General features: G+C 52.8%; 48 protein-coding genes, 1 rRNA gene, 1 pseudogene and 2 riboswitches (1 of these 52 running past the window's edge). Of the genes and pseudogenes, 31 read left to right on the top strand and 19 right to left on the bottom strand.

Going from position 1 to position 57,671, the window contains the following annotated elements; all coding sequences use genetic code 11:
* The first annotated feature begins 107 nt into the window (after nucleotides 1-107).
* Nucleotides 108-223: ribosomal RNA gene (rrf, locus tag KHA84_RS11215) — 5S ribosomal RNA — on the top strand.
* A gap of 89 nt (nucleotides 224-312) precedes the next feature.
* On the opposite strand, the gene KHA84_RS11220 is transcribed toward rrf, so the two are convergent.
* A complete protein-coding gene (locus tag KHA84_RS11220) occupies nucleotides 313-570 on the bottom strand; it encodes a hypothetical protein (RefSeq protein WP_213423614.1) in 258 nt (85 codons plus the stop codon).
* A gap of 73 nt (nucleotides 571-643) precedes the next feature.
* Here KHA84_RS11220 and tsaE point away from each other — a divergent pair, with 73 nt between their 5' ends.
* From tsaE to tsaD, 4 genes are read left to right on the top strand one after another with little or no spacing between them, the layout of a single operon-like run.
* The gene (gene tsaE, locus KHA84_RS11225) at nucleotides 644-1,096 is read left to right on the top strand and encodes a tRNA (adenosine(37)-N6)-threonylcarbamoyltransferase complex ATPase subunit type 1 TsaE (RefSeq protein ID WP_213423615.1); all 453 of its coding nucleotides are present in this window, start codon (nucleotides 644-646) and stop codon (nucleotides 1,094-1,096) included.
* Nucleotides 1,093-1,803 carry a tRNA (adenosine(37)-N6)-threonylcarbamoyltransferase complex dimerization subunit type 1 TsaB gene (gene tsaB, locus KHA84_RS11230; RefSeq protein ID WP_213423616.1) on the top strand — a complete coding sequence of 237 codons (711 nt, stop codon included), beginning with the start codon at nucleotides 1,093-1,095 and terminating at the stop codon, nucleotides 1,801-1,803. Before tsaE ends, tsaB begins: the two co-directional genes overlap by 4 nt.
* Nucleotides 1,800-2,273: a ribosomal protein S18-alanine N-acetyltransferase gene (gene rimI / locus KHA84_RS11235; protein WP_213423617.1), complete on the top strand. Its 474-nt coding sequence runs from the start codon at nucleotides 1,800-1,802 to the stop codon at nucleotides 2,271-2,273. Before tsaB ends, rimI begins: the two co-directional genes overlap by 4 nt.
* Nucleotides 2,266-3,288: a tRNA (adenosine(37)-N6)-threonylcarbamoyltransferase complex transferase subunit TsaD gene (gene tsaD, locus KHA84_RS11240; RefSeq protein WP_213423806.1), complete on the top strand. Its 1,023-nt coding sequence runs from the start codon at nucleotides 2,266-2,268 to the stop codon at nucleotides 3,286-3,288. The genes rimI and tsaD overlap by 8 nt, the downstream gene beginning before the upstream one ends.
* A gap of 325 nt (nucleotides 3,289-3,613) precedes the next feature.
* Here tsaD and abc-f read toward each other — a convergent pair whose 3' ends face one another.
* A complete protein-coding gene (gene abc-f, locus KHA84_RS11245) occupies nucleotides 3,614-5,551 on the bottom strand; it encodes a ribosomal protection-like ABC-F family protein (RefSeq protein ID WP_213423618.1) in 1,938 nt (645 codons plus the stop codon).
* A gap of 131 nt (nucleotides 5,552-5,682) precedes the next feature.
* On the opposite strand from abc-f, the gene KHA84_RS11250 reads away from it, so the two are divergent.
* From KHA84_RS11250 to tatC, 3 genes are all read left to right on the top strand, one after another.
* Nucleotides 5,683-6,339, top strand: coding sequence for a redox-sensing transcriptional repressor Rex (locus KHA84_RS11250; protein ID WP_213423619.1), 657 nt, complete (start codon nucleotides 5,683-5,685; stop codon nucleotides 6,337-6,339).
* Nucleotides 6,340-6,400: 61 nt separating this feature from the next.
* Entirely contained in the window at nucleotides 6,401-6,592 is a 192-nt protein-coding gene (gene tatA / locus KHA84_RS11255; RefSeq protein ID WP_092098007.1) for a twin-arginine translocase TatA/TatE family subunit, read from the top strand.
* Between the two features lie 26 nt (nucleotides 6,593-6,618).
* Nucleotides 6,619-7,422, top strand: coding sequence for a twin-arginine translocase subunit TatC (gene tatC / locus KHA84_RS11260; RefSeq protein ID WP_213423620.1), 804 nt, complete (start codon nucleotides 6,619-6,621; stop codon nucleotides 7,420-7,422).
* Between the two features lie 179 nt (nucleotides 7,423-7,601).
* On the opposite strand, the gene KHA84_RS11265 is transcribed toward tatC, so the two are convergent.
* Entirely contained in the window at nucleotides 7,602-8,327 is a 726-nt protein-coding gene (locus tag KHA84_RS11265) for a CPBP family intramembrane glutamic endopeptidase (RefSeq protein WP_213423621.1), read from the bottom strand.
* 200 nt (nucleotides 8,328-8,527) lie between these two features.
* On the opposite strand from KHA84_RS11265, the gene groES reads away from it, so the two are divergent.
* The 3 genes from groES to KHA84_RS11280 all read left to right on the top strand — a co-directional run bounded on the left by groES (nucleotide 8,528) and on the right by KHA84_RS11280 (nucleotide 11,941).
* A complete protein-coding gene (gene groES, locus KHA84_RS11270) occupies nucleotides 8,528-8,812 on the top strand; it encodes a co-chaperone GroES (RefSeq protein WP_008300609.1) in 285 nt (94 codons plus the stop codon).
* Between the two features lie 58 nt (nucleotides 8,813-8,870).
* Nucleotides 8,871-10,502 (top strand): chaperonin GroEL, encoded by a 1,632-nt coding sequence (groL, locus tag KHA84_RS11275; RefSeq protein WP_213423622.1) that lies wholly within the window; start codon nucleotides 8,871-8,873, stop codon nucleotides 10,500-10,502.
* A 278-nt stretch (nucleotides 10,503-10,780) separates the two neighbouring features.
* Nucleotides 10,781-11,941 carry a pyridoxal-phosphate-dependent aminotransferase family protein gene (locus tag KHA84_RS11280; RefSeq protein WP_213423623.1) on the top strand — a complete coding sequence of 387 codons (1,161 nt, stop codon included), beginning with the start codon at nucleotides 10,781-10,783 and terminating at the stop codon, nucleotides 11,939-11,941.
* 102 nt (nucleotides 11,942-12,043) lie between these two features.
* On the opposite strand, the gene KHA84_RS11285 is transcribed toward KHA84_RS11280, so the two are convergent.
* Complete coding sequence (locus KHA84_RS11285) at nucleotides 12,044-12,799, bottom strand: SurA N-terminal domain-containing protein (RefSeq protein ID WP_213423624.1); 756 nt, start codon at nucleotides 12,797-12,799, stop codon at nucleotides 12,044-12,046.
* Between the two features lie 316 nt (nucleotides 12,800-13,115).
* On the opposite strand from KHA84_RS11285, the gene KHA84_RS11290 reads away from it, so the two are divergent.
* Nucleotides 13,116-13,586, top strand: coding sequence for a peptide-methionine (S)-S-oxide reductase (locus KHA84_RS11290; protein ID WP_213423625.1), 471 nt, complete (start codon nucleotides 13,116-13,118; stop codon nucleotides 13,584-13,586).
* Between the two features lie 401 nt (nucleotides 13,587-13,987).
* Nucleotides 13,988-18,190, top strand: coding sequence for a tetratricopeptide repeat protein (locus KHA84_RS11295; RefSeq protein ID WP_213423626.1), 4,203 nt, complete (start codon nucleotides 13,988-13,990; stop codon nucleotides 18,188-18,190).
* A gap of 56 nt (nucleotides 18,191-18,246) precedes the next feature.
* On the opposite strand, the gene KHA84_RS11300 is transcribed toward KHA84_RS11295, so the two are convergent.
* The 3 genes from KHA84_RS11300 to hpaB all read right to left on the bottom strand — a co-directional run bounded on the left by KHA84_RS11300 (nucleotide 18,247) and on the right by hpaB (nucleotide 21,043).
* Nucleotides 18,247-18,963: an FAD-dependent oxidoreductase gene (locus KHA84_RS11300; RefSeq protein WP_213423627.1), complete on the bottom strand. Its 717-nt coding sequence runs from the start codon at nucleotides 18,961-18,963 to the stop codon at nucleotides 18,247-18,249.
* 140 nt (nucleotides 18,964-19,103) lie between these two features.
* Nucleotides 19,104-19,595, bottom strand: coding sequence for a hypothetical protein (locus tag KHA84_RS11305; RefSeq protein WP_213423628.1), 492 nt, complete (start codon nucleotides 19,593-19,595; stop codon nucleotides 19,104-19,106).
* Nucleotides 19,592-21,043 carry a 4-hydroxyphenylacetate 3-monooxygenase, oxygenase component gene (gene hpaB, locus KHA84_RS11310; RefSeq protein WP_213423629.1) on the bottom strand — a complete coding sequence of 484 codons (1,452 nt, stop codon included), beginning with the start codon at nucleotides 21,041-21,043 and terminating at the stop codon, nucleotides 19,592-19,594. Before hpaB ends, KHA84_RS11305 begins: the two co-directional genes overlap by 4 nt.
* A gap of 268 nt (nucleotides 21,044-21,311) precedes the next feature.
* On the opposite strand from hpaB, the gene KHA84_RS11315 reads away from it, so the two are divergent.
* Nucleotides 21,312-22,364 carry a YkvI family membrane protein gene (locus KHA84_RS11315; RefSeq protein ID WP_213423630.1) on the top strand — a complete coding sequence of 351 codons (1,053 nt, stop codon included), beginning with the start codon at nucleotides 21,312-21,314 and terminating at the stop codon, nucleotides 22,362-22,364.
* Between the two features lie 196 nt (nucleotides 22,365-22,560).
* A complete protein-coding gene (locus KHA84_RS11320) occupies nucleotides 22,561-23,253 on the top strand; it encodes an SDR family oxidoreductase (protein ID WP_213423631.1) in 693 nt (230 codons plus the stop codon).
* Between the two features lie 82 nt (nucleotides 23,254-23,335).
* Here KHA84_RS11320 and KHA84_RS11325 read toward each other — a convergent pair whose 3' ends face one another.
* Complete coding sequence (locus KHA84_RS11325; protein ID WP_213423632.1) at nucleotides 23,336-24,052, bottom strand: 3-ketoacyl-ACP reductase; 717 nt, start codon at nucleotides 24,050-24,052, stop codon at nucleotides 23,336-23,338.
* Nucleotides 24,053-24,792: 740 nt separating this feature from the next.
* Between KHA84_RS11325 and ahpC the strand changes: the two genes are divergently transcribed.
* Together ahpC and ahpF are read left to right on the top strand one after the other, a co-directional pair.
* Nucleotides 24,793-25,362 (top strand): alkyl hydroperoxide reductase subunit C, encoded by a 570-nt coding sequence (gene ahpC / locus KHA84_RS11330; protein ID WP_213423633.1) that lies wholly within the window; start codon nucleotides 24,793-24,795, stop codon nucleotides 25,360-25,362.
* A gap of 11 nt (nucleotides 25,363-25,373) precedes the next feature.
* The gene (ahpF, locus tag KHA84_RS11335; protein WP_213423634.1) at nucleotides 25,374-26,924 is read left to right on the top strand and encodes an alkyl hydroperoxide reductase subunit F; all 1,551 of its coding nucleotides are present in this window, start codon (nucleotides 25,374-25,376) and stop codon (nucleotides 26,922-26,924) included.
* 94 nt (nucleotides 26,925-27,018) lie between these two features.
* On the opposite strand, the gene KHA84_RS11340 is transcribed toward ahpF, so the two are convergent.
* Nucleotides 27,019-28,773, bottom strand: coding sequence for a GMC family oxidoreductase (locus KHA84_RS11340; protein ID WP_213423635.1), 1,755 nt, complete (start codon nucleotides 28,771-28,773; stop codon nucleotides 27,019-27,021).
* Between the two features lie 19 nt (nucleotides 28,774-28,792).
* Nucleotides 28,793-29,635, bottom strand: a complete 843-nt coding sequence (locus KHA84_RS11345) for a gluconate 2-dehydrogenase subunit 3 family protein (protein ID WP_213423636.1) — start codon at nucleotides 29,633-29,635, stop codon at nucleotides 28,793-28,795.
* A 229-nt stretch (nucleotides 29,636-29,864) separates the two neighbouring features.
* Here KHA84_RS11345 and KHA84_RS11350 point away from each other — a divergent pair, with 229 nt between their 5' ends.
* A complete protein-coding gene (locus KHA84_RS11350; RefSeq protein ID WP_213423637.1) occupies nucleotides 29,865-32,279 on the top strand; it encodes a DUF2339 domain-containing protein in 2,415 nt (804 codons plus the stop codon).
* 28 nt (nucleotides 32,280-32,307) lie between these two features.
* On the opposite strand, the gene KHA84_RS11355 is transcribed toward KHA84_RS11350, so the two are convergent.
* Nucleotides 32,308-32,832, bottom strand: coding sequence for a hypothetical protein (locus KHA84_RS11355; RefSeq protein WP_213423638.1), 525 nt, complete (start codon nucleotides 32,830-32,832; stop codon nucleotides 32,308-32,310).
* A gap of 70 nt (nucleotides 32,833-32,902) precedes the next feature.
* On the opposite strand from KHA84_RS11355, the gene KHA84_RS11360 reads away from it, so the two are divergent.
* The 9 genes and pseudogenes from KHA84_RS11360 to KHA84_RS11400 all read left to right on the top strand — a co-directional run.
* A complete protein-coding gene (locus tag KHA84_RS11360; protein WP_213423639.1) occupies nucleotides 32,903-33,604 on the top strand; it encodes an SDR family oxidoreductase in 702 nt (233 codons plus the stop codon).
* A 402-nt stretch (nucleotides 33,605-34,006) separates the two neighbouring features.
* Complete coding sequence (locus KHA84_RS11365; protein WP_236823258.1) at nucleotides 34,007-34,522, top strand: hypothetical protein; 516 nt, start codon at nucleotides 34,007-34,009, stop codon at nucleotides 34,520-34,522.
* Nucleotides 34,523-34,545: 23 nt separating this feature from the next.
* Nucleotides 34,546-35,526, top strand: coding sequence for an MBL fold metallo-hydrolase (locus tag KHA84_RS11370; protein WP_213423640.1), 981 nt, complete (start codon nucleotides 34,546-34,548; stop codon nucleotides 35,524-35,526).
* A gap of 305 nt (nucleotides 35,527-35,831) precedes the next feature.
* Nucleotides 35,832-37,484 (top strand): catalase, encoded by a 1,653-nt coding sequence (locus KHA84_RS11375; protein ID WP_213423641.1) that lies wholly within the window; start codon nucleotides 35,832-35,834, stop codon nucleotides 37,482-37,484.
* A 169-nt stretch (nucleotides 37,485-37,653) separates the two neighbouring features.
* Nucleotides 37,654-37,759: riboswitch (SAM riboswitch) on the top strand.
* A 175-nt stretch (nucleotides 37,760-37,934) separates the two neighbouring features.
* Nucleotides 37,935-39,311, top strand: a complete 1,377-nt coding sequence (locus tag KHA84_RS11380) for an LLM class flavin-dependent oxidoreductase (RefSeq protein WP_213423642.1) — start codon at nucleotides 37,935-37,937, stop codon at nucleotides 39,309-39,311.
* A gap of 24 nt (nucleotides 39,312-39,335) precedes the next feature.
* Nucleotides 39,336-40,838: a sodium:solute symporter family protein gene (locus KHA84_RS11385; protein ID WP_213423643.1), complete on the top strand. Its 1,503-nt coding sequence runs from the start codon at nucleotides 39,336-39,338 to the stop codon at nucleotides 40,836-40,838.
* A gap of 212 nt (nucleotides 40,839-41,050) precedes the next feature.
* Nucleotides 41,051-41,156: riboswitch (SAM riboswitch) on the top strand.
* 127 nt (nucleotides 41,157-41,283) lie between these two features.
* Nucleotides 41,284-41,952 carry a carboxymuconolactone decarboxylase family protein gene (locus tag KHA84_RS11390; RefSeq protein WP_213423644.1) on the top strand — a complete coding sequence of 223 codons (669 nt, stop codon included), beginning with the start codon at nucleotides 41,284-41,286 and terminating at the stop codon, nucleotides 41,950-41,952.
* A 438-nt stretch (nucleotides 41,953-42,390) separates the two neighbouring features.
* Complete coding sequence (gene gltS, locus KHA84_RS11395) at nucleotides 42,391-43,578, top strand: sodium/glutamate symporter (protein WP_213423645.1); 1,188 nt, start codon at nucleotides 42,391-42,393, stop codon at nucleotides 43,576-43,578.
* Between the two features lie 84 nt (nucleotides 43,579-43,662).
* A pseudogene (locus KHA84_RS11400) lies at nucleotides 43,663-43,886 on the top strand (sodium/glutamate symporter); the annotation flags it as partial.
* Between the two features lie 83 nt (nucleotides 43,887-43,969).
* Here KHA84_RS11400 and KHA84_RS11405 read toward each other — a convergent pair.
* From KHA84_RS11405 to KHA84_RS11425, 5 genes are all read right to left on the bottom strand, one after another.
* Entirely contained in the window at nucleotides 43,970-45,898 is a 1,929-nt protein-coding gene (locus KHA84_RS11405; protein WP_213423646.1) for an elongation factor G, read from the bottom strand.
* 52 nt (nucleotides 45,899-45,950) lie between these two features.
* Nucleotides 45,951-47,030: a DUF871 domain-containing protein gene (locus KHA84_RS11410; protein ID WP_213423647.1), complete on the bottom strand. Its 1,080-nt coding sequence runs from the start codon at nucleotides 47,028-47,030 to the stop codon at nucleotides 45,951-45,953.
* Nucleotides 47,031-47,126: 96 nt separating this feature from the next.
* A complete protein-coding gene (locus KHA84_RS11415) occupies nucleotides 47,127-48,491 on the bottom strand; it encodes a PTS transporter subunit EIIC (protein WP_213423648.1) in 1,365 nt (454 codons plus the stop codon).
* 15 nt (nucleotides 48,492-48,506) lie between these two features.
* On the bottom strand, nucleotides 48,507-49,394 hold the full coding sequence (gene murQ, locus KHA84_RS11420) for an N-acetylmuramic acid 6-phosphate etherase (protein WP_213423649.1): 888 nt from the start codon (nucleotides 49,392-49,394) through the stop codon (nucleotides 48,507-48,509).
* A gap of 141 nt (nucleotides 49,395-49,535) precedes the next feature.
* Nucleotides 49,536-50,384, bottom strand: coding sequence for a MurR/RpiR family transcriptional regulator (locus tag KHA84_RS11425; protein WP_213423650.1), 849 nt, complete (start codon nucleotides 50,382-50,384; stop codon nucleotides 49,536-49,538).
* A 331-nt stretch (nucleotides 50,385-50,715) separates the two neighbouring features.
* On the opposite strand from KHA84_RS11425, the gene KHA84_RS11430 reads away from it, so the two are divergent.
* The 3 genes from KHA84_RS11430 (at nucleotide 50,716) to KHA84_RS11440 (ending at nucleotide 54,054) form a co-directional block, all read left to right on the top strand.
* Nucleotides 50,716-51,393, top strand: a complete 678-nt coding sequence (locus KHA84_RS11430; protein WP_213423651.1) for an RluA family pseudouridine synthase — start codon at nucleotides 50,716-50,718, stop codon at nucleotides 51,391-51,393.
* A 117-nt stretch (nucleotides 51,394-51,510) separates the two neighbouring features.
* Nucleotides 51,511-52,683, top strand: coding sequence for a multidrug efflux MFS transporter NorA (gene norA, locus KHA84_RS11435; RefSeq protein WP_213423652.1), 1,173 nt, complete (start codon nucleotides 51,511-51,513; stop codon nucleotides 52,681-52,683).
* Nucleotides 52,684-52,800: 117 nt separating this feature from the next.
* Entirely contained in the window at nucleotides 52,801-54,054 is a 1,254-nt protein-coding gene (locus tag KHA84_RS11440) for a dicarboxylate/amino acid:cation symporter (RefSeq protein WP_213423653.1), read from the top strand.
* A 54-nt stretch (nucleotides 54,055-54,108) separates the two neighbouring features.
* Here KHA84_RS11440 and KHA84_RS11445 read toward each other — a convergent pair whose 3' ends face one another.
* Together KHA84_RS11445 and KHA84_RS11450 are read right to left on the bottom strand one after the other, a co-directional pair.
* Nucleotides 54,109-55,173: a S1C family serine protease gene (locus KHA84_RS11445; protein WP_236823260.1), complete on the bottom strand. Its 1,065-nt coding sequence runs from the start codon at nucleotides 55,171-55,173 to the stop codon at nucleotides 54,109-54,111.
* A gap of 137 nt (nucleotides 55,174-55,310) precedes the next feature.
* Nucleotides 55,311-55,562: a hypothetical protein gene (locus KHA84_RS11450; protein WP_213423654.1), complete on the bottom strand. Its 252-nt coding sequence runs from the start codon at nucleotides 55,560-55,562 to the stop codon at nucleotides 55,311-55,313.
* A 131-nt stretch (nucleotides 55,563-55,693) separates the two neighbouring features.
* Here KHA84_RS11450 and KHA84_RS11455 point away from each other — a divergent pair, with 131 nt between their 5' ends.
* Nucleotides 55,694-56,206, top strand: a complete 513-nt coding sequence (locus KHA84_RS11455; protein ID WP_213423655.1) for a DinB family protein — start codon at nucleotides 55,694-55,696, stop codon at nucleotides 56,204-56,206.
* 36 nt (nucleotides 56,207-56,242) lie between these two features.
* Here KHA84_RS11455 and KHA84_RS11460 read toward each other — a convergent pair whose 3' ends face one another.
* Nucleotides 56,243-57,671 carry the 3' portion of a catalase gene (locus KHA84_RS11460; protein WP_213423656.1) on the bottom strand. The gene runs 635 nt beyond the window's last position, so only the last 1,429 of its 2,064 coding nucleotides appear in the window; the start codon falls outside the window, past its right edge; the stop codon is at nucleotides 56,243-56,245.

Raw genomic sequence — 57,671 nt, forward strand, 5'->3', positions numbered from 1 at the left:
ATGGAGCTGACGGATACTAATCGATCGAGGACTTCCCCTCAAGGCACATGAAAGATTCGGTACTTTACAATGTCTCGTTTATCCGGTTTTGAGCGAACAAGCTCAGGTCCAGTGATGAAGGCGAAGAGGTCACACCCGTTCCCATCCCGAACACGGAAGTTAAGCTCTTCAGCGCCGATGGTAGTCGGGGGCTTCCCCCTGCAAGAGTAGGACGTCGCTGGGCACAAAGCCGTCTCCTTATGGAGGCGGTTTTTTTATTGTCTTTAAAAAGAAGGGCGAGATCAGGGATAAGCCAGTGAACCGGGCAGCGATTCAGCGGTTCGTCACTTTCAGAGCACGAATCGTCACTTTCGAGAGGCGAATCGTCACTTTCGAGAGGCGAATCGTCACTTTCAAGAGGCGGATCGTCACTTTCGAGAGGCGAATCGTCACTTTCAAGAGGCGAATCGTCACTTTCGAGAGGCGGATCGTCACTTTCAAGAGGCGAATCGTCACTTTCGAGAGGCGAATCGTCACTTTCAAGAGGCGAATCGTCACTTTCAGAGGAACGTCTCCGTCCTTGCTTTGCAAAACACTACAATTTACCGGCTTTATCCTTTAAACTTGGGAAAGCAAAGGCTACAGAAGATGGAGTGACCAGATCATGAATCATACAATCGATGTCCAGTCACAGGCAGAGACCGCCAGGCTGGCTGAAAAATTGGCTTCTCTGCTTGAGGGCGGAGAGGTGATTACGCTGGAGGGCGACCTCGGGGCGGGGAAGACGACCTTTACCCAGGCGCTGGCAAAAGGGCTTGGCATCAAACGGACCGTCAGCAGCCCGACATTCACCATCCTGAAGCAGTATGAAGGCAGACTGCCGCTGAACCACTTCGATGTATACCGGCTCGCGGACAGCGAAGAGGACCTTGGCTGGGATGAGCTTTTTTACGGAGATGCGGTGAGCGTCGTGGAATGGGCACAGTATATAGAAGAAGAACTTCCGGACGAACGGCTGGACATTACGATCCGGCGTCTGGATGAGGAAGGCCGCCGTTTTTCATTCTTCCCATCCGGCTCCCGATATGAATCGATGATGAAGGAGTTTATGCGATGATCTGGCTTGGATTGGATACGGCGAATGCACCCTTGTCGGTGGCCCTTGTCAGGGACGGGGAGCTGCTTATTGAACTGAATTCGGGCATGGGGCTAAACCATTCGGCGGGTGCCATGCCCGCTGTGGAGCAGCTGTTTAAAAGAGCCGGCATCCGGCCGGCTGATGTCGACGCCATTGCGGTTTCCGAAGGACCTGGGTCTTATACAGGCGTCCGGATCGGCGTGACGATCGCGAAGACGCTCGCATGGACGCTGGACAAGCCGCTCGTGGGCGTGTCGAGCCTGCGGGTGCTTGCCTCGAACATCTTCACTTATGGCGTCACGATCTGTCCCCTGATTGATGCAAGGAGGGGGAATGTATATGCCGGGCTTTATCGCAGAAGACACGAAGACGGGACGCTCGACTGCCTTCTGGAAGACCGTCATATGGCATTGTCCGATCTTCTCGACCGATTAAAGCTGGAAGGCAATCCGGTCGTCTTCGTCGGTGAAGGTGCCAGAAAAAATGAAGAGGCCTTGAAAGAAGCGCTCGGGGAGCTCGGCAGGCGCGCCCACTTTACCCAAGACATCCCGAGGGCTTCCCTTCTTATCACTGAAGCTCAGCAGGAAGAGCCTGAATCGGTGCACGCATTTTCTCCCGAATACCGCCGGATTACCGAGGCCGAGGCCAACTGGCGGAAGGCGAACAGGGAGGCCCGGGAGAAATGAGCGGCAGCACCTCGCCTGTAATCGAGTTCAGACAGATGCAGATTCCGGATGTACCGGCGGTCTACCGGGTGGAAACGGATGCGTTCAGTTCGCCATGGACCATGGAAGCGTTTGAGCAGGAAATGTTGCAGAACGAATATGCGTATTACCTGCTTGCCCTGGACGGTGAGGAGATTGTCGGGTATTGCGGTGCTTGGCTGATCCTGGATGAGTGCCATATCACGAATGTTGCCGTGCTGACTGCTTACCGGGGACACGGAATCGGCGAGGCCCTGATGCGTGAAGCGATGAGGCGGACGGCCGGGAAAGGCGCACGCGTGATGACGCTTGAAGTGCGGGTATCCAATGATCCGGCACTCGGGCTTTATCGCAAACTGGGCTTTAAAGAGGGCGGCATCCGCCGCGGGTATTATACGGACAATGGCGAAGATGCCCTTGTCATGTGGACGGAGCTGAATGAAGATGAATGATATCCATATACTTGGCATCGAGACGAGCTGTGACGAGACGGCGGCTTCGGTCGTGAAAAACGGCCGTGAGATCCTTTCGAATGTCGTCGCATCGCAAATTGAGAGCCAGAAACGGTTCGGTGGGGTCGTGCCGGAAGTGGCATCCCGCCTCCATGTCGAGCAGATCACACTCGTGATTGAAGAAGCGATGGAGCAGGCGGGCCTTCGGCCAGAAGATCTGGATGCGGTTGCCGTGACGGAAGGGCCTGGGCTTGTCGGAGCGCTTCTGATCGGTGTCAATGCCGCAAAGGCGTTTGCGTTTGCGCACGGTCTCCCGCTGATTGGTGTTCATCATATCGCCGGCCATGTGTATGCCAACCGGCTGGACGGCGGAATGGAGTTTCCCCTTGTCGCCCTGATCATCTCCGGCGGGCATACAGAGCTGGTTTACATGGAGGATGATGGCCAATTTGAGCTGATCGGTGAAACACGGGACGACGCAGCGGGGGAGGCGTATGACAAAGTCGCCCGTGTGCTCGGCCTGCCTTATCCGGGCGGACCGCACATCGACCGGCTTGCCCATGAAGCGGAGGATGCCGTCGAGTTCCCGCGGGCGCGTCTCGAGGAAGGTTCGTTCGATTTCAGCTTCAGCGGGCTTAAATCGGCGGTCATCAACCACGTCCACAACGCCCGGCAGAAGGGTCAGGAGGTCGACACCGCCACTGTCGCTGCAGGCTTCCAGGAAAGCGTCATCGACGTTGTCGTCGAAAAAACGGTTCGCGCAGCCAAAGAAAAGGGCGTCCGCCAGGTCATTGCGGCTGGCGGGGTGTCGGCCAACAAAGGGCTTCGCGCTGCATTGGGCGAGGCGCTGGAGAAGGAAGGAATCCGCTTTACCGTGCCGCCGCTCAATTTGTGCACCGACAATGCCGCAATGATCGCAGCAGCCGGCACCTCCATGTATGAGGCAGGCATTCGGAGTGACATGTCACTGAACGGCCGGCCCGGGATGGAATTGCTGTCCTGGTCGATGAAATAAACGAAGAGAAAAAGGAGAGTCCGGCCAGACCGGACTCTCCTTTTTTCGTCAGAATGCGACATGATCTGTCAAGAGGGAACATTTGTACTTATGCACATTTGTTGATAACTTGTGGGTAAGTGAAGGATATCCCCCTAAGTTATCCGCTGTTTTTTACAAGCGGGTGTGCAAAACTCTAAAAAAGGCTGTGGACAAAGTGGATAACTCTGTGAATATCCCGATATACCGGCATTTTCGCTGTTTATAAATCTGTGGAAATTCTAAGAGATTTGTTGAAAATAATAACTGCCGCAGAGAGGGATCTGCGACAGTTTCAGTCATGAGCTTATTCTTCGTCCAGTTCCATCTGCAGCTCAAGCCAGCGTTCCATGCTCGTTTCATGCAGGGCGGATCTCTCGTCCAGCTGCTGCTGGATTTCCTGGAGCTTCACATGGTCGTCTGCGTGTTCCGGAAGGTTCAGCTCGTCTTCAAGGCATTTGATTTCCGCTTCCAGTGCCACCATTTCCTCCTCGGCCTCTGCGAGTGCACGGCGGATGCGGCGTTCTTCGCGCTGCGCTTCCCGGTCAAGAGGCGCATTGGCCTTTTTAGCCGGATCGGCAGGGCGGCCCGCCTGCTGTTCGGCGGCGATCTCTGCCAGCAACTCTTCCTGCTCCCGCTTTTTCTCGACATAGTAATCATAGTCTCCCAAGAACTCTTCCGCGCCTTCAGGAGACAGTTCGATCACCTTTGTCGCAATCCGGTTGATGAAATACCGGTCATGGGAAACGAAGAGGAGCGTTCCCGGATAGTCGAGCAGAGCATTCTCGAGAACTTCCTTGCTGTCGAGATCCAAATGGTTTGTCGGCTCGTCAAGCACAAGTGTGTTGGATTTCTCAAGCACCAGCTTGGCGAGTGCCAGGCGTGCCTTCTCACCGCCCGAGAGCGTGCTGACAGGTTTCGTCACGTCGTCACCGGTGAAAAGGAAGCGTCCCAGCAGGGTGCGGATATCCTTTTCATTCATGGTCGGCCAGTCGTTCCAGATCTCCTCGAGGACGGTGCCGTTCCCGGTAAGCTCTGCCTGCTCCTGATCGTAGAAGCCGAACTCCACATTCGTGCCGAGGTCAATTGAGCCGGCAAGCTTGGGTAGCCGGCCGGTCAGCGTCTTCAGTAGCGTCGACTTGCCGACGCCGTTCGGGCCGATAAATGCGATCCGGTCTTCCCGGTAGACGCGGAAATCAAGCTGCCTGGAGACGGCATCATCCCTGTAGCCGATCGCAAGGTCCCGGACGGCCATGACGTCATTGCCGCTTTTCCTGCCGATGCCGAACGTGAACGCCGCAGATTTTTCATTGCCCTCCGGCGCTTCCATCCAATCGGTCTTTTCCAGCACCTTCCGCCGGCTCTGCGCCATTTTCGTCGTGGAGGCCCTGGCGATGTTTTTCTGGATGAACACTTCAAGCTTCGCTTTTTCATCCATCTGCTTTTCGTACATCTTCCGGTCACGCTCGTAGTTTTTCGCCTTCTGGTCGAGGTAGGCACTGTAATTGCCGGTGTACTTCGTCACTTTCCGTCGGGACACCTCATAGACGATTGTCACGACCTGGTCGAGGAAATAGCGGTCATGTGAGACGACGAGAATCGCCCCTTCATAGCCCTGCAGATACTTCTCGAGCCAGCTGAGTGTTTCGATGTCCAGGTGGTTGGTCGGCTCATCGAGGATGAGGAGGCCCGGCTTAGACAGCAGGAGACGCGCAAGTGCGAGCCGCGTGCGCTGGCCGCCTGACAAGGTCCGGATTGCTTTGCCATAGTCTTCCGGATAGAACCGCATGCCGTGCAGGACGGAGCGGGTCTCGGATTCGTACTGGTAGCCGCCCGCCTCGCCGAACCGGTGCTGCAGCGAGTCATAGGCGTCCATCACCTTCTTGTATTCCGCTTCGTCTCCGTAGACAGCAGGATCGGCCATTTTCTGCTCAAGCGTCCGCAGCTCCCGCTCCATCGCGAACAGCGGCTCGAACACCGTCATCATCTCTTCCCATATCGTGCGCTCCGAATCGAGCCCGCTGTGCTGGTCAAGGTAACCGATCCGCACGTCTTTCGGGAGGATGATGTCTCCCTCATCGCGGCCCATCTGGCCGGTGATGATCTTGAGCAGCGTCGATTTGCCGGCGCCGTTTCGGCCGACAAGGGCCACACGGTCACGGTGCTGCACTTCCAATTTAACGCCCGAGAGGATTTCCTCCCCGGCGAATGATTTCGTCACGTTATTCACTTGAAGGACGATCATAGTCTACACCCCTATTCTTCTACAGTTTACTGGATAGGGGGCAGACGGCGCAACGGCGCGACTTTACAGGAATCGCGGGCTCATGTAAGATGGTAACGGCTCACGCACGGACGGTTTTGATGGAGGCTATCATGAAAGAAGAAACTCAACGGGTCCCGCAGGCGACCTCAAAGCGTCTGCCGCTTTATTACCGGTTTATCCAGAAGCTTGCCAACGAAGGGAAGGAGCGTATCTCTTCCCAGGAGCTGAGCGAGGCGATGAAAATCGACTCCGCCACGATCCGGAGGGATTTCTCCTATTTCGGAGCGCTCGGGAAGAAGGGCTACGGCTATGACGTCCGCCGGCTGTTGGAATTCTTCCGCAAGACGCTGGACCAGGATGAGGCGGTCAATCTCGCGCTTATAGGCGTCGGGAGCCTCGGCAATGCGTTTCTGAAATATAATTTTGAGAAAAACCACAACACCCGGATTGTTGTGGCATTCGACCCCAATGCGGCCGAAGAAGGAACGATGTCAAACGGCATCCCGATCTTCCGGCCCGAGCGGCTGGAGGAAAAGCTGCCGGACTTCGGCGTCCAGATGGCTGTCCTCACCGTGCCGGCCCGCGTCGCACAGGACATGACCGACCGCCTGGCAACGCTCGGAGTCAAGGGCATCTTGAACTTCGCCCCGGTCCGCCTGAACGTTCCTGATGGAATCCGTGTCCACTCGATCGACCTGTCTGTCGAGATGCAGGCGCTGGTTTACGCCATCCGGAATGACGAAAAGAATTCACAAACGTCCGTTTGATTAAATGGAGTTTCCCGCCTGTTTGGTGTAGAATTGAACTATTAACAAGGGAGGTGCCGTCATGTCACCAGGTCCATTGAGTCTGATCATCATCGCCATCGTCGCACTCATCATCTTCGGGCCGAAAAAGCTTCCTGAGTTCGGCAAAGCGATCGGTTCGTCGCTCCGTGAATTCAAGAATGCCACAAAAGGCCTTGTGGACGACGACGACGACAGCACGAAGAAAGCTGCCGACCAGAAAGACGCCAAGTGATGGCGCCCCGTTAGGACGTTATCGTTATGAATGAAAAGCAACTTTCGATTATTGAGCATATAGAAGAATTGAGAAAACGGCTGATGATCATCGTCGTTTTCTTCGTTTTTGCCGTAGCGGCAGGGTTCTTCCTTGCTCCGCCGGTCATCCAGTTCCTGCAGAACAGCGATGAAGCGGAACAGTTCACGCTGAACGCCTTTAACGTGGCCGACCCGATGATCATTTACCTGAAGGTAATCGTCTTCGTCGGGTTCGTGCTCGTCTCGCCGGTGATCCTGTATCAGCTTTGGGCGTTTATCGCACCGGGGCTGTCTCCGACGGAGCGGCGGGTGACGCTCAGCTACATTCCCTACGCTTTCCTGCTGTTCCTCGCAGGAATCAGCTTTTCGTACTTTATCCTGTTCCCGTATGTCATTTCATTTATGACCAGTTTGTCAGATACGCTGGAGATCCAGCAGACGATCGGAATCAACGAATACTTTAACTTCCTGTTCCAGATCACAGTGCCATTCGGAATCGTCTTTCAGTTGCCGGTCGTGCTTCTTTTCCTGTCACGGCTCGGCATCCTGAATCCGGAAGTACTCGTGAAATTCCGGAAGTACAGTTATTTTGTTCTCTTTGTCATTGCGGCCTTTATCACGCCGCCGGACCTGTTCTCTCACCTGTTTACGACAGTGCCGCTGATCATCTTGTATGAGTTCAGCGTCAGCATTTCGCGCGTCGGCTACCGGAAGTTCCTGAAGGCTGAGGAGAAGCGCCTGGAGGAAGAAAGGGAAGCGGAGCGGGAACGTATTCTCAAAGAACAGCAAGAACGCCTCAATGCGGACTGACCGCATGGGGTGTTTTTTGTTGCGGAGAAGCCCATAGCCCGAGCCGCTCCCTGTCCTCGTGGCTGTTACGAAGTACTCGGAGGCCGCCTGGATGCACTCGCAGTCAGTTTGAAAGTACTCAGTCCATCCCATCCCAAAACAAAAGCCGCAATCCCTCACCCGGGAATGCGGCTTTTCAATTACTGCATATTCGCAATGCGTTCCATCTGGTCGATGAACTCCTGAATTTTGTCGAGGTTCAGCTGGACCGCCATGACAAATCCGTTCAGCAGCATATGAGCGATGATCGATGTGATCAGACGCTTTGTCACCTGGTAAAGGAACGCGAAGATGAAGCCGGATGCGGCGTAGAGGAGGATGTGAGTAAAATCCATATGCACAGCCGCAAATACGAGCGAGCTGACCGCTGCCGCGACAAAAAAGTTCGTGCGTTCGACAAGTCCGCCGAAAATGATCCGGCGGAAGATGAACTCTTCCAAGATCGGAGCGAAAAGCACGACAGCAACGATGGCGACCGGCGCCATGTCGGCGACGGAGACGAGGGCAGCCGTATTGTCGGAGCCCGGCTCAATGCCGAGTTGCTGCTCGATCATCCCCGCGGCCCCCTGGCCGAACAGCACCATGAAGAATCCCGCAATCCCGAGGACAATGGCCACCCACAGGGGGGACCGCTTGCCTTTTGGCGTCTTGAAATAATGCTTGTCCTTATTAGAAAGGAGGAGTGCCGCAATGGTGGTGATGCCGAAAGCGATGAACATCCACCAGCCTGATGCAGCAAGGTACGCCTCCTGCCGTGTCCGGCCGTCGGAAACGAACGGAATCAGGATCGGAAGCCCGATCACTCCGGACAGTTGTGCAATGATGTATATGATAAAAATCCATAGGGAAGTGTTGGTTTTTTTCACGTGAAGATTCCTTTCCTGAAGCCAGAGCTTTCTCTCTCGATTGTAGAGGGTATGAGGGGAAAGTTCAAAGCGGAAACTTTTAGACTTTACGCTTGCAAAATGGAAAGGGATTCATTATGATAATAACTGTGTTAGCACTCCCCTATGATGAGTGCTAACAAACGACAAATAACGACATCAGATTGAGGAGGGTGTTTCACGTGTTGAAACCACTGGGCGATCGAATCATCATCGAATTGATCGAAGCTGAAGAAACGACTTCGAGCGGCATCGTACTTCCTGACTCCGCGAAAGAAAAGCCTCAAGAAGGCAAGGTCATCGCAGTCGGCACCGGCCGTTACCTCGACAACGGCACGAAAGTCGAGCTCGAAGTAAAAGAAGGCGACACGATCATCTTCTCAAAATATGCCGGCACTGAAGTGAAATACGGCGGGGAAGAATACCTCATTCTCCGTGAAAACGACGTACTGGCCATCCTCGGCTAAGCCGGGCTTGGATGAAACTCTTAAATAAACAAGAACGATTTCAGGAGGGACTTATCTGATGGCAAAGGAAATCAAATTCAACGAAGATGCACGCAGCCTGATGCTCAAAGGCGTCGACAAACTGGCTGACGCAGTTAAAGTTACACTCGGGCCTAAAGGCCGCAACGTGGTACTCGAAAAGAAATTCGGTTCGCCGCTCATCACAAACGACGGCGTGACGATTGCAAAAGAGATCGAACTCGAAGATCCATATGAAAACATGGGCGCAAAGCTCGTCTCCGAAGTTGCTTCGAAGACGAATGACATCGCAGGTGACGGTACGACAACGGCTACGGTCCTCGCTCAGGCGATGATCCGCGAAGGCCTCAAGAACGTTACGGCCGGCGCAAACCCTGTCGGCATCCGCAAGGGAATCGAAAAAGCGGTTGAGACGGCTGTTACCGAACTCAAGAATATCTCGACTGAAATCGAAGGCAAGGATTCGATCGCACAAGTTGCAGCAATCTCTTCCGGCGACGAGGAAGTCGGCGAACTGATCGCTGAAGCGATGGAGCGTGTCGGCAACGATGGCGTCATCACGATCGAAGAATCCAAAGGCTTCTCGACTGAACTAGACGTTGTTGAAGGGATGCAGTTCGACCGCGGTTACGCGTCCCCTTACATGATCTCCGACTCCGACAAGATGGAAGCGGTTCTCGAGAACCCGTACATTCTGATCACGGACAAGAAGATCGCGAACATCCAGGAAATCCTGCCTGTCCTTGAGCAGGTTGTCCAGCAGGGCAAACCGCTTCTCCTCATCTCCGAAGATGTGGAAGGCGAAGCGCTTGCGACACTCGTCGTCAACAAGCTCCGCGGCACATTCAACGCAGTTGCAGTCAAGGCGCCTGGCTTCGGCGACCGCCGCAAGGCAATGCTCGAAGACATCGCGATCCTCACTGGCGGCCAGGTGATCACGGAAGACCTCGGACTTGACCTGAAGTCTGCTGACTTGACCCAGCTCGGCCGCGCGGCGAAAGTCGTCGTCACAAAAGACAACACGACAATCGTCGAAGGTGCAGGCGACGCTGCGAACATCGAAGCTCGCGTGAACCAGATCCGCGCGCAACTCGAAGAAACGACTTCCGAGTTTGATAAGGAAAAACTCCAAGAGCGCCTTGCTAAGCTCGCAGGCGGCGTAGCCGTCATCAAAGTCGGCGCAGCAACCGAAACCGAACTGAAAGAACGCAAGCTCCGCATTGAAGACGCCCTGAACGCGACTCGCGCAGCGGTCGAGGAAGGCATCGTTTCCGGCGGCGGTACGGCGTTCGTCAACGTCTACAGTAAAGTGGCAGACCTTCAAGAATCCGTTGAAGGCGATGTCGCAACAGGCGTCAAGATCGTCCTCCGCGCACTTGAAGAGCCGGTCCGCCAGATCGCGACAAACGCTGGCCTCGAAGGCTCCATCGTCGTCGACCGCCTGAAGCGCGAAGAAGTTGGCACAGGCTTCAACGCAGCGGAAGGCACTTGGGTCAACATGACCGAATCCGGCATCGTCGACCCGACGAAGGTGACGCGTTCCGCACTCCAGAACGCTGCATCCGTCGCAGCCCTCTTCCTCACAACGGAAGCGGTCGTCGCAGACATCCCGGAACCTGCAGCAGCAGGCGGCGGTATGCCTGACATGGGCGGCATGGGCGGCATGATGTAAGATCGCGCTCTCTAAGAAGGCCTCTCACCAGTTCACTGAACTGGTGAGGGGCCTTTTTTCATTGATTCAGGGATTAATCAATTCCTTCTATTTTATTTCTTTCTTCCACAGGTTTGGTTATTCATGTGATGTTCTATTTACTGATAACCGAATCGCTTTTTCGATCATTTGAGCTTGAAAAGTCACAATCCATCTGTTTTTTTTACTTTATCGTTTAAGGTTATGCTAGGGTTAAAGGAGTGAAAAGTGACGCTTTTCTAAAAAGGGGGAGAAAAACCATGTATCCAAACATACTTAGACACCCAGGCCCGACACCCATACCTAAAAAAGTGGAACTGGCAATGGCACAAAACATGATCAGCCATCGTTCAGAGGAATTTGTGAAGCTTTACCGGGAAACGACGGAACATGTAAAGCCTGTATTCGGAACAAAGCAGGATATTTTGCTTTTACCTTCAGGCGGGACAGCAGCATTGGAAGCTGCTGTGGTCAATATTGCTTCTCCAGGTGATGAAGTGGTTGTTGTCACGGTCGGAGCTTTTGGAGATTACTTCGTTTCGATTTGTGAAAAGTATGGACTCAACGTACATAAGCTTCAAAAAGAGTGGGGAGAAGCCTGTACGAAAGAAGAGTTGGGTGACTTTTTGAAACCGTTATCCAATATTAAGGCAGTCTTTGCTACGTATAACGAAACGTCAACAGGAATCTTAAACCCTGTCGGACAACTGGGAGAAGCAGTGCGCGAGCATTCGGACGCTCTCTTTATCGTCGATGGTGTAAGCGCAATCGGAGGGGCTCCTGCAGAGATGGACGAATGGGGCATCGATATTTTAGTGACAGGTTCACAAAAAGCGATGATGCTTCCACCGGGGCTTGCTCTTTTGGCAGTAAGTGACCAAGCTTGGAAAGTGATCGAGTCAAATGACTCTTCGGCTTATTATTTAAACCTTTTAAGTTATCGGGAGTGGAATGAAAAAGGGATGACCCCGAATACTCCTGCAGTCTCTCTGATTATGGGGCTTTCAGCTGTGTGCGATTTGATTGATGAAGAAGGCGGATTTTCGAAAACAGTTGAGCGGCATGAAGTGATGAAAAACATGGTCCGGAAATCGATGAACGCACTGTCAATCGGCTTGTTGACAACTGATGAATATGCATCACCGACCATTACGGCGATCCGCACTCCTGAGGGTCTTGATCTCGGAAGCTTCTTAGGTCATTTAAAGAAAACGTATCATCTTGATTTTGCCGGAGGTCTTGGCCCACTTCAGGGGAAAATCTTTAGATTTGGGCATATGGGGTATTGTTTCCCAAGTGATATCCTCGAAGCGGTATCTCTGATGGAAGCAGGATTACAAGACTTTTCATATCCATTTGAACCTGGGGCTGGAGTGAAAGCAGCACAAGAAGTTTACTTATCTTCGGTAAGAAAGCCATAAGCGGCTGCATATTGGTGAAATCGTGCAGCGCATCGCGGTCTGCAGTAAGACCAAGTGAAAGAGGTCAGCCATGGAAAATGGCTGACCTCTTTTTACTTGGGTTTATATCTTGATATCGATTTTCGCACTTTCCTTCAACTTTTCAACTTGCTGAACGAGTTGTTCCTGCTGTTTTTGCTGCTGAAGAGACTGCTCGATTTGTGGTTTCATTTCTTCTAGTTTTGGTACTTCTTGATTCGCAGCCTTGCCTTGTTCCGCGAATTGATCATAGGTTTTTTGAATTTCTTCATCGGTGATTTCACCAACCGGCACTTCTTTCTCAACGTACTGCTGTAGTTGAATGTCTTGGGCGACTTGAGCTTTAAGTGATTTCATATCCATTCCGGATTCTTTAAGGGCTGCTTTGAATTCTTCTTCGGTCTTGAATTGTCCTTTTACTTCGTCCAGTTTCTTATTGATGTCTGACTCTGAAGCCTGATAGCCTTTTTCATCCGCCTCTTGCAGAAGAAGCGTTTGTCCGACCAGGCTGTCAATGGTCTGGGTTTTTATTTGCTCTGCAGCTTCTTTAGAAGTGGGGTCTTGTCCCATTTGCTGCATCTGTCCCTGTGAAGAGGCCAAAGCGTTATTGTATTGGCTGCCCAAAATTTCTTCATCATTCACGACGGCGACGGTTTTCTTTTCATCGACTTGCTGTTTTTCCAACTTCTTTTGCATGTCTTCCATTTGCTTCTGCTGATCGGTTTCTGCTGTTGCTGCTTTATTCTCCTGATCGGCTTCTTTGCTTTCTTCATTTCCTCCGCATGCCGCTAACACAACAGCCAAAAAGCTGGTCATTAATATAGACATTATTTTTTTCATGAATAACGATCCCCTTCCTCAGACAAGAAGTCTATCCTGGCATTATAATGCATCGCTAATGGAAAAAAAGCGTTTTGAGCCATTCTTAATCGGATTGTAAATGGACTGAAATGCATTTTAATATCTGTAATGATGACTGGTTTCTAATCCACTAAGGGGCTTCACATTGGTTTTAACGGCTATTGGGAAGCCTTTTTTCATTAGATTGTTCTGTTATAATCGGATAAGGAAAGAAGTTAGAAGAGTTTGATATTACTTGCAAGAAACACCCCAGTCTGGGGTGTGTGGTCAGTTCCTGCATAAGGGGGAGAGCGAGATGGAAACCGTATACTTTGCAGGCGGGTGTTTATGGGGCGTTCAAGCTTTTATAAAGACCTTGCCCGGGGTTCAGTTTACAGAAGCGGGAAGGGCCAATGGAGCGTCAGACACTCTTGATGGCGACTATGATGGTTATGCCGAATGTGTCAAAACAGGTTTTGATCCGGCAGTGGTCACCATAAGGGAATTGATGGGGTATTTCTTTGAAATCATTGATCCGTACAGCTTGAATCAACAGGGACAGGATGTCGGGGAGAAATACAGAACCGGCGTCTATAGTGAAAAGGAAGAACACTTAAAAGAAGCGAAGACATTTCTTCGTTCGAGAAGTGATGATGAACAGATTGTAGTTGAAGTATTGCCTCTTACAAACTACTTGAGTAGCGCAGAAGAACATCAGGATCGCTTAGCCAGATATCCGAACGATTATTGTCATATCCCGGAAGAATTATTAAGTAAATATAGGTGATGTACGCGCAAGGCCTCTTAACCATTCGTGGTATGTTGAGAGGCCTTTTCCCCTGGTCTAGGTTTCTGTCCTTTAGAGTCATCTGCATTCTGGTCCGTGCCCATTTTAAATGGGTTCAGACGTTTTTTCTTTGGAACAATCAATAAAAAAGATGGTAAAATTCGTTAGTTCATTATATATTTTTTACTATAGAGGTCCTGAAATCATTACATGGATATTTTCCGTTCAATGCACTTCTAAATGATCTCTGATGCTGTCACAGCGGCGTTATATGTGACCCATTAAGGGAGCTACATCAGGCAATACGTGCCCTGCAGCTTGGCCAAGCGTTCCTCACTAATTAAACGCTAAAGGCGTTAATGTGTTGAAACAAAAACATTACCTACACCGAGGAGAAAAGGATGAACACAAAACAGATCACCCAGTTGCTTGATATGCATCAATATCAAGATGCCTTAACGCTCTTAGCGGAAGCCTTCCAAAATCCGGAACCGGTCAAGCTTTCTGCAATCCGCGAGTTCCTGGATCAGCCCGAGGAAACGATCCAGGAGATTCTGACCATCATGGACGCCGCACTGATGAGCCGCTGGGGTAGAATTGTTGCCCGGTACAGTCACAGGAAGCTGAAGACGCCGAACACACTGATCTGGTATTGCCAGGAATTGATCGATGAAAACAAGCTGATTGAAGCTGAAGAGCTTCTAAAGAAGCTGGAGAAGAGTGATCTGCCTGCCAAAACAGCAGAAAAACTGTATTTCAACATGGCCGACCTTCTGATCCGGATGCGCCGATTCAACGAGGGATGTCAATACCTGGAGAAATGCGCCGAAGTGACAACAGAATCAATGGCGATCAGGGAGTCTTATTATTATCTCTACCGGGGTGAATGGGCGGAAGCGGTCCAGCTTCTGGAGGATGGAAAACAGGACGAGAAAAACGGTGAGATTGCTTATGCGGTTCTCGCGCAACATTACAGTTTGCGTGGAGACTACAGGAAAGCGGAACTGGCCGTTAACGAAGGCCTGAACGAGTATCCGTTCTGTCCAAAGCTGCTGGCCGAAAAAATCAGGATTCTATACGCGCAAAAATATTGGCCAGAAATGCGGGAAACCATTGCCGTGCTCAATAAGATCTCCCCGTTTCATGACTACCGCAAGCTGTTCGGGTTTTACGAAGCGGTCAGCTTCTATAAAGAACAAAGTTGGGGGGAACTCGAGCAGTTTCTCACGGCTCATCCTGAACTCCGGCAGGACACACTCTTTAAAAGGTTCAGCAGCAGTAAAGCACATCTTGCGAAACAACTGTCCTACAGGCAAGTTGTCCAAAATTATAACTACTGTCTGCCGGCCAGTGCTGAAATGCTCCTCAGCATGTTTTCGGCCGAAATCACCCAGGATGAAATAGCCGAAGCGATTTTTGAAAATAACGGTTCCCAGGTGTCCAAAGTGATCAGCTTTTTCAGGGAGACGGGATATCACAGCGTCCTTTTCCACGGAAATGAAGAACGCTATAAGAAGCTGGTCGATCTGGGAGCGGGTGTTCTGATTACAATTGATTATCCGATTGAATCACACGTCCAGGTGCTTACCGGATATGATGATCATCTTGAAGTGTTCACCGTGCAGGATCCGAATTTCCGTGAGGTGCATACCGTGGATTATGAGGAGCTGGACAAGGAATTCGGAAATAACCATGCATTGTCGTTGGCGGTTCTGCCGGTCAGTGAGAAGGACAAACTTGAATTCCTGGATGAAAGCGAGCATGAGATTGCCGGCAGGATGCTGCTTCTAACAGAAAACTGTGACCAGCCGCTGAGCTTGGAAGACACTGAATTCCTCAGGGTTCATATGGAACATCCGATTGTGGCGATCTATAGCGCAAAATACCTTTCCCGCATGACTGATAAAAACATGCTGGACGGCATGATTCAGGTACTGAAACAGACGCTTTCTGATTCTGTCTACCGTGATCTGGTTACAGCATTGGCGTATGTCCAGGCAAATGAGGGGGATCTGGCGAGAAACGTGCTTGAGGGCATGACAGGCGGCTCCCGTATTTCAACCTATTGGTATCTGTTGGGAAGGCTTAGCGCCGATAAAGGGGAGTTTCAGCAAGCTGCGGGAGAGTTCCGCAGGGCGGCCGAGTTGGAACCTGCTGATTCCAGTCTTTGGTCATACCAGGCGATTTCTGTTTCCCATGCCGGGGATTTATCTGAAGGGCTGCGGCTATCTGAAATCGCACTTGATATCAATGGCGCCGATGACTTTGCATTGGTCAATCACGGCATCATCCTGTTTGATGCGGGACGGTATGAGGAAGCCAGGAACTGCTTTACAAAAGCCCTCCGTATCAAAAAGAACAGCGCCCATATCTGGTATGAGAGAGCGCGCTGCGATCTGCAGCTTGATCGATATCATCAAGCAAAAAGAGGTTTTGCAGTCGCCATTTCCCTGGAACCGGCCAATCCTCAGCCTTATCGGGAACTCGCTCTTATTTATGAACTGGTTCATGAAGATGCCGGAGCGGGTGAAGCAACGCTTAGGAAAGGTCTGGAAGCCACAGGAAACGCTTATCTGCTGCTTGTAGAGATGGGGGAACTTGGCGAACGTTCAAAGAACCTTGAAATGGCCCGATCGTATTACACAAAAGCGACGGAGAAGGAGCCTGAGAACCCGGAAGCATGGGTGAGCCTGGCGAACCTGATCAAAGAAGAAGGAAACCTTGATGAATTCTTTATGACCATGAACGGACTGAAGGAACGGTTCGGCGGCAGTCATGATTTCCTGATTAATGGAGGAAACTTGATCTGTGAAGCTGCCGGCCAGTCGGAGGACCCGGGCACATACATGGAGCAGGGGCTTGCCTTCATGGAAGAAGGCATCCGAATGGCCGGAACAAGCCTCCATGAAGCGCTCGAGCTCTATACCGGACTGATCCGGGATTCCCTTTCTTACAGGAGAGGGATCAAATTTCTAGAAGATGGGCGCAACGGTAAAGAGGATAATCGCCTGTTCCTCTTCCATGCGGGCGTCCTTTATGGGGATAGCGGCCATTACGGAAAGGCAAAAAAGTATTTGGAAGAGGCACTGGAACGTAAAGAGGAGATTCAGACATTGTCCAGGCTGGGAGACGTCCATTTCAAGATGGAAGACAATGAACAGGCCATCCTCTACTATAAACGGGTTCTGAAGCTGGATCCTTCCAATGAGCAGGCTTTCCTGGACCTTGCTTCCGTTGCGAACAAAACGGGGAATCAGCATGAAGAGCTTCATTATTTATTGGAAGCATTTAAGGTCAATCCGTATGCCATCCCGGTGGAAATGGCTGCCGGCCTGATGGATCAGCAACAGCTTCGGAAGTTTCTAAGCGACATCAAAGGTCTGGATATGGAAACGTTTGATGAAGCTTTCCTGTACGATAGCATGGCGACCATTTACGGGAAGCTTGGCCAATTGGACCGGGAGGAAGAGTATCTGGCCAAAGCATTGGAAGCTTCACCGGAAATGCCCCACCTGCTTCATCAGCAGGCCAAGTTCCTGTTCAGGAAAGGGGAACAAAAGCAGGCCCGTAAGCTTCTGCTGCAGCTGATAGAAAATCATGCTGACGAACAGGAATTCTATGAAACGCTTATTGAATTCTTCCACGGGAAATCATTGGGCAAGCTGAAAACCCAGCTTGGGGCACTGAAGCTCCCAGCACAGGAAATCAGCACGGCATTGATGTACAGCGCCGCTGCTCTGGAAAAAGTGGTCGTTCCTTTGCTGGCCGAGCAGAACGAGAAACAAGGGGTTTTCAAAAAGTGGATCGGGGCTGCACAAACCACCCTGCAGCTGGGCGTCTTGATCGACCTCTATGAAACTGCCATCCAAAAGGACAGGGAGAATATCCAGGCCGCAGTCTGGTTCGCGGACTTTTACATGGCAGCCTTCCTTGTCGGGGATGCAATCAAAACCCTGGAAACTGCCCTTTCTCATCATTGGGATGACGACCTTGCCTATAAACTTGTTTTGTTGTATATCCATGAGCAGGAGACATTCAGTGAGAAGAAGCGGGAGCGGCATCTGTTGAAGGCGCAGTCTCTCTTGCATCAGCTGCAAAGCCGTCATCAGGAACCGGAATATGTATTCCAGCTTGGGTTCTCCCTGTTCTTGCAGGGGGACTATCCGAAAGCTGAAGGCGCCTATCTGGAATGCTTAAAACTCGATCCGGCGACCGAGAATGCATACTTCTTCCTGGGTAAAATATATTCGGAAATGGAGCAATATCCAAAAGCAGAGCAAGCGATGAAGAAAGCGATTGAGCAGGCACCGGAAGATCCCGATGTCTGGAATGAGCTTGGAATCATTTACCGGATGCAGGACAAGACGCATGAAGCGCTTCACTGCATCGAGCATGCCACTGCCCTTCATCCGGATGATCTGTTCTTCCAATACAATCGGGCGTGCTATCTATCATTGCTCGGACGTTTTGAAGAATCATCCCGGCAACTGGAAAGAGTGTTCGAACTGGACGAAGAAGAAATGTTTCTGGAGTTGTCGCATGACGACGAAGATCTTGAACCATTGAAGCAAGCCGGACATTTTCCTCTCGTAAGGGAAGGGTGAAGGAAAAGGCCTCTCAACCATTCGCTGAATGGTGAGAGGCCTTTTCCTTGGGTCGATTAAACCGGCAATTCATCCGGGAAAAAAATTGCCCGTCCTTTTTCCCGTTTATCCAGCATGATCTGTTTCTGCTGGATGCCCTGTGCCCGCAAGACGTCAATGTTTTGTGAAAGGAACTCATCGCTGCCGACAATATAGAAAAGTCCGTCCCGGTCGGCTGCCAGCTTTTTCACTTCTTCATAGTAGTCTTCACGTCGGTCAACGAACTGTGCCGTGAACTTTTTCTCCGGTGCAGATTCAAAGACATCCGTGAATAAGAAGTCCTTTGTTGAATCGATATTGAGGGAATGGATTTGGCTGACGTTGTCAGACCGCTCGAGGTATTCAAGCACAAGCGGTCTGAAGGTGGCCAGGCCGACTCCGGATGACAGCAGATAAACGTTTTTGTTTTCCCGCTTCAGCGGAACATTGGAATGTGTCTTAAACAAGGCTACTTCATCGCCGGCTTTGAGGTTTCTCAGAATTGATTTGTACTCTGAGCATTGCTCCCGGATGCGTGTAGTAATCCCAATTGACTCTTCGTGCGGCAACGTGGAGATGGACATATGGCGGACCAGGCTTTTATTCGGCTTATCGCCGGCATTGAAACCTTTCAGCGCCAGGTGGGTGTGGGAACCTTCTTCCCAGGTAAAGCCTTCCGGTAGGTCGAGCATATAGGTTTTGACCTCAGGTGTTTCATCAATGATCTGATTAATCTTGGTCCAGTATATTTGCACGGTCAATTCTCCTCTTTATAAAAGATGTCTCGCTGCTTTCACTATACATTAATTGATAACTATTCTCAATTGATTGTTTTCATTTAAACGAACCAGAAATCCCCTCAGCGACCGGAAGCAGTCGCTGAGGGGACATGAATTTATGAAGTTAAACACAGCACAATAATCCGGTACGGCACAGTCTGGGCAGGGATGCTGCGGGTTGTCGGACCATAATGGACAATCAGATCATGGTTTCCCGGATATCGCGAAAAAGGTTGACCGTTGGTTAAAAGGATTTGGGTCTCGGAGGATAAATTAAGTTTCAGGTTGCCATCACTGCTCATCAATTGATTGTCGAAGTGATCCACCTTGAAGTTTTGGTTGGGGTTATCTTTCACAATGACCAGCGCCTGATATTGAGGAGGATAGATCAGGATCACCGGCAAATCTCCATTGTAATAGCCGGTCACGCGGTCTCCCACGAGAATGATTTCGTGATCCACGAAGTAAGTGGATGGGGTTACCACGAAATTGACGATGGACCCCATGCCATTTTCAACGGTAAATAATTTAAAACAACCCCTGTTAAAGCCCGGGTTAAAATCGCTGATTGCCGTGACTGTTCCGTGAAATGAATAAAAGTTCGTCATTCGACGCCTCCAAATCCCAGAAAATCACTGACTGCATCTGCATACGGCTCTTTAGGGAAGTCCTTATAAAACTGGCTGGCGAGTCGGACCGGGTCACCAAAAAAGTACCGTTCATATTGCGTTTCCCTGGTCCCGAACGAACTCATGGTCAGATCCCAGGCCAATCGGAACACTTTGACCCGTTCTTCGGCTGGCTTCGTTGCACCTTGGAGGTACTGGTCCAGGTCCTTTCTGATGGGTGAGTGAAACGCCTTTTCGGTCGGCAACGTAATCATTCCGCTGGCACCCATGATTTGAATAATTTCAGTAAACCGGGGATACAGTTTAGGGAACGTTACACTTGCCACATTCAGCGGGAGCACATTGGGGCGCATCACCCCATACTCATCAGGGGCGGCGCCATTTTCCGCTTTCTCCAGCAGCGCCCTCATCGTTTCGAGGCCAACCATGATCTCGGTGATTTTCTCCTGGATATGCGGATAGTCACTGACTTTGATGGTTTCAACAAGCAACTGTGCCACGCCTAAGAGGAATTCGGTTTTGGCAATCTGCCTCGTGATGACCTGATGTTTGGCAAATGCATGAAAAGAACTTTGTGTGATGAATTCTTCCGCTACCTCACCGTTATTAAAATAAAACACGCGATTCCATGGAACCAGGACGTTGTCGAACGCGACAATGGTATCCATTTCCTCAAAGCGCGAACTTAAAGGATGATCAAAACGGGACGTGCCTCCCATGAAGGTGTCGCGGCAGATGAATTTCAATCCCTCGGTATTGGAGGGAATGGAGAACGCGAATGCTTCGTCTTCATTAAATAAAAACCTGCCTACACTAACAACGAGCACTTCATCGGTCAGTCCGCCCTGTGTCGCAAGCAGTCGCGCTCCTTTAACAATGATTCCGTCATCCTTCACTTTGACGACTTTCAATGCAATAGGCTCTTTGCTGTTTTCAATATAAATCTGGGAGCGGTTTACCTGGGGGCTGATAAATGTATGAGTGAACGATAAGTCCTTTTCTCTGGCAAGCTTATAGAAAGCGGTCAGGTTTTCCGGAAAGCAGTTTTCTTTTCCCTCCAGAAAGCTTGCGGAAGAAGCAAAGCTCATCAGGACAGTGTTCAAATAATCCGGGCTTCTCCCCATCATTCCGTGTGTCTGTCTTGCCCACAGTTCCGACGCTTTCCGCTTCTTGATTAATTCCTCAATGCTTTTTGGCTGCAAATACGACAGCCCGATCCGGCTGCCGGTGTCCGGAGACAGGAAGGTCATGTCATTTTGGTATTGGGGGTTTAGCTGCAAATCGTACAGCGCAGCCTTTTCATGAAGAATTCCTTTAAACACAGGGTGCTGAGAAATGAGCCCTTCCACTTTCTTGCCATCCAACCAAACTTCGTTGTTCAGTTGGTTTATCCGGTTCACGTACGTTTTTCCGTCAATTGCCCCCACGCGTTCCCTCCCGTCGGTCTTCACAATTTATGTAAGGTACCTGTACATTTCTCATCAGGCAGGTAAGGCGAATCGCCTGTTTTAATGATATGCAGCCGCTCTTCACGATGATCACGGCGACTGCGGTATTGCAAAAAACGGAAGATATAATTAAGGTTGTGAGAATTGAACTATTTGAATGTCGCTGTGTATTGTTAAACTGAATATAGGAAATCTGCCAACCGGTCGGATTGTACATAAAAACACTAAGAAAAATGGGGATTTCACCATGTTGAGGATTCTGAAAATCGCCGGCGCTTTTGTCGGCGTCATCGTGGGTGCAGGGTTTGCATCCGGACAAGAAGTATTGCAGTACTTTACAAGCTTTGGGTACAAGGGGACCATTGCCGCAGTGCTCTCGACGGCACTGTTCGCTTATCTCGGAATGGTCTTGACGAACATCGGGAGCAAACTGAAGGCGGAATCGCATAAAACGGCCATTTATAAAATCAGCGGACGCTACCTTGGCGTCATCGTGGATGCCATTATCATTTTTACCTTATTCGGGGTCGGCGTTGTGATGATTGCCGGAGCGGGCTCCACGCTCAACCAGCAGTTCGGGCTCCCCGTCTTTATCGGAAGCCTGGTCATGACGGTCCTTGTCGCATTGGCCATGATGATGAAGGTCGACAAAGTGATTGGCGTCATCGCAAGCATCTCGCCGTTTCTCTTGATCTTCATCATCATCATTTCAGTGTACAGCCTGAGCACGATGGACGCCTCATTTGCCACGCTCAATCCTGTTGCGGAAAGCCAGGACAAGTCGTTTCCAAATTGGTTTGTCTCAGCCATCAATTACGTATCCTTTAACATTGCAGTCGGAGCGGGGATGGCGCTGGTGACAGGAGGATCTGAAAAGAGCCCGCGCATTGCGGGAATCGGCGGCCTTCTTGGCGGGCTTGCGATCGGGATCATGATCATCCTTTCTCACTTGGCGATTTTCGCCGAGATTGAAACCGTGGCCTCGTACGACCTTCCATTGTTAAAAATAGTAGAAGACATTTCGCCGATTCTTGCAGTCTTCATGGCCATCGTGCTTTTCGGAATGGTTTTCAACACGGCACTCGGCATGTTCTACGGGTTTGTCGCCAGATTCTTTGAAATGGAGACGAGAAAAGCCCACATCGCCACGATTATCACGTTGGCCATCGGATTCGTCTTGAGCTTTGTCGGCTTCACAACTTTGGTTGCCAAGTTTTATTCCCTGATCGGCTACTTGGGCCTGTTCCTGATTGTTGCGCTGATCTATGCGCCGTTCAAGTTGAAGCGGGAAGGGAAATAAACGTTGATAAAACCTCCTCATCAAATGAGGAGGTTTTATCAGCGATAAGACTCTTAGGCTACTCCATGTACAGGTATTCCAAGATAGGTCCTATGCCGACACTATCGCAGAGGACATCTCTTCAATTGCCGGATTTATCCCGTCTTTTCCTGTAAGATTAGGAAGGAAGAAATCGCAACCAAAGGACGTGAGCTATATGAATCAATCAGTTGTAGTCATCACAGGCGCCGGCAGCGGGCTCGGAGCATCTCTCGCTAAACGGTACTCGGATGCCGGCAGTCATGTGTGCCTGCTTGGCCGGACAAGGGCAAAGCTGGAGCGGACGGCTGATGGATTAGAAAACAGCCATACCATTTATGAAGTGGACGTGTCATCGAAGCAAGAGGTGGACCGGGTGTTCCGTACCATAGCGGAAACCCTTGGGCCGGTCGATTTGCTGATTAACAATGCCGGCATCGGCGTTTTTGACCTTGCAGAGAATCTTGACGAATCGGCCGTCCATCAGATGATCGATATCAACCTGAAAGGGACCATATTCTGTACTCAGGCTGTGCTGCCGGAAATGAAAAAAAGAGACCAGGGCATGATTGCCAATATCGTCTCGACAGCCGGTCTCGACGGAAAAGCGACCGAGTCCGTATATTCCGCGAGCAAGTTCGGTGTGCGGGGCTTTACGGAAAGCCTGCAGCTTGAATTGGAAGAAAGCCGTGTACGGCTCTTTGCGGCTTATATGGGCGGGATGAAGTCGGAATTTTGGGACGGCATCTACACAGAGGAGGAAATTGCAAACCTGATGGATCCGGATGATATCGCAGACATCATTATCGCGAATATCAAAACACGCAGGAACCTGAATGTGAAGGAAGTCGTGATCAAGAATAGTTTCTGAGGTTAGGCAATCCACCTCATTAAGATGAATAAGCCCCCCTGGCAACTGCTCGCAGTTGCCAGGGGGGCTGCTGTTGTTTTTGTTACGGGTTCGTCGACCAGAGTCCGGCATGTTTCAGCACGACACGAGGATGCAGTTTAAGCTGGGCCACCATGAGCTCTGCCAGGTCTTCCGGCTGCATGACTTTTTCCGGGTTGCCGTCGGTCAGGTTGAGTTCGACCGCCATGTCTGTGGCAACTGTGCTCGGTGTCAGTGTAGTCACACGGATGTTTTTCTTACGGACTTCCAGCATCAGCGACTCGCTCATGCCGATGACGGCTGCTTTCGAAGCCGAATAGGCACTCGTTACCGGCGCGCCTTTCTGGCCGGCAGTGGAGGAGATGTTGATGATGTCGCCGGTGTTTCGCTCCAGCATTTCAGGGAGCACGGCGCGCGTGGTGTAGTAGACGCCTTTCACGTTGACGTCGATGATCTTGGTCCATTCTTCCGGTGTCAGATCCAGGAATCCGCCGAACTTCGAAATGCCGGCGTTGTTGACGAGGATATCGATCGGACCGAGTTCGCCCCGGATCGATTCGACAGCAGTTGTAACGGACTCAAGATCCGAAATGTCTGCCGCGGCAAATGCGACCTTTACACCGTACTCTTTTATTTCATCTGCCACTTTCTGAAGATTTTCTGGCGTGCGGCCGACCAGGCCGACATGGATGCCTTCCTTTGCAAAAGCGATGGCGGTTGCACGGCCGATACCACGGCCGGCCCCTGTAATCAGTGCCACTTTATTTGAGATTTCTTGCATGTATGTTGCTCCTCTCCAATGTTAATGAGAACAACTTAAAGTGTACGATAAGGGGCGATTGTTTTGGTAGCTAAACGCCTTTTATTGGTCAATTAATTAACGTCATCCAGCCTTTACCGGTCAGTTCCTGCTGCAGTTCCAGCCGCTGCCTTTCCGGTTTCGGATGCGGCTTCTTCGGCATTATTTTCAGCTGTAAGGCCAGACTGTGCACAGGCACTGAGCAACAACAGGGGCAGCCAAACTCATATCGAATCAATTCTTTGATTGGAAGAAGCTCCGTTTAAGTTGTTTGCTACCAGTTATGCTACATCTTGAATATACAATCTGTACCATCTGTCAGGAGGTATCTGTATTCTTCTATCTCTAATAGACATCTCTTTAAGAGCTTTCTGTGAACATTCGCCTCGCTGCATTCTCATTAGAGAAAATAGTTTGTATAATGGAAGGGAATGGGGATAGACTAATGATAAAATATTATGTATATTGAGAAAATTAGACCCTGCCTTGTCATCCTGGCCAAGCGCAACCAAAACTCAACGAAGAGCGAAATCCCTTGATTTTACTCACCATACGGAACAAATTGCGTCAAATGACCAATGGGAAGGTTATCAGTTGACTTAACTTGAGGTCTATATAATAATGAATATGTGATTAGAATAATTATAGTTAAGTAGGGCAAGCTGATACTCACGCAGTACCTGAACAACTATAAAAACATCTAAAACAGGAGGAATTTCACTATGTCTCTCATCGGTAAAACAATCGAACCATTCAAGGCTAACGCGTACCACGCGGGCACAGGCGAATTCATCGAGGTAACAGACGAAAGCATGAAGGGCAAATGGAGCATCGTTTGCTTCTACCCGGCTGACTTCACATTTGTATGCCCGACTGAACTGAGCGACCTTCAGAAAGAGTATGCAACACTGAAAGAACTGGATGTTGAAGTTTACTCTGTTTCGACGGACACTCACTTCACGCACAAAGCATGGCACGATCATTCCGAAGCGATCAGCACACTGGAGTACGTCATGATCGGTGACCCTTCCCAGAAGATCACCCGCAGCTTCGATGTTCTTGATGAAGAAGAAGGCCTTGCACAGCGCGGCACATTCATCATCGATCCGGATGGCGTCGTACAGGCAGCTGAAATCAACGCTGGCGGCATCGGCCGTGACGCGAGCACACTCGTAAACAAGGTCAAAGCGGCCCAATACGTCCGCAACAACCCAGGCGAAGTCTGCCCTGCAAAATGGCAGGAAGGCGAAGAAACACTGAAGCCGAGCCTTGACCTCGTAGGTAAGATTTAAGGAGAGATAACATGGCATTAGATGCACAAATCAAGCAGCAGCTTGCGCAGTATCTCGAACTGATGGAAGGCGACGTCGTCCTCAAGGTCAGCGCGGGAACTGATAAAGCATCCAAGGAAATGACCGATCTGACCGACGAGCTGGCAGCCATGTCTTCCCGCATTAAAGTGGAACAGGCTGAGCTGGATCGTACGCCGAGCTTTACCGTGGATCGTCCCGGTGAAGAAACCGGCATCGTCTTCGCCGGAACGCCACTTGGCCATGAATTCACTTCCCTCGTCCTCGCACTCCTTCAGGTAAGCGGACGTGCGCCGAAAGTGGATGAGAAAGTGGTCAAGCAAGTGAAGAACATCAAAGATGAGCTTCACTTCGTTTCCTACATCAGCCTGACTTGCCAGAACTGCCCTGAAGTGGTGCAGGCACTCAACACGATGAGTGTCCTGAACCCGAACATCACCCACACGATGGTGGACGGAGCGGTGTTCAAGGAAGAAGTTGAAAGCAAGAACATCATGGCGGTTCCGACCGTATATCTGAACGGCGAGCCGTTCACGAACGGACGCAAGACGATCGAGGAAATCCTCGCAGAACTCGGAAGCACAGCAGACGCTTCCGAATTCGAAAACAAAGAACCGTTTGATGTCCTCGTTGTCGGCGGCGGCCCTGCCGGCGCGAGCGCGGCAATCTACGCGGCGCGCAAGGGCATCCGTACAGGCATCGTCGCCGAGCGATTTGGCGGACAGATCCTGGACACGGCAGCGATCGAGAACTTCATCAGCGTAAAGCGTACCGAAGGCCCGAAACTCGCGGCAAGCCTTGAAGAGCATGTCAAAGAGTATAACGTCGACGTGATGAACCTTCAGCGCGCAAAGCGCCTCGAGAAAAAGGACCTCGTCGAGATCGAGCTGGAAAACGGCGCGGTCCTGAAGAGCAAGTCTGTCATCCTCGCGACCGGTGCGCGCTGGCGCAATATCGGCGTGCCGGGCGAAGCGGAATTCCGCAACAAAGGCGTGGCTTACTGCCCGCACTGTGACGGTCCGCTGTTCGAAGGCAAGGACGTCGCTGTTGTCGGCGGCGGCAACTCCGGGATCGAGGCGGCAATCGACCTCGCGGGCATCACGAACCACGTGACAGTCCTCGAGTTCGGTTCCGAGCTGAGAGCGGATTCTGTCCTTCAGGAACGCCTTTACAGCCTGCCGAACGTCACGGTCGTGAAAAACGCCCAGACGACGGAAATCACAGGCACTGATAAGGTGGACGGCATCACCTACATCGACCGGGAAACCGGCGAAGAAAAGCATGTCGAACTGTCGGGCGTCTTTGTCCAGATCGGCCTCGTGCCGAATACGGACTGGCTCGGCGACTCGGTTGAACGCAACAAGTTCGGCGAGATCGTGGTCGACAAGCGCGGCGCAACCAACGTGCCTGGCGTGTTCGCGGCAGGAGACTGCTCGGACAGCGCGTTCAAGCAGATCATCATCTCGATGGGCGCGGGTGCCACTGCATCCCTGAGCGCGTTCGATTACATCGTCCGCAGCCAGGTAGAGACGGCAAAAGCATAATATTTACGGGGAGCAGGTTCATCCTGCTCTCTTTTTTATATCCAAAAACATCCCGCAGTTGCCGTCCGTTCGACGGCGCTGCGGGATGTTAGATTTAGGCTTGGCCGGCCAGGCTTTTCGATTGGACGAGTTGGCCGCCGCCGTCTTTCAGATACTTGATGATGCCTTCCGAGGCCCGGTAGCCGAGTGCGCCGATGGTCGGTGTCGGGTGGTGGCTTCCGAAGTGAGGGAAGGCGGAGCCGCCGACAACAAACAGGTTTTCCATGTCCCACATCTGGAGGTACGTGTTGACCGCGGATGATTCCTTGTCCGGCCCCATGATCACGCCGCCGGTATAGTGGCCGCCGGAGTAGATATGATCGAACTCTTCATCGTCGGCAACGCTGTCTTTGTCGATGATGTCCGCTCCCATCGCTTCCACGATCTCTGCGCATTTCTCGATTCCGAACTTCGCGATGTTGCGTTCCTGATCGGTGTATTTGTTCGTGACTCGGAGAAGAGGATCCCCGAAGTCATCCTTGTATGTCGGGTCCAGGCTCAGGTAGTTGTGCCAATAGGAGAGGACCGCCGGTGTGTACCAGACCATCAGGTTCCGGTAGGCATAGTGGATAGACTTCTCCTTGTATTCGGCACCCCATCTCTTGGTGCCTTTCGGGACATGATTCAGGCCGATCGCACCATAACCGTACTGGCGCAGTTCGATTCCGCCGCCGTGGATGAAATCAAGGTCAGTATGGTCAAACAGATCCGCGTCGAAGTCGCTGAGTCCGGCGCCAAGTGCTCCGGCACCCGCATACAGGTTGAACTTTTTATCCTCGAAAAATCCTCTGGCCCCTAGGAAGGTGATGTCCCCCTGGATTGCAAAGTTTTTGCCGATGATGCCTTTGCGGGTTTTCGGATCGTAGGGTTCGCCGATCCCGGACAGCATCAGAAGCCGGTTGTTGGAAAACGTAAATGCCGCTAGGACGACAACGTCCGCAGGCTGCTCATATTCGGCCCCTGTCAGGACATCCGTGTAGAGGACACCGGTTGCTTTGTCTCCTTCATAGAGGACGCGGCGAACAAGCGCGTCCGTCCGGAATTCGGCGTTTCCGGTTTTTTGTGCTGTCGGGATGACGGTTGCGATCGGGTCTGACTTCGCGCTGAAGTCACATCCGTACATGGTGCAGTACGAGCAATACATGCACGGGTTCATATTTTCCCCGTCCGGGTTGGTATAGGCTTGTGACAAGTTGCAGGCAGCCAGCTGATACGGATGGTAGCCGAGACTTTTTGCCGCTTTCTTAAACAGTTTAAGGGCCGGGGTTTCCTTTAAAGGAGGATTCGGCCAGTCGTTTTTCCTCGGATCGCCTAGCGGGTCGGGTTCGCCCGATACACCGGCCGTCTTCTCCCATTTATCGTAATAAGGCTCCATCTCTTCGTATGTAATGCCCCAGTCCTGGATGGTGCTGTCCTTAGGGATTTTATCTTCTCCGTACCGTTCGATGGTCTTGGAACGGATTTCAAAGTCATACGCCCTCCAACGGTAAGTGGAACCGGCCCAGTGCACGCTTCCGCCCCCAAGATCGTCTCCGACCATCATTTCTTGCTGGGTTCGGACGGGCAGTGCCACGTCATCAATATTGACACGTGACGTGATGGTTTCGGACGACAGTTTCTGCATCATGTCGAAACGGTTCGTATAGCGCAATTCATCTTTTGCGCCGATAAAGTCGGAGCGGTTCTGCCTTTTTCCTCTTTCCAGCACGACCACTTTATGGCCGGCCTTGGCTGTCTCTGCAGCCACTACGCCGCCAGCCCAACCGCTGCCCACGACGACGACATCGACCTTCTCTAGTTTAATTGCCAAGTTGACCCCTCCTAAAAAATTAATGGCCGTGATAATCCCTGAGATTCTTGGGCTCCAGCACGATGAACTCATCCGGTTCGATCTGATCGGCATAGGTTGCCCGTGGTCCTGGATATTCCAGCATCCTCCAGCCATCCATATTGCGGTTGCCGCCATAAACAGGGTCTGAATAAGCCCCTTCGATCGTTGCCTGTACGAGCGTATTAAAGAACGTTGCGGAAGAAACGCCCGTCATCTCGGCTTCATCATTTTCGAACATCGTCAGAATTTCATCCTGCTGTTCCGGTTCGAGATCCTTGAAACCGGCATCAAATTTCTGCCGGGCTGCATGGTCGATCGCGCGAACTCCGACGACGAACATCTCTGCGCGGGTCATCCGGGTCTGGTAGCGCGGCGACGGCAGCGAAATGAGCGTCTCGGAGTTCGGGCCTTGTTCATCCCGACCCTCGGAGGTTTTGCTCATATCTTCGTATTCGTTGGCCTGCTTGATATTATAGAAAGGTGCTTTCATATACTCATTTGTGTTCATTCCCCACTCACCGATCAGCTGGCGATCGATAAAATAGGGGACGCCAAGACCGATTGCCCCTGGGCCATTGCTGTCTTCAGGGAAGATGCGCTCCGTCGCCGCGGCGAGAATATCAAAGTCTTCCTGGCGGCTGAAGAAAATACGGGTGTCATTTAAATTTACTGTGTCCTTGCCTTTCCCGCTGTCGCCTTTTTGTCCTGAATCTTTTACTTCATTCGTAATCAGGCTTCCGAGCAATCCGCCGCCGAGAAGTCCCCCCGCCAGCAGACCTGAACTTTTGAGGAAATCTCTCCGGTCCATGCCTTTCTTTTCCGGCTGCTTAGAGTCTGCCATTTCACATGCCTCCTTTTAATGGATAAATGCCAGTCCTCTCCGGCCGGTGTACTATGTAAATTGATAATGAGGCCGGAGTCCGACTCTCTTCTCCTATTGCCTAACCCCGCTTCTTTAAACCTTTTCTTCCGGGCGGCGGGGTTTTCCGGTAGAGTAATAGAAGGTAATGGAAAAAACGGAACCATTCCGTTGGATAAACGTATAGTTTGAGCAGAAAGGGGGACACCCCGTGAATGAGGAAATCAAAGAAATCCTGAAACGTCTATCCGGCATGGAAGAGGAGATGCGGGCGATGAGACAGGAGATGCAGTCTTTGAAAGCCGGGGAGGACGATGCGGAGAAGGACAGTGACCGCCAGGAAAGTGTGGCGGAAGGTCTGGATGACTATGAAATTCCAGAAGAGGTGCCTGATCCGGTACCGGAATCTGCCGAAGTGGAGGAACAACCGCCTGCAATACAGGAGGGCGAGGAACCGGTGGCGGAAAAGCCGGGGGAAGAACCAGAGGCAGCCCGTCCGCCGTCCCTGTCGGAAATGATGGCGAGCATCGGGCTCGGGGGCGCTGCGGACACTGAAGATGAACCGAAAAATACGATAAAAGCAGAGCCCGAACAATCTGAAGAACCGGCAACCGGGAATCCGGGACAACCGGAACAGCCCGAGACGCCGGGACATCCGGCAGGCACCTACGGCTGGCTGCGGCAACCGGGTGCAGTAAGCCGCGAGCGGGCAGACAGGGAAGAGCGCATCCCGCCTCCTCCACCACCGAAGCCGGTGTTCAGGGAGCAGAAGCCATTCGACTTCGAGCGGCAGTTTGCCGTCTGGCTGCCGAGAGTGTTCATGGTCATCCTGCTGCTTGGCGTGCTCTGGGGGCTCAAGGTCAGCTTCGACATGGGCTGGATCACTGAGGGGGTACGGGTGGTCCTCGGCTATCTGGCATCTGTCCTGCTCGGTTACCTCGGCTACCGCTCCATCCGGGGAGCACGGCGCGGTTTTGGCCTGACACTTTGGGGCGGGACGATCGCCCTCGGCATCCTGACGACGTTCGCGGCGAACCAGCTGTACGGCTATTTGCCGCTCATTCCGGCATTCCTGATCGGCATCGCTTATGTGGCTGCCGGAATCTACGCTTCCATCCGGACCCGATCGGAGACGCTCACCGTGTTCACGGCGATTGCGGGCTTCCTTCTTCCGTTCCTGTTGGAAGGGGAGGGGGCATCCGCGGCGATGTTCTGCGCGTATGTCCTGATATTGTTCCTGGCTTTGTTTTTTGTTTCGATCCGGAGCCGTCACAGGGTGACGTTTTACGCCCTGTTCCTTCTGTTTAATGTAACGCTCTATCTATATCTGCTCCTGGACGGCGTTAGGGGCGGACATGAGAACCTGGTGGCCGCGACCGCACTGATCCAGCACCTGGCGCTTTTATCTTTCTACCTGAAGGGAAGCATTCCGCGGTTCCTGTTCACGGAAGTGCTGCTGTATGTCAACTTCGTGTTCGGCATCATGTGGATTCTGTTGTTTGATGAACCGCTCCTGCAGGTGGCCTACGGCGTTCTGGCAGTGCTCTACGCGTCGCTGGCCGTCTATGCCCGCATGCTGAAGGATTCCGCACTCCAGGACATCCTGTCGACGATGGCCGTGGCGGCATCCGCCGCCTTCATCTTCAGCTTCCGGATGGATGAACCGGCCTTCAAGCTGATGCTGCTGTTTGTGGCCGGAGCGGCCGGCATCTGGGCGGCGCTCCGCTCCGGTGCGATGCGCACGCTTGCGGTGTCAGGCGGGCTGTATGCACTCGGTGCGTTGTCCGCGCTATCATTCGGCTGGTTCCATGAAGTTTTCTCCGCGGAACATGCGGTATGGCTCATGTTCATCGGTACGCTGATGCTGATTTTCGCCGCGTTTTACCAGCATCCGCCGGCCTGGATCAAGACCCCGCAGATCGATGCTGCACTGATTGTGGGACAGATCGTCGTCCTGATCTATCTGTTCCGGCTGTCAGGTGTTCTTCTCCGGGATGCGGATCTCGCATTCGGACCGGAGTCGCACCTCCGGATCGGAATCCTGGGGCTGCTGGCATTCGGCAGCACGTTCCTGAGGCGGAGCGCACGCGGCAAGTATGTAGCAATAGCCGGGAAGGTAGAATTCGTTGTGCTCGGCATGCTCCTCTTGTTCCTGCCGATGACCGGCTGGCAGGGAGGCGGCTACTGGCTCAGCCTGATCGTCAGCCTGCTGTTCGCAACGGGAGTGACTGATCTGCTCATAAAAGAAATCCGCGGGAGGCGGGTCTCCAAAGAGGGTCTGGAAGTGCCTGCAGCCGCGTTTCTGCTTCAAATTTTCTACTTCTTCCTGATCAACAAATGGCTTTTTTCCGCAGTCAGGGAATATGGCTGGGAAAGTGAGACGGTGCTATTTGTCCATACTTTTCTCCTTTTCCTGTTCGCGTTTGTTTCGATCTCAGTCGGCCGGAAGATGGATTGGAAAGCGGTGCGGATTGCAGGGTTTGTCCTGCTGGCCATCAGCTTCCTGAAACTCTTCATCGTTGACCTGGCATCGGTCTCGGTCGTCATCCGCGCCATCCTCTTTACCGCGGTCGGCGCGGCGGGCCTCATTTATTCGAGAACATTGCAGAGAGATGATGGGGAATAAAGAGAGTCATTCGGGGCTGTCCAGAAAATCAGTGGAAACTGATTTCCTGCGACGCCTTTTGCTTCCGGATATGATCCGGAAGTTTTTTTATTTCGCCGGCAGGGGCAGTTTCGTCATTCGGTAGACCGGTTTCGTTATTGGTCATGCAGGCCCGGGCGAGTGACGAGACAATCGCCGTGAATGCTGAAACTGGAGTGACGAATGACGAAACCAAGCTCATGAATGACGAAACCGGTCTTCCCCGGTAATGGAGAGGGTGATGAAAAGTCCGCAGGCCGCTCTTCATCTGGTGCGATTCAGTTAAGAAGGCAGCATAGATAGGGAGATATTCTACTGCCCAGGTGCCATCACCAGTGTCGTCATTCGCCCGTTTGATTACGTCATTTAAGGGGCCGGTTTCGTCATTCCGCCAAATCATTTCGTCATTGGAACGCCAGGCCTGGGCGAGTGACGAGAAAATCGCCGCGAATGCTGAAACCGGAGTGACGAATGCCGAAACTAAGCTCATGAATGGCGAAACCGCCGACCCCGCCGAACCTTCCGCTAACCACACATTCTCCCCGACAAGAACTGTCTAACTACCCCGTCCCCGGGTATAGGATGAATGAAAAGGAGGCGGCAAAATGGAGAACTTAAGCGGCAAAACAGCCATCGTAACGGGAGCGAGCAGCGGAATCGGGAAGTCGATTGCCAGGCGGCTTGCTAAAGAGGGAATGAATGTCGTGCTGGCGGCGAGAAGCGCGGAAAAGCTGGCGGACGTGGAAGAGGAGATTAACAGCGGCGGGAGCGGTGAAGCCATTGCGGTTCCGACGGATATGGCCGATCAATCAAGTGTCCGGGCACTTGTCCAACAGGCCAGGAATGCATACAGCGCTGTCGATGTCCTCGTCAACAATGCCGGACAGATGCTTGCCGGGACGGTTCGCTCCGGGAAAACGAATGAATGGGACAGCATGATCGACGTCAACATCAAGGGCGTCCTGTACGGTGTGGATGCCGTGCTGCCGGAGATGATTCAGCGGGGTTCCGGACATCTCTTGAACATCGACTCTGTTTCGGGCCATGAGGTGACAAAGACGAGCACCGTTTACAGCGCGACCAAGTTTGCCGTCCGGGCGATCTCGATGGGGCTTGAAAAGGAGCTGGCCCGCACCGGAGTCCGGGTGACCAACATCTCTCCGGGCATGGTCGATACCCCGCTGATGGGGTCAAGAAGCGTCGACCGGAAAATCCTCGATCCTGAAAACATCGCGGATGCCATCGTCTACGCACTTACCCAGCCGGCTCATGTCAACGTGAACGAAATCACCATACGGCCTGTCTAAATCAGAGGTATAAGTCAGAGGCTGTCCGAAGACGAAGGTTCATGGGCAGCATAAAGCAAACGGCACGGCCGCCGGCCCGCAGGTAAGACCAGAGTCCGTGCCGTTTGCTATTCGCTTTACGCAATGAGCACACTCACACAGGAACACTTCCCGGAGCGGGCTGATCGACCGCCGGAGTATCGGCATCGCCGTCTAACCCGACAGCCCCAAAGATCAGGAACATTTGCCGCCATCAGATGCTCACCATCATCGATGTCGCGACAATAGGCGTCACGACACCCGCGAAGGCGGCGGCAGTCATGAGGATAGACATGGAGCGGAAGCTTGAGTTTTGAATTATTGAACTATTTCGCGCTTTTCCGTAAGATGGAAGACAATACAACGAAAAAGGAGGCGGCCGGTATGTCAGACCCGACGATTTTTGAAAACCTCAAGGTCGCTTTTGAAAACCATTTCTATAACCTGGACAATCTGGAGGGCAGGATCCTGATCACGGGACGGTCAGACGTCATGGATCTCGCCGACTTGTCACGGACGCTTGTCATCCGGTTTGTCCGGACAGAACGGCCGGAAGTTCCGGTGGAAGTGGAGCTAAGCGCATCCGCGAGCGATCTTGCCGGTGAAATTCTCGAGATGCAGGAAGCTGAGCCGGGAGTAACACTCCGGGTGCGGTTCGAAAAGCTGGTCACTGCCCCTGCCAAACAATGCGAACAAATCGGCGCCATGCTTGCAGAACTATGGGAGCGCGATATCAGGATTAAACAAACACTGAGCTTCGACTACCCCCAAGGGGATACGGGGTGGAAGAACCGAGTGGAGGCGGAGTTCAACACCCGGCTTGATGAAGAACATATGGGGGCCATCGGCCGGTTTGCCGAATCGGTGATGGTTGCTGCTGGAAAGATGGCAGCGATTTAGCGAGTGGGGAAGGAAGTGGGGACATGGCAGAAGCCATCAGACAACAGACCTATACCATTTATCCGATCATTCAGCCGTCGGATTATCCGGCTTTAAAGACGATTAACTTCTACCTGATCCAAAGGGAAGGCGGACTTGCCCTGATTGATGCGGGAGTGGATACCGATGCTTGTATGAAGCTCCTCGAAAACACACTGGAGCAGGCAGGTGCTGAAATCAGCGACTTGGACGCGATTTTACTGACGCACCATCACGAGGACCATGCGGGGCTCGTGCCAAGAATCTTGGACATCAAAGACATTCCGGTTTACGCCCATCGGGAAGCGGTTCCGAGGCTGAAATTGGACAGGGGTTTTCTGGAGATGCGGCTTGAATTTTTCAGACGTCTATACAGCGAAATGGGCGGCGGGGATATGGGAGCGGAGCGCTTTGCCCGGCTTGAACAGACCATACGGGAAGCGCCCCGGCATGCGCTTCAAACGGAAATCAACGAAATTGGCGAGGGAGATCAGGTATTCGGCTTCGAGGTGATCGAGACACCCGGCCACTCGCCGGACAGCATCACGTTCCTGGATGCAGCGGGCCGCACGGCTTTCACGGGCGATGTGCTGATCGACGGTTCCTCGGTCAATGCAATCATCGATCCTGCGCTCAGTGGCAGCCGGCTCCCGTCGGTCAGCCAGCAGCGCCGCTCTCTCGAAAGATTGGCCGGACTCGGTGCAGACATCCTGTATACGGGTCATCATGAGCCTATCCGCAATATCGAAGAACTTGTCCGAGACAGGATTTCCCGGATGGACCGTAAATGCGAGAAACTTCTAAAGCTGATCGGGAGCGGTATTTCAGTCCCCGCCCGGATTACCGAGGCCTATTACCGGGACTTGTACAGGACGCAGTTCCCGCTCGTCATGTCGGAAATCATCGGCCACCTTGACTATCTCGAGGAACAGGGGAAAATCACAAAAACGTCGGATGAAGGAATATGGCACTATCATCCCGCTTGACAATTATGGTAAAAGGGCTCTCATTTATGGTTTTTGATTCTCAATCCGAGCTGTTACATATGGTGCGGTGATGAAACCGGACATTATATGAAGAAAATGCATAATTACATACGAATAGGGGAAGACAATCAATTGTCTGGCTCAAATCATTTGCAGATTCTCCGGAGGTTCATTATACTTGATTTGAAGTTGTTTAGAATGATTATAGAAAGAAACTCATTCTAAACAAGAAGCCCCTTTCTACTTTAAAAACATTCTGAAAACAGGTAGTATAAGGGTATCGACACCACAAGGAGGTTTTCATGTTGGCTGAAGACAAAAAGATGAATGGTTCCAATGAACAGGTTGAACGCGAGTCTCTGACCACTCGCCAGGGGCATCCCGTAATCGACAACCAAAACATCAAAACGCTTGGCAATCGCGGTCCTGCAATGATGGAGAACTATCACTTCATCGAAAAAATTTCTCATTTCGACCGTGAAGAAGTACCGGAGCGCGTCGTTCACGCACGCGGCACAGGCGCATTCGGTTATTTTGAGACATACGGTAAAGTCGGTGACGAGCCGGTCGAAAAGTACACCCGAGCCAAAGTATTCCAGGGAGCAGGCAAAAAGACGCCTGTCCTCGTCCGCTTCTCCACGGTTGCGGGTTCGAAGGATTCGCCGGAAACCGACCGTGACCCACGCGGATTCGCGGTGAAATTCTACACCGAAGACGGCAACTGGGACCTCGTCGGAAACAACCTGAAAATCTTCTTTATCCGCGACGCGATGAAGTTCCCTGACATGATCCACGCTTTTAAGGCAGACCCGGCGTCGAACGTTCCGGACCCGCGCCGCATGTTCGACTTCGTGTCCCGCTCGCCTGAAGCGACACACATGATCACATTCCTGTTCTCCCCATGGGGCCGTCCCGCGACGTACCGCCACATGCAGGGCTCAGGTGTCAATACGTACAAGTGGGTCAACGACAAAGGCGAAGCGGTCCTCGTCAAGTACCACTGGGAGCCGAAACAGGGCATCCGCAACCTGACTACAAAAGAAGCGGCAGAAATCCAGGCGAAAAGCGTCGGACACATGACCCAGGATCTTTACGAAGCGATCGAGCGCGGCGAGTATCCTGAATGGGAACTTTACGTCCAGATCATGGAAGACGGCTACCATCCGGAACTCGACTTCGATCCGCTGGATGACACGAAACTCTGGCCGGAAGACAAGTTCCCATGGCTGCCGGTCGGCAAAATGGTCCTGAACGAAAACCCGACGGATTTCCACTCCCAGATTGAGCAGGCGGCATTCGGTACGGGCGTCCTCGTAGACGGCATGGACTTCTCCGATGATAAGATGCTCCAGGGCCGGACATTCTCCTACTCCGATACGCAGCGTTACCGTGTGGGTGCCAACTACCTCCACCTGCCGGTCAACGCACCGAAAGCGAAAGTCCGCACGAACCAGCACCGCGGTGCGATGAGCTACCGTACACCTGAAGAAGCGGGCGGCAATCCGCACATCAACTACGAGCCGTCCATGATCGGCGGCCTGCAGGAAGCGGACACGTCCGAGCGTACGCCTCACAACCCGGAATACAGCGGCAAAGTCATGAGCGAGCCGATTGACCGTCCGAACAACTACGGACAGGCCGGCGAAACCTACCGCGCATTCGAAGAGTGGGAGCGTGAAGAACTCATCTCCAACCTGTCCGATGTGCTGGCAATCTGCGATAAGCGCATCCAAGATGCAATGATTCACCACTTCACACAGGCCGATGAAGATTACGGCCGCCGCGTGAAGGAAGGCATCGAGGCGAAGATGAAGGAACTTGAAGAAAAAGGAGATGACCATCGTCTCCCGGGCCAGGAAGCCGGCGTCAAGTCGAAATACGGTGAAGGCGGCACAACTGCCCAGAACGAAGCGGTCGATGAAGCAATAGAAAAGAGCCGGGAAACAGACGGCTACTAATCAGTAAAAAATTCCGGTCATCATAGGCTGTCCAACTTCTGATGACGCTTGAATCGGGGGATGTATGCAGAGGAGCATGCATCCTCCTTTTTCACCATTTTAAATATTCGTTGTTGACTGATTAATTGATTAGCGATAACATGAGACTAGTCTTACTAATTAAATAATTTCCTTATCAAGAGTCGGGGGAGGAATCTGGTCCAATGATCCCGCAGCAACCGTTACGATTGTAACAAGGTGCTCACTCCAGCAAGCGCACGCTTGAAAGATGAGGGTGGAATAGATGATATCGCCTCTTCCCCCCTCGGGAAGGGGCGTTTTGATTGCCATTGTCAGGAAAGGGGCTGGCTGGTGCGCAGCTTACTGACCAAAGTGGCACATGACAAGATTTATTCCGACTATTTCAATAAGGGCAGTTAGTAAGAAAGATACGGAAAGGGGATACGACCTATGGGGGAGAAAAAACAGATTCATCTTAACGGTTTTGTTCAAAACTCGCCGTCACCGCATTCGACGGGTTTATGGAAGCACGAAAAAGACCAGGGGATGAAGCATAACCGGCTAAGTTTTTGGACGGAAACCGCAAAAGTATTGGAACGCGGAAAATTCGATGCCGTCTTTATCGCGGACGTGCTGGGAACTTATTCAGTATATGGAAACAATCATGAGGCAGCGGTCCGCCATGCTGTTCAGTTGCCTGCCCATGACCCGCTGCTGATTATTTCTGCGATGGCCCAGGTGACCGAACATATCGGTTTTGCCCCGACAGTTTCCACGACCTATGCCCAACCGTATGCATTGGCCCGCCAGCTATCGACGTTGGATCACCTGACGGAAGGCCGCCTCGGTTGGAACGTCGTCACTTCCTACTTGGAAAGTGAAGCGGTCAACCTGGGGCTGTCGGGCCGCCTCCCGAAACATCAGCGCTACGATCGTGCTGATGAGTTTTTGGAAGTCGTGTATAAACTCTGGGAGCATAGCTGGGAAGATGACGCAGTGGTTTACGACAGAGAAAGGGATACATTTGCCGATCCTTCCAAAGTTCATCCGGTCCGGCACCAAGGTGAATTCTTTGATGTCCCGGGAATTCATCTGACGGAGCCATCGCCTCAGCGGACGCCGGTGCTGTTCCAGGCCGGTGCATCTCCGAGGGGGAGGGATTTTGCGGCCAAGCATGCAGAGGCAGTCTTTACGAAAGGCCATGCCCTGCAGGCGTTGAAGGATTACTCTGCGGATCTGCGGAAACGCACCGCCGCTTTTGGCAGGAAACCGCATGACATCCGGATTTTCCCGATGATCCTGCCGATTGTCGGTTCCACGGAGGAGGAAGCCCACGCCAAATACGAGGACCTGAAAAACCATGTGAGCTATGAAGGGACCGCGGCACTTCTTTCCGGGCATACAGGCATTGACTTCTCGAAATATGATCCCGACCAATACATCGAGGACATTGAAACAGATGCGGTACAGGGGAATCTGGACATGTACACAAAAGACCCGAACAAGAAATGGACGCTCCGGGAGGCAGTGCTGAACCACGGACTCGGCAACGGAACCGCCAAATTTATCGGGACTCCCGAACAGATTGCGGACCGCATTGAAGAATGGGCGACAGTGGGGGATGCAGACGGTTTTAATATCGCACAAAGCTATTCACTGGAGACATTCCGGGAGTTTGTCGATCATGTTGTTCCGGAATTGCAGAAACGGGGAATTTACCGGACGGAATATGAAGGAAAGACGTTGCGGGAAAATCTCTTCGGCACAGACTCGCCTCGCCTTCCTGACAGCCATCCCGCAATGCAGATATCTGCATTAGTGAAGTAGAAGTCGGAAAGGGAAGGAGATGCCATGGATACCGTCAAACTGTTTATTTGGATCGGCTTTATTGTATTTCTCATAATCATGCTTATTCTCGGTTACATCGGAACGAAGAAGACGAAGAACATCCGGGACTTCGCGATTGGAGGAGGAAGTCTCGGGCCTGTCGTCCTGGGACTGTCTTTCGCCGCCACCTACCTGAGTGCCGCGACTTTCCTGGGGTACCCCGGCTGGTCACATGAGTGGGGGCTTACGAATCTTTGGCTTGCCTTGGCAATGATTGGGGGAGGGGCGATTGGAGTTCTGATGGTCGCCAAAAAGATCCGCTCGCTGAACGAGGAACAGAAATCTCTCTCATTGCCGGATTGGCTGGGGGATTACTACAAGAGTGACCTGCTGCGGGTGGGGACCGGCCTCATTTTGCTGTTCAATGTCTTCTACATTGCTGCCCAGTTTGTTGCGGGAGCCAGAATCTTTGAATACTTATTGGGAATGGATTACCGCACCGGGCTGATCCTGATCACCGTCATTGTGGTTCTGTATGTTTTCGGCGGCGGGGCGTTTGCGGATATTTACACGGATGCCGTCCAAGTGATCCTGATGGCGATTGCGGGGATTGCTATATTCATATCCGGAATCGTGATTTTTTGGAAAAACGGCATCTCGGCCACGTTTGCCGGAATCGCCGATAATCTGGCAGCCCAGGATACGAACCTGGTGGCCGTCTTTAATCCGGATTCCGCTCACTTCTATTCAATCGGAGCAGTAATCGGGGCGATCTGCATCCAATGGGCGTTTGCTTCCGCTCCACATCTATTTAATAAAGTCCTGGGTCTTAAAAATGAAAAAGACTTGGGGAAAATGATTCTGACTTACGTCATCACCGCTTCGCTGTGTGTATTGGTCCTTTTCGGAGGGTTATACAGCAGAGTGGCATTGGGATCTGCAGGCATCGTAGCGGATCTGGCTTTGATGGAGTACGTGGCATGGGCATTTCCCGCCGTTATTGTCGCATTGTTTGGCGTCGTGATCCTGGCTGCAGCAATGTCAACGACCGACGGTCTGTTCGTTTCGATCTCTACAGTGTTTGCAAACGATATTTTCCTGAAATTCCTGGTCAGACGAGGGTATGTCCGCGTCAGCGAGGAAAAGGCGGAGAAGATTGCCCTGCAGATCAGCAGGCTGACTGTTCCGGTTGTGGGAATCGCCGCCCTTCTCATCGTCATGAAACCGCCCGTCTATATGGGAGATATCATGTGGATCGGTATTTCCGGAGTCGCGGCAGGGACATTGGGCCCGATCTTATACGCGGTATACGGGAGACGGAAAGCTTCTGCCAAGGCAGCCGAAAGTTCGATGGTCACCGGACTCGCGGCCTATCTGATCCTTTACTTTGGCGGCCTGATTCCGAGCACGATGTCAGCCGGAGCTGTGGCAACGGGAATTGGCATTGTCGTCATGGTTGTACTTGCCAATGTTCTGGCGGCAGACAAAAAAGAAATTCAGCTGGCCAATGCAGAACAGGGGCAATGAGGGGGCGTTTGGATGTTTGTAAATGAGATGCTGACCATCTGGCTTTACGGATTTGTCATAACTTATATCATTGTCGGACTTGCATTGTGGAAATGGTATTTCAACTAACAGGGTTAGAAATCATATCTGAAAAGTAGATTGAAAGTTTGATGTTGACAGACTAGTCTTATTCCGATAAGGTTAAAATAATCTTACTAATTGAATAGGTTTTGACCTTATCAAGAGCCGGGGGAGGAAACTGGTCCAATGATCCCGCAGCAACCGTTACGGCTGTAACAAGGTGCTCATTCCAGCAAGCGCATGCTTGAAAGATGAGGGTGGAATAGATGCAATCGCCTCTTCCCCCCTCGGGAAGGGGCTTTTTGATGATCACAGCCTGCTGCGGCCGGATCCGATACTCAATACCGAGCGGCAGTAAGAAAAGAGGAAAAGGGGAGAATTTGAGATGACGACTACCACCAAAACAGACAGCCTGTACAAAAAGGAATACTTCGGAAGAATTTTTGAACTGAAAAAATACGCTCCGGAAGCGTTTGAAACGTTCTTCAAGTTCAATGACCAGGCGTTGGCGGAAGGGAAGCTGTCCGTCAAATTAAAAGAGCTGATTGCAGTTGCCGTGGCCCATATCACCGGCTGCCCGTACTGCATCGACTTGCATGTAGTCAATGCCAAAAAGAATGATTCCTCCAAGGAAGAAGTGGCTGAAGCGATCTTTGTCGCGACAGCGCTCAAAGCGGGCTCTGCCCTTGCACACGGGGTGAACGGGCTGAATGCCTACGACGGCAGCGGTGACGGAGAGTTCTACAAAGCATCCTACTTCAATCGCCTGCCGGAGTTCGCGGAGCTGGACGAAGAGTCCTTTAAAACATTCGTGAAGTTTGACGGCGCTGCCCTCAAGGCAGGGAAACTGAGCGTGAAAGAAAAGGAACTGATTGCAGTTGCTTCGGCACACACCACCGGCTGCGCCTACTGCATCGACCTTCACACGAAAAACGCCAAGAAAGCCGGCGCCAGCCTCGAAGAGATTTCCGAGGCGATTTTCGTGGCGGTAGCACTCAAAGCAGGTTCCGCGATTGCGCATAGCGTAAATGCGCTGAACGCTTACGGCAATTAATCAAGAATTTCAAAGACGCCTCCGCATCCTTTTTTGTAGGATGCGGAGGCGTCTCTTTTTCTTGCCGCACCTTGAAGAAACTGGCGGATTCACTTTTTGGAATAGTACGGAATTAAGTTTTTCTATTGCAATCATTTAGCGGAACTGATTATACTTTAAAACAGTGAATCGCTAAAGAAACGATCCTTTAACAATTACGAAAGCGATTCCATGAAATTCCGTGCGATTGTACATCGGAATTTTTCGTTCATGAGAAGGGTTGATTAAGTAAGCAAGGGGTAAAGCACACATACATGAAAACGTGTTCAGCCATTGTTGAAAACGTTATTATCGTTGCGGTTTTCTGGACCGCTTGAGAGTCCGCAGGGGGGCCGGTCTTGGATCGGATGCGGACGGGTCCGGAAACCGTATCATTTTTTTCAAGAAAGGTGACAGAGTATGATTGAGATCAACCAGATTACTACATTGTTCCTGGCAGTGGCCCTCTACCTGTTGGGGATGGCTCTCGTTAACCGGATCGGCATCCTGGACCGGTTCCTGATTCCGGCGCCGGTCGTCGGCGGACTTATTTTCGCCATTCTGGCATTTATTCTGCAATCGACGGGCGTCGTTGAAATTGCGTTGGACACTTCCCTGCAGTCGCTCTTCATGGTCGCATTCTTTACGACGGTCGGGCTGGGAGCCAGCATGAAGCTGATCAAGCTGGGCGGGAAGCTGCTCATCATTTACCTGATTTTCTGCGGGATTCTCATCTTCATGCAGAATGTCATCGGTGTCTCGCTTTCCAAAGTGTTCGGTATCGACCCGCTTCTCGGAGTCATGAGCGGTGCCGTCTCGATGAGCGGCGGCCATGGCGGAGCGGCCGCTTACGGGCAAACGATTGAAGAGTTGGGCGTTTCTTCCGCAGTTACGATCGGTATGGCCGCTGCTACACTCGGTCTGATTTTCGGTAGCCTTTCCGGCGGACCGGTGGCAAGGTTCCTTATTAAGAAACACGACTTGAAGCCATCTGAGGGGAAAGTCGAAGAGTTTGTCGAAGAGGCGGAAAAGCCGGTCACCGAGCGCTCGTTCATGATCCAGATCGCGCTGATCACTCTTTCGATGGCGGGCGGAACCATGATCGGCGATGTGTTTTCCGAAGCAACAGGATTCGTCCTGCCGGCTTATATTGGAGCGATGTTCGTTGCCGTCATTGTACGGAACGTCGCTGACCGTACGCTCCCCGGCACTGTCAATATGAAGGAAATCAACTTGATCGGCGAAATCTCCCTGGCCATCTTCTTATCAATGGCTCTGATGAGCATCAAGATTTGGGAAGTTGTCGGACTGGCACTCCCGCTTATCGGAATCGTCCTCGTGCAGGTTGCATTTGTCGCTCTGTTTGCCATCTTCGTGGTTTTCCGTTTCCTCGGGAAGAACTACGATGCGGCTGTCATGATTTCCGGCATGCTCGGCCACGGACTCGGTGCCACGCCAAACGCGATGGCGAACATGGGGGCTACAGTCAACAAGTTCGGCCCATCCCGTACAGCGTTCCTGGTTGTCCCGATCGTCGGAGGCTTCCTGCAGGATGTCCTCTTTGGTGCTCCGATTATTATCACAACCATCAATATGTTTGCGCCTTAAGAAAATAAAACCAAAAAACCTTTCAGCCGAAGCAAGTTCGGACTGAAAGGTTTTTTGTATCTGCATGCTAACGGGCGGAGCTTGATCGTCCTGTTTGCCGTGTTTGTGCTGTTCCGGCTGCTCGGCAAAGATTATGATGCAGCGGTCATGATTTCCGGGTTCCTCGGACATGGCCTGGGGCAACGCCAAATGCGATGGCGAATATGTCATCGACCGTCGGCAAGTATGGTCCTTCCCGGACGGCCTTCCTGATTGATGTATTCTCCGCTCCGATCATCATCACAACGATCAATATCTTGGCTCCTTAATAGGGAATTTACAAATAATATGGACATCAAAGCCGCCCAAGCAGAAAAGCCTGCCGGGCGGCTTCTTGCATCGAAAAACCAATCTATAGAAGGTGCATCGCTGCTTCCGCTTCGTGCCAGGGAACGGAATAGCCTTTGCCTTTGGCGCAGAAGATCGATGATGAGGAATAGTCAGGGTCGGCATCTTTGTCATAGCCGAACCGTGCCTTCACTTCCTCGGGATTGTGGCAAGTTTCGTAGCCGCCGGGACGAAGTGAAATCGCGCCTTTACCGTTGGTAAAAGAAGCGAAGGCAGCAGGATAATCCATGAATGTGGAGACCGGGACGCGCGCATCGATCCTGGTGGCATCTCCGTCAGTTTCGGGATCCCCGAACTGTCCATGTGCTTTCCGGATGTCATTCAGCACACGGCCCATCAATTCGGTCGCTACTTTGATCTTCACATCGTACACCGGTTCGAGCAGGACATTTTCCGCTTTCTCGAGACCTTGCCGGAGGGCGCGGAGGGTTGCTTCCCTGAAGTCTCCGCCGGAAGTGTGTTCATTGTGCGCACGGCCTGCAATGAGGCTGATTGCCAAGTCCGTAAGCGTTGATCCCGTGAGCAGGCCGCGGTGGGGCTTCTCGGTGAGCACCTGGCCGACGAGGTTCTGGTAGCCCGGGGGAAGGTCATTCGGATGGCAGTCGCTCTTGAATGTAATACCTGATCCACGCTCTGCCGGGACGATGGACAGATGGACTTCCGCGTAGTGGCGGAGCGGTTCAAAATGTCCATAGCCCCTGACTGCGGAGCGAACCGTTTCCTTGTAGAGGATCGACGGCTCGCCGAATGTGATGTCCTCTCCGAACCGGTCAGACACGACTTCTTTCAGTACGTCCAGTTGGATCAGACCCATGACACGGACGCGAATCTCCCTGGCATGCTCATCCCATGTGACGGAAAGGGAAGGGTCTTCTGCATCCAGCTGCATGAAATGGGCCAGCATGTCTTTCGGGTGGACCGATTTACTAAAGCGGACAGCGGCCGAAAGGGAAGGGGTGAGTGAAAAGGCGGCCCGTCTTGTTTCCGCTCCCAGGGGCTCGCCGGCCTCGACGCCTGAAAGCCCCATGACCGCCACCAGTTCTCCAGAGTTCGCCGTGTCTTGGACGGTGTACTTGCGGCCGCTGTACTTCCTGATCTGAGTAGTTTTTTGGAGTTCGCCCGCAATCCGGATTTCATCCCGGACCGAAAGCCTTCCGCCGGTTATCTTCAGGAAGGTGATGCGCTGGCCGCCTTCGTCATGGCGGATTTTATAGACCCGGCCTGCAAACGGCCCGTCCGCATCAGGGCTGTTTCGGCCGGACAGCCGGTCAAGCCAATTGAAGAATTCGGTGATGCCGATGTCTTTCAAAGCCGAGCCGCTTCCTGCAGGGAAGACCAGCCCAGATTCCGTCATGCGGCGCATGGCGCAGATCCACACATCCTCATCGAAGCCTTCCTCGAGGTAATGCCCAAGAAGCGTTTCATCCCGTTCCGCCAGCCATTCGATGACATCAGGGGTCAGCCCGTCATTCAAGAGGACCACGTTTTCCGACAGGGACTTCCGGATCTCGGTCAGGGTCGCCTCGCGCTCCGCGCCATCCCGGTCGATTTTGTTGAGGAAGATGAATGTCGGGACGCGGTGCTTCCGGAGCAGGTCCCAAACTGTCTCGGTATGGCCCTCGACGCCATCCGCCGCGCTGACCACGAGGATGGCCGCATCCATCACACGGATTGCCCGCTCCATTTCCGGGGAGAAATCTACGTGGCCGGGTGTGTCGATCAGCGTGTATTCGGTCCCGTTATGGCGGAACACGGCCTGGTCGGCGAATACGGTGATGCCTCGGTTTTTCTCGATGGCATGGCTGTCGAGGAAGGCATCTTTGTGGTCCACCCGTCCACGGGTCCGGATGGCTTCCATATGATAGAGCAATTGCTCGGAGAATGTTGTTTTTCCGGCATCCACATGGGCGAGAATGCCGATTGTCATGTACATGTCCATTCCTTCTTCCTGGCCGGATTCTGCTCAATAGTATAGCAGAATCGTGTTAGCCTTGCGGTACGTCTGCCATTCGGATGCGGAATACATCCCCGCCTTTGACGTGCCGGAGCACCGGCATGTCTTCCTCGATCACGCGGCCGATGACATTCACTTTTTCATCCGCGGGCAGATCCCGCTTCATGATCTGTAACTCCCCCTGATAGCGTCCGTACAGGGAATTATCGATAGTGACTGAACCGACAGGCCGTGTTGCCGTGTTGGCAGGCGTGATCGGTCGATCGCCGACATTTGTGTTCATGCGGGACTCTGCAGAGCGAATTACATCCCGGGCGGCATCCAGCCGGTTTGTATGGTCGGTTCCGGGCAGGGCGGCTGCTGCATCTGGGAAAGCCGGTATGGCATTGAGAAGGAATACACCCTCCGCATGGCTGCTGAACTGTTCAAGCGAGCGTTCACTCAATGATGGGTCGCCGATATAGATGTGGTCCACGCATCCGCTGTCCAGAAGGTCAAGATAGGCGGAAAAGGACGTACGGTCCCTGTGGTCTTCGAGGGTCGGGAGCCCTTTGAATAGAGGACCCCGCCGCTCACCGTCCCCGGGAACGAATGCCATGACTTTCAGGCCTTCGCTTTGCAGCCAGCTGTTCCGCATCTGGAAATCCTCCACACCGAGTCCGGTTTCAGGCCTCGGATAGAAGTTATGCCATGCTTCAGCCGCAGAAAGACGGAGGCCGCATTTCTTCAGTTTGCGGATCGTTTTTGCCGTCAGCGTACTGGCATTCAGGGCGACCGTCATCCGCTGTGACAGGGCGGCCGTTTCTTCTTCGCTGATTCCGTAGTCCACCCGCAGTCCGGTCACTCCCCAGTCAAGCAGGCGGTCAGCCGTCCTGAAGGTGAGACCGAGATGGCCGAGTGAAGCCGGAGAGATGTCTGCAGTCAGCTCCATTCCATAGGTTGCGGCGAGGTTGCCGAGCGTCCGGAGCCGTCCGGCGTATTGCCCCGGGTCCTCCTCCGGGATATGGAGAGAAGTGAAGATGCCACGGAAACCGGCGGCCCGTATCTTTCGGATATACGCTTCCTGCTTTTCAGCAGACGGTTCGTTCAGATAAACAGAGATTCCTAGCATAAACAGGTTCCTTTCTATGTGGAACTTAAGAAGACAAAAGCAGGGGGAGAGGCCCTATGGCGGACGTTCTCCTCCTGCTTCTATAAGGGACTATGATCAGAAGCCTTCGTCCATTTCCTTCTTGAAGCCAAAGAAATACGTGAAAATGAATCCGGCCGTATAAGTGATGACAAGTCCGAAGAAATACATCAGATACTTGTTTTCCACGATCAGCGGAATGAGGGACAGTCCCGACACCCCGATGCCGCTCGCCGCCGTATGCATGATTGCCTGGTAGGCGCCGCCGACGGCAGCGCCCATGCAGGCGGTGATGAACGGCCGGCCGAGCGGGAGCGTCACCCCGTACAAGAGCGGTTCCCCGATGCCGAGGAAGCCTGCCGGAAGGCCGCCCTTGATGACATTCTTCAGGCGCTGGTTCCGGGACTTCACGAAAATGGCGATTGATGCTCCGACCTGGCCGGCCCCGGCCATGGCCAGGATCGGGAGGAGTGACGTTGCATTCATGGAGTTGATCAGTTCCATATGGATTGGAGTAAGTCCGTGGTGAAGCCCGAGCATGACGAGCGGCAGGAAGAATCCGGCAAGCAGTCCTCCCGCAACGGGACCGCCGACTTCCAGGACGGCATGGATGCCGCTTGTGATGCCGTCAGACAAGACGCCCGCGGCCGGCATGACGGCCACAATCGTCAGCAGCCCGACGGATAAAACCGTGAGGAGCGGCGTAACGATGATGTCCACGGCATTTGGTATGAACCGTCTGTAAAAGCGTTCAAAGACGACCATCAGCCAGGCGGCGAACATGGCTCCGAACAAGCCGCCGCGTCCGGGAAGCAAGTTTTCCCCGAACAGGACAATGTCCGCAAGGCCCGGGTGAATGGTAATAATACCCGCAATGGCCCCGAGGACCGGGGTTCCCCCGAACTCCTTCGCGGTGTTCCAGCCGACGACAATCGCCAGGTAACCGAAGATGCTCCCGCCGAGGAGAGTGAGGATCTGAATCCACGTCTCTGTTTCAGACACTCCTGCGTTCTTCGCGAAACCGGCAATCCCGTTGATGATCCCGGAAGCGACCAGCCCCGGAATGAGCGGGATGAAGATGCTTCCGATTTTCCTGAGCAGGTTTTTGACGGGCGTGTTGTTTTTCTTTTTAAGCTCAGCCTTTTTCAGGCTGACGGTGTCGTCTTCATTGGCATCCACGGTTTCCCCCATCCGTATGCCGGTCATCTTCGTGATGTGGTCGGACACTTTGTTGACGGTGCCCGGGCCGACGACGACCTGAAGCGTTTCGTCCTCGATGACCCCCATGACTCCGTCGATGTTTTTCAATGCCTGGATATCTGCTTTGCTGTCATTTTTCAGATCCAGCCGGACACGGGTCATGCAGTGGGTGAAGGAGCGAATGTTGTCCCCGCCGCCAATATGGTCCAGGATCCCCCTTGCGAGCTTTTCTTCTTTTTTCATCATTTCCCCTCCAGATTATCTCTGAGTTTCCCTGATAAACCCCTTCGCTTCCTTTAGCCGTGCATGTGCTTCCTCGAGCGTGCAGCCGAGGAGCAGCATGACGATGGCCGGCTTCACCTGCTCACCGGCTTTTTGGTAGGCTTCCTCCGCCGTTTCAAAGTCCACGCCGGCTGCTTCCATGATGATGTGTTTGGCACGTTTGACGAGCTTTTCATTGGTGGGCTGCACGTCGACCATCAGGTTTCCGTAAACTTTTCCGATTCCCGTCATCGCGATGGTGGAAATCATGTTCAGCACCAGCTTCTGGGCAGTGCCGGCTTTGAGACGGGTCGAGCCGGTGATGACTTCTGGCCCGGTCACGACTTCGATGGCCACGTCGGCGACGCGTCCGATTTGGGAGCCGCTGTTGTTGCTGAGTGCCACGGTTTTCGCACCCGATTCCTTTGCCCGGTTCAGCACGCCGATAACGTAAGGCGTGCGGCCGCTTGCGGCGATTCCGACGACGACATCATCCCGGCCTACGGATAGGGAGGCGATGTCTTCGGCGCCCTGTTCCGCGTCGTCTTCGGCCCCTTCGATGGCCGTCGTGATCGCCTGTTCACCGCCGGCGATCAGACCGCGGACCATGCCCGGTTCCACACCGAAAGTCGGCGGGCACTCGGAAGCATCGAGAATGCCGAGCCTGCCGCTTGTCCCGGCACCGGCATAAATCAGGCGGCCGCCTTTTTGGAATGCTTGGATCACGAGGCTGACAGCGTTTTCAATTGAATCGATCTCTTTCCGGATGGCTTCCGGAATCCCGGCATCCTCTTCGACCATGAGCAGCAGGCGCTCCCTGACCGGAAGTGTATCGATGTTCATGCTCCTCGGATTTCTTGATTCTGTCGTGAGTTTTTCCAGCATGTCTTCACCTACTGTTATGAAATTATGTTTCATGAATTCATTCTATTAAAAAGAAATTAATTGTCAATATGGAGAATATTTTTTCTTCATCTGTCGAAAAAACCGGCAGGAAAGGCCTGATCGCCAATTCCTTGCCGGTGATTATCTGCGTAGGCGGAGGACTTCGTTCCGGGCCTCGTGATACTGATCGATGACGGATTCGCCGATTGCGTGAAAAAGGCTGAGATAGAGGGCGTCGATAATGGTCAGCTGGGTCATCCGGGAGGAGATGCTGCCGATCCGGTGGTCCTGCTCCACGACCGGCGTGCACAGCCGGATATCCGCCTCTCTATAGAGAGGGGACTTGTCCAGGTTGGTGATGGCAATGACTGTGGCCCCTTTGGATTGCGCGAAGCGCGCAAGCTCCAGCACGTCTTTGGTTTTTCCGGAGTTGCTGATTGCGAAAAACACGGAGCGCCCGTCCAGGTAGGGAATTGCGGACAGCATGAAGTGAAAGTCATGATGGCTCTGGCAAGAGTAACCGAGCTTCGTGAACTTATAATAGGCGTCCGTTGCGGCCGTTGCCGAACCGCCCACGCCGTAGAACAGGAGCCGGCCCGCGTCTTTCAGGATGCTGACGGCTTTTTCGAATTCTTTGCGGTCGAGGGACGAAGGGATGGCCTCGATGGCCGACTTGTTGACGTGGGTGACCTTCCGGAACAGATCGTACGGCGTGTCCTGATGATGCAGTATATCGAAATCCGTCAAATTCATGCCGGTAAGCGTCAGGTCCTTGACGAGTTCCAGCTTGAAGGACTTGAAACTGCCGATGCCGATTGATTTACAGAAGCGGACGACACTTGATTCGCTGACTCCGCTGTTTTTGGACAGGTCCCGTGTCGTCATGTTGGGCACCAGGTCGGGATGCTTCAGGATGTACTCCCCGATGGCCCGCTCGGCGTCTGACAAACTGGTGAGGCTTTGTTCGATACGGTTAAGAAGTGAGCTCATGGTCAGGTCCTTCCTTGTGCTGGGATGGTCTGCCAGCCGGATATGGCTGGCCGGCGTGATTGCGTCCAGTATATCAGACAGCGGGCAACCCGCCTCTGGTAAAATGAATGAGGAAGCGGAGAGCCTCCAAGGTTTGTATGCGAATCCCGGAATTTGCGTGCGAAAAGTGGAAGGCTTTCCGTGTTTGCGTACGAATTATAGAAGTTCGCGTGTGAAAGTGGAGCGCTGTCCGTGTTCGCTTACGAATCCCAGAAGTTTGCGTGCGAAAAGTGGAAGAGGGCTGATCCTCACGATAATTCCTCTCAGATCAATTTAAAAGGAGCTGACGATAATGAATATCCCAATACTTTTTGAAGACAATCATCTGCTGATCGTGGAAAAGCCGGTGAACATGCCCGTCCAGGAGGACCGGACGGGAGACAAGGACCTGTTGACGGCCCTGAAGGAAATGATCAAGGACCGCGACAACAAGCCCGGCAATGTTTACCTCGGCCTTGTCCACCGGCTGGACAGGCCTGTCGGAGGGTCGATCGTCTTCGCAAAAACATCCAAGGCGGCATCGCGCCTGTCTGATGCACTCCGTCGCCGTGACATGGACCGGGAGTATATCGCGGTTGTCCGCGGCACTCCTCAAAAAGAAAAGGGCCGCCTTGAGCATCATTTGCTCAAGGATAAAAAAGAGAACAAGGTGTCTGTTGTGAAACCAGGTGTGAAAGACGCAAAAAAAGCGGTGCTGGACTACGAAGTTCTCGGACGGAAGGGGGACCTGACCCTTGTCTCCGTGCGTTTGGAGACCGGCCGCCCCCACCAGATCCGCGTCCAGCTGTCTTCGGTCGGCTGTCCGCTCTACGGAGACCAGAAATACGGGGCTTCCGTCAACCGCCCTGGACAGCAAATCGCACTTTGGTCAAAGGCTCTTGCCTTTACCCATCCTGTGAAAAAGGAGCCGCTGTTTGTCACGAGTCTGCCGCCGGAAACGGAGCCGTGGAGCTACTGGGAACTTTCCTGAATCGGAAGGAAGTACATCCGAGCCGTCAGTCTTTTTCGGAGCGGCGCCGTCAAAGTGGCAGAGCGCTATGATGTCCGGCTATGATAGGAAGAACCGGATTTAAAGGGGAAAACTTCAATGAAGAAAAACATCATGCTTACGACGGTGCTCATCAACCTGTTCATCGCCTTTATGGGCATCGGACTGGTCATTCCGGTGCTGCCCGCCCTGATCAACGAGCTGGGCCTGAGCGGATCGGCCGCCGCCAACCTTGTTGCAGCGTTTGCTCTTACCCAACTGATCGTATCACCGATCGCAGGGAAATGGACGGACAGATACGGACGCAAGCGGATGATCGTGATCGGTCTGATTTTGTTCAGCTTGTCCGAGCTTCTGTTCGGGCTTGCACAGTCCATCTCGCTTTTGTTTGTTTCCCGGCTGCTTGGAGGAGTCAGCGCGGCATTCATCATGCCGGCCGTCACGGCATTTATCGCCGATATCACGACGATCGAAGAACGGCCGAAGGCGCTTGGTTACATGTCTGCCGCCATCTCGACCGGATTCATCGTCGGGCCCGGATTCGGAGGATTCCTGGCTGAAATCGGGACGCGCATCCCCTTCTTCGCCGCATTCGGCCTGGCATTTATAGCAGCGATGTTCTCCCTGTTCGCGCTCCGAGAGCCTCACCGGCAGGAGACGGAAGCGGAAGAGATGGTGCCCGGTGCGACCGGTATCCGCAAAATATTCGCACCTGTATTTTTCATCGCATTCGTCATCATTTTCATCCTGTCATTCGGGCTGGCGGCATTCGAGTCGCTGTTTGCGCTTTATACCGACCATAAATACGGCTTCACTCCAAAGGACATTGCCATCATGGTCACGGGCGGCGGCATTGTCGGAGCGGTCGCGCAGATCTTCCTGTTCGACCGGCTGAACAAATGGCTCGGCGAAATCCGGCTGATCCGGTGGTGCCTCATCGTCTCGGCGGTCCTGGTTTACTGTGTGACGCTGGTCAGCTCGTACTTCATGATTTTGCTTGTGACGATGACCGTGTTTGTCGGCTTCGACCTCGTGCGGCCGGCAGTCACAACCTATCTGTCGAAAGTGGCAGGGAATGAGCAAGGCTTTGCCGGCGGCATGAACTCGATGTTTACAAGCCTCGGCAACGTGTTCGGCCCGGTGATCGGGGGCATCCTCTTTGATATTCAGCTGGACTATCCGTTTTACTTTGCGACTGCCACGCTGGCTGCAGGCGTGATCTTGTCTTATGTCTGGAAGAAACCGAAAATGTTTGCCGCAGGCACGTCTTGAACGGGCCTGTTTTTTATAAACATAGTTTGACATTTTAGGACTTTACAGATAATATTGTAGAAAGCGCTTTCATTAATGTTGTGAAATGAGAATAAACTGGATCAAGGAGGGATCAATATGAAACTGGCACGAAATATCATCATTGCCCTGATTGCCGGTGTCATCGTCGGTCTTGCACTTAACTTGTTCGCTCCGAATGTGTTTGGTCCGGTAGACACGTACTTGTTCGGTCCGCTTGGTACCATCTTCCTGAACCTGATGAAGATGCTCGTTGTTCCTGTCGTGTTTGTCGCAATCGCGCTTGGAACCGCGGGAATCGGTGATCCAAAGAAACTGGGCCGGATCGGCGGAAAGACACTCGGATTTTTCCTGATCACGACTGCTGTGGCTATCGTGATTGCCCTGGCCTTGGCGCTTGTCCTGAAACCTGGATTGGCGGGTGACTTCGACACGGCCGGCATCAGCTATGAGGCCCAGGAAGCGCCGCCTGTCATGGATACGCTTCTCGGCATCATCCCGACCAACCCGATCGCAGCGATGGCTGAAGGGAACATGCTCCAGCTGATCTTCTTCTCGGCATTGGTCGGTTTCGGCATCGCCATGCTCGGCAAAAAAGTGGAGCGGGTCACGGAAGTGCTTGAACAAGCCAATGAGCTGATCATGTACCTTATCACGTTTGTCATGAAGTTTGCGCCTTACGGGGCATTTGGCCTGATCGCGTCCGCGGTCGGAAGCCAGGGCTTCGATGCCATCCAGGCGATGGGGATGTACATGGGAGTGGTCCTTGGTGCGCTGCTGATCCACACTCTGGTCGTGTACGGAGGCGCAGTTTCCCTGATGGGTAAACGGAGCCCGGTCTGGTTCTTCAAGAATTTCTTCCCGGCTCAGGTTGTGGCGTTCAGTACGGCAAGTTCTGCTGCCACGCTCCCGGTATCCATGAAGACGGCGCAGGAGCGGCTGAAGGTACCGGAGTCAATCAGTTCCTTTACCCAGTCGCTCGGAGCCACGATCAACATGGACGGCACTGCGATCATGCAGGGGGCTGCGGTGGTCTTTATCGCCCAGGCGTACGGCATTGACCTGTCGATGGGCGCTCTTCTGACGGTTGTGCTGACCGCGGTGCTTGCGAGCATCGGGACGGCAGCGGTGCCGGGTGCCGGCCTCATTATGCTGGCGATGGTCCTGACGTCTGTCGGCCTGCCGGTTGAAGGAATCGCGCTTGTCCTCGGGGTCGACCGTCTGCTCGATATGGTGCGCACAGCCGTCAACATCACTGGAGACGCCGCCGCCGCGGTCGTCATCTCCCAGTCGGAAGGCGTGCTCGGCGAGCCGGACGCGGAGGGCGTTCCGGCCGAAACAGAAACAGCCTGATCATGAACGATGAAAAAACCGCAGTAGCCTTCTTAACCAGGCCGCTGCGGTTTTTCATTCGTTATTCTGGCGCTGCCGGTACAGCTCGTCCACAGGAACGAACAAACCGACAGTGCCTTCTTCTTCATGGTTGAGCGTCGCAAAGACGATGCCGACAACCAGGCCGTCCGAATCAAGGACAGGGCTTCCGCTGTTCCCGCGGTAGACAGGCGCCTCCATCATGATGACCGGCTCATCCAGGCCGCTGACCTGCACCGGACCGATCACATTGCCTTTGTTCGCCACGCCCCGGAAGCTGAGCGGATTCCCGATAAAGGTGACCGGATCCCCTTCCTGCAGGCGGTAGGCGTCTGCCAGCTCAAGGGAAGGGAGCCCGGATTCATCTTCTGCTTCCAGCACGGCCATATCGGATTCCGGATAAGATTCCGTCACATCCGCCATGAAGCGCCGGTCGTCTGAAAGGACGACTGATACCCGGTCGTAGCCTTCGATCACGTGATGGTTCGTCAGGATGGTCCCGTCTTCGGAAATGATAAAGCCCGTCCCGGAGCCGTCCGGCGTGACGACGGAGACGACGGATTCCTTCTGTGCCTGCACGGTCTCCTGCTGGGAAAGCTGGGAGGACGTGCGCAGGAAGTCAACCGCGGACAGCGGGAACAGTTCCAGGACAAAGGCGAAAGTGCTGACGACCATCGTAAGCGCGATGATCCAGATCATCGCCTTCGTGCCGAAAGACGGTCCGCGGCGCGGGGCTTCCTCTGTCTGTTCCTTCAGCAATGCCTCGCGCTGGGCTTCCAGGACGAGCCGCCGGATCTCTTCGTCTTCCGGATCTTCCGGTTTTTTCGGGTCTGCCAAAGGCAGTTGCTGGTCAGCAGGATCATCATAATTATAATAACCATCTTCTCCGGGGTCCTCTTCCTCCTCGAGGACATCGCCTTCCGCGATGGCATCCCATACGACCCAGTCGTCGGGCTCCCAGATGTCTTCCTCGTATGGATCGCTTTTATCATCCAGTTCCTCATCAAAGGCCCTGTCCCGGGAATCGTCCTTTCCCGAGAGGCGGGCGTCTTTCTTTTCTTCCGGCTCCAGTTCACCGTGCCGGCCGTCCAATCGGTCCAATCCATCCACACCCTCAAATTTCTGTTGTCTTCATTATACAGGAGGGTGGGGGTGTTTGCTGAACGGAGAGAAGGGAGGGGCTGCCAACCTGTGATTAAAAAAAGACGGCTGCAGGAAGCAGCCGCCTGTCTGGGTGATCAGGTTAAAATCCTAAGTTTTCTGAGGAGGCAAAACAGCGCTTTTAATAGGATAGCAAGCGCCAGAAGGACCACCAGAATCACCAAGATAATCAGCAGGATCACCCAGCCCCCTGTAATTGCCGCCAATCCCAGAAGGAAAGGCACAAGGAAGAACAGCCCGAGCAGTACGAGCCCTGCCAAGACGCCGGCCAGCAAGCACCAGACATCTTTACAACTGGAACAGGAATTTGGATTTGGATAGGTTGCCATGATTTTCACCTCCTTATCAACCACAGTCTATTCCGGTTTTTTTCCGGCACCGGGGCGATTGAAGGGGAAGCAGCTCGTATTGGAGAAAGATTATGTGAGATTGGAGTCTGTTTAGGGAGAGGGGATGCGAGATGGGGACGGGTAGAGAAACAGAGAGAATCATCCGCAAGTTCGGTGCGTATTCAGACTGGCTGGAAGGGGTCAAAGCTATTGAGCCGCAGCTCTTGAAACAGCCGATAATGGAAGGGACATGGTCAGCACACGAAATCATTGCGCATATTCTAAAATGGGATGAGCATTTGTCAGAGCAGGTGATTCCGGCAGTGCTGAGGGGAGATGGGATGAAGTTTCCGGAATTCGGGCCATTCAATGAAAGTGCCGCGGCTTACGCGCAGAAAGTAACGCCTGCAAATATAATTGCCGAGACACAGGATATTCGTAATCAGCTGGTTTCCCGTCTGATAGAATTGCCGGAGCAAGTGCTGGAAAGACCAGCAGCATCCAATGGGGAACCCCATTGTCCTCATACAGGCCGGCCATACTCGCTCATTACCATCATCGGGGACTTTATCGATCACGACCACCATCATCGGAAACAGATAGATGACTTTCTCGGAGACACACAAAAACACCCCGTCAGCTGAATTCAGAGGGCGGGGTGTCCATCATCATTTAGGTATTCACACGATCACTCTTTCCCAAAACCGGTGGGCAGCGATCGCTTCCACGAATTCTTCGGTAAATTCCGCGATATCTGTTCCGGCAATGACGCCGGGCTTGCCATCGAGATGGTTGACTGTCAGCCAACTGATTCCTTCGCCGGTGGCGCCAATCGGCTTATAGTGTGAAAAGGCCTCGTCGATAAAATAGGCGGCATCTTTGTTGAACTTTTTATTCTGGCGGCTCCCCCTGATCATGTAGACCGCATCGAATAACACCGATTTCGCAGTCAGGAAGGTGTGCTGCGCTTTTACCGTTACGCCGTTCGTGCCCTGTACAGTCCCGATCGTTTCACTGATGATCTCGGGCATAATGCCTTCGGAGCTCAGCCTTTTCAGCACATACTTCACTTCTGGACCGTTGAATCCGGCGGTCAGGATAACGGCGACTTTACGGGTCTCAGCGGTTTTCGGCGTGTTTTCCTGGCTGAGGGCAGGGGAAGATTTGGTGACACCCGAACCGCCCCCTTCAGGTGGCGCCGCTCCGATGTTAACTGCAAACGCGGTTGCCAATTCCACGCTCACATTTGCAAACATATCGACCACCTGCTGTTTGACCGACTGGCTTTTGACTTTTCCGAGCTCGAAGCTGAACGCTTCGATGATATGCGCTTTTTCATGATTGGTCATGCTGTTCCAGAAAAGCGTCGCCTGTGAAAAGTGATCTCCGAAACTTTCGCTGCGTGCCCGGATTTTACGGCCTTCCACTTTTTCCTGATAGGTGGCATAACCGCCTTGCTCCGGGGGAACAGGCGATGGGGTGTTGCCGGCCAGGGAATTCCGGTGATAACTCACTTTCCCGAGATTGATTGTCTGGCGGTGATAGCCTTCCCGCTGATTGTTATGAAACGGCACAACCGGCCGGTTGATCGGAATCTCATGGAAGTTCGGTCCGCCAAGGCGGATTAACTGAGTGTCCGTGTACGAAAACAGACGCCCCTGCAATAGCGGGTCATTGGTGAAATCGATTCCTGGCACGACATTGCCCACATGAAACGCCACCTGCTCTGTTTCGGCAAAGAAATTGTCCACATTCCGATTCAGGGTCATTTTACCGATGATGGTCACCGGAATGTCTTCTTCCGGCCAGATCTTGGTCGGATCCAGGATGTCGAACCCGAGGCTGAATTCATCTTCTTCGGCAAGAATCTGGACACCAAGTTCATATTCCGGATAGAACCCTTGTTCAATCGCATTCCATAGATCGTTGCGGTGGTAGTCGGGATCGATGCCCATCAATTTATGGGCTTCATCCCAAACGAGAGAATGGGTACCCAGTGCAGGCTTCCAATGGAATTTCACAAAATGGGCTTTTCCCTTATCATTGACAAAGCGGAACGCATGGACCCCGAAACCTTCCATCATCCGGAAGCTTCTGGGAATGGCCCGG

Origin of the sequence: Bhargavaea massiliensis (genome assembly GCF_018390575.1) — a bacterium.
GTDB classification, from domain to species: domain Bacteria; phylum Bacillota; class Bacilli; order Bacillales_A; family Planococcaceae; genus Bhargavaea; species Bhargavaea massiliensis.

Excerpts from the sequence above, each read along its gene's own strand:
- tsaE (WP_213423615.1), top strand. The coding sequence starts at position 644 with ATGAATCATACAATCGATGTCCAGTCACAGGCAGAGACCGCCAGGCTG.
- tsaB (WP_213423616.1), top strand. The coding sequence starts at position 1,093 with ATGATCTGGCTTGGATTGGATACGGCGAATGCACCCTTGTCGGTGGCC.
- rimI (WP_213423617.1), top strand. The coding sequence starts at position 1,800 with ATGAGCGGCAGCACCTCGCCTGTAATCGAGTTCAGACAGATGCAGATT.
- tsaD (WP_213423806.1), top strand. The coding sequence starts at position 2,266 with ATGAATGATATCCATATACTTGGCATCGAGACGAGCTGTGACGAGACG.
- abc-f (WP_213423618.1), bottom strand. The coding sequence starts at position 5,551 with ATGATCGTCCTTCAAGTGAATAACGTGACGAAATCATTCGCCGGGGAG.
- KHA84_RS11250 (WP_213423619.1), top strand. The coding sequence starts at position 5,683 with ATGAAAGAAGAAACTCAACGGGTCCCGCAGGCGACCTCAAAGCGTCTG.
- tatA (WP_092098007.1), top strand. The coding sequence starts at position 6,401 with ATGTCACCAGGTCCATTGAGTCTGATCATCATCGCCATCGTCGCACTC.
- tatC (WP_213423620.1), top strand. The coding sequence starts at position 6,619 with ATGAATGAAAAGCAACTTTCGATTATTGAGCATATAGAAGAATTGAGA.
- groL (WP_213423622.1), top strand. The coding sequence starts at position 8,871 with ATGGCAAAGGAAATCAAATTCAACGAAGATGCACGCAGCCTGATGCTC.
- KHA84_RS11280 (WP_213423623.1), top strand. The coding sequence starts at position 10,781 with ATGTATCCAAACATACTTAGACACCCAGGCCCGACACCCATACCTAAA.
- KHA84_RS11285 (WP_213423624.1), bottom strand. The coding sequence starts at position 12,799 with ATGAAAAAAATAATGTCTATATTAATGACCAGCTTTTTGGCTGTTGTG.
- KHA84_RS11290 (WP_213423625.1), top strand. The coding sequence starts at position 13,116 with ATGGAAACCGTATACTTTGCAGGCGGGTGTTTATGGGGCGTTCAAGCT.
- KHA84_RS11295 (WP_213423626.1), top strand. The coding sequence starts at position 13,988 with ATGAACACAAAACAGATCACCCAGTTGCTTGATATGCATCAATATCAA.
- KHA84_RS11305 (WP_213423628.1), bottom strand. The coding sequence starts at position 19,595 with ATGACGAACTTTTATTCATTTCACGGAACAGTCACGGCAATCAGCGAT.
- KHA84_RS11315 (WP_213423630.1), top strand. The coding sequence starts at position 21,312 with ATGTTGAGGATTCTGAAAATCGCCGGCGCTTTTGTCGGCGTCATCGTG.
- KHA84_RS11320 (WP_213423631.1), top strand. The coding sequence starts at position 22,561 with ATGAATCAATCAGTTGTAGTCATCACAGGCGCCGGCAGCGGGCTCGGA.
- KHA84_RS11325 (WP_213423632.1), bottom strand. The coding sequence starts at position 24,052 with ATGCAAGAAATCTCAAATAAAGTGGCACTGATTACAGGGGCCGGCCGT.
- ahpC (WP_213423633.1), top strand. The coding sequence starts at position 24,793 with ATGTCTCTCATCGGTAAAACAATCGAACCATTCAAGGCTAACGCGTAC.
- ahpF (WP_213423634.1), top strand. The coding sequence starts at position 25,374 with ATGGCATTAGATGCACAAATCAAGCAGCAGCTTGCGCAGTATCTCGAA.
- KHA84_RS11345 (WP_213423636.1), bottom strand. The coding sequence starts at position 29,635 with ATGGCAGACTCTAAGCAGCCGGAAAAGAAAGGCATGGACCGGAGAGAT.
- KHA84_RS11360 (WP_213423639.1), top strand. The coding sequence starts at position 32,903 with ATGGAGAACTTAAGCGGCAAAACAGCCATCGTAACGGGAGCGAGCAGC.
- KHA84_RS11365 (WP_236823258.1), top strand. The coding sequence starts at position 34,007 with ATGTCAGACCCGACGATTTTTGAAAACCTCAAGGTCGCTTTTGAAAAC.
- KHA84_RS11370 (WP_213423640.1), top strand. The coding sequence starts at position 34,546 with ATGGCAGAAGCCATCAGACAACAGACCTATACCATTTATCCGATCATT.
- KHA84_RS11380 (WP_213423642.1), top strand. The coding sequence starts at position 37,935 with ATGGGGGAGAAAAAACAGATTCATCTTAACGGTTTTGTTCAAAACTCG.
- KHA84_RS11385 (WP_213423643.1), top strand. The coding sequence starts at position 39,336 with ATGGATACCGTCAAACTGTTTATTTGGATCGGCTTTATTGTATTTCTC.
- KHA84_RS11390 (WP_213423644.1), top strand. The coding sequence starts at position 41,284 with ATGACGACTACCACCAAAACAGACAGCCTGTACAAAAAGGAATACTTC.
- gltS (WP_213423645.1), top strand. The coding sequence starts at position 42,391 with ATGATTGAGATCAACCAGATTACTACATTGTTCCTGGCAGTGGCCCTC.
- KHA84_RS11405 (WP_213423646.1), bottom strand. The coding sequence starts at position 45,898 with ATGTACATGACAATCGGCATTCTCGCCCATGTGGATGCCGGAAAAACA.
- KHA84_RS11410 (WP_213423647.1), bottom strand. The coding sequence starts at position 47,030 with ATGCTAGGAATCTCTGTTTATCTGAACGAACCGTCTGCTGAAAAGCAG.
- KHA84_RS11415 (WP_213423648.1), bottom strand. The coding sequence starts at position 48,491 with ATGAAAAAAGAAGAAAAGCTCGCAAGGGGGATCCTGGACCATATTGGC.
- murQ (WP_213423649.1), bottom strand. The coding sequence starts at position 49,394 with ATGCTGGAAAAACTCACGACAGAATCAAGAAATCCGAGGAGCATGAAC.
- KHA84_RS11425 (WP_213423650.1), bottom strand. The coding sequence starts at position 50,384 with ATGAGCTCACTTCTTAACCGTATCGAACAAAGCCTCACCAGTTTGTCA.
- KHA84_RS11430 (WP_213423651.1), top strand. The coding sequence starts at position 50,716 with ATGAATATCCCAATACTTTTTGAAGACAATCATCTGCTGATCGTGGAA.
- norA (WP_213423652.1), top strand. The coding sequence starts at position 51,511 with ATGAAGAAAAACATCATGCTTACGACGGTGCTCATCAACCTGTTCATC.
- KHA84_RS11440 (WP_213423653.1), top strand. The coding sequence starts at position 52,801 with ATGAAACTGGCACGAAATATCATCATTGCCCTGATTGCCGGTGTCATC.
- KHA84_RS11450 (WP_213423654.1), bottom strand. The coding sequence starts at position 55,562 with ATGGCAACCTATCCAAATCCAAATTCCTGTTCCAGTTGTAAAGATGTC.
- KHA84_RS11455 (WP_213423655.1), top strand. The coding sequence starts at position 55,694 with ATGGGGACGGGTAGAGAAACAGAGAGAATCATCCGCAAGTTCGGTGCG.